Genomic DNA, 57,671 nt, shown 5'->3' with positions numbered 1-57,671 from the left:
ACTTTATCTGTTACCGGTGTTTCTGTTGGCTCTTCTGTTGTTGCCTCTTCGCTATCTTCTGCTTTATCTACTGACGGTGTTTCTGTTGACTCTTCTCTTGTTGCTTCTTCGTTATCTTCTGCTTTATCTGTTACCGGTGTTTCTGTTGGCTCTTCTCTTGTTGCTTCGCTATCTTCTACTTTATCTGTTACCGGTGTTTCTGTTGTCGTTGTTTCATTATTAATTTCGTTATCGTTTGATGTATTTTCAGCTGGTTCCGCAACTGGCGGTACTTCTTCACTTGTTGTATTTTCTGTAGTTTTCTCAGCTGTTACCTTATTTATATTACCGTTATCGGTTATGTGTGTTGTACTACTAGTAGTAGTTTCTTCAGCTTGCGCTTCATTTCCTTGTCCTAAAAAGATTAGTGAACCTATAATAATTGAAGCTGTACCTACTGTGAATTTTCTAATTGAATACTTGTTTAATCGATTAGGGATGAAATCTAACCTTCTTGAATTTGGTTTCTTTTTCATAATAATCTTCTCCTTCCATTGTTAAAACTTCATTAATCGTTGTTAATTACAATAATTAGTAAACTTTATTATTTAAATAATAATTATAATAAATTAACAAATTTCTACATTCCCCCTTTAAAAAATATAATATCACATTTATTTTCTTAAATGTATATTTTTTACAAATAATTATGTTTATAATTTCGTTAACAAACCTTATTCAATTACAAAATATCTCAAAATAAAAAACGTTCGAACACACGAACATTTTTCAACCTTTAATTTAAATTACCTTATTATTCTTATTTGTTTGATTTGTTATTCTTGAATTTAGTATAAATTACTATACAATTTTAGTATCACATAAAAAAGAAGGGATATACGTGCAACAAAATAAAATGAGCCGCTACCTAAGTAAAATTGAGAATATAGGTAATAGACTTCCACACCCAGTTACGATATTTTTAATATTTATCGTTATTTTATTTGTTCTTTCACATATACTTTATTTATTTGATGTGTCCGTATCATTTAAAGGTATAAACCAAGAAACTGGAAATGTAGAAAACCAAACTGCAAAAGTTATTAGCTTGCTGACACCTTCTGGTATTTCACATGTATTTACAAGTGTCGTTGAGAACTTTACATCTTTCGTAGCACTCGGCCCTGTTTTGGTCGCTATGCTCGGTGTTGGTGTAGCTGAAAAAACTGGTTATTTAAGTGCATTAATTCAAAAGACCGTTGCACATACACCACGTAAATTCATAACTCCAATTGTTGTGTTATTAGGTGTACTTTCTAACATTGCCGCTTCAGTAGGATATGTTGTATTAGTGCCTCTTGGAGCAATGATTTTCTTATCATTCAAACGTCATCCTATAGCGGGACTCGCTGCTGCATTCAGTGGTGTAGCAGGTGGTTATTCTGCAAACCTATTCCTAGGTACAAACGATCCAATATTAAGTGGTATGACGACAGAAGCTGCACATATACTTAATGCTGATTACATTGTAAATGCTACAGATAACTGGTTCTTTATGTTTGTTTCTACTTTTCTTGTTGTAGGAATTGGAACGTTTATTACAGATAAAATTGTTGAACCTAGTTTAGGAGAATATGAAGAACCTGAAAACACTAAATTTGATGAAATTAATCCTAAAGCTTTTAAATGGGCTAACATTGCTTTAATTGCCGTAATTGTTGTTATCGGTAGTATGGTTATACCATCTAATGGATTATTAAGAGGAGAAAATGGAAGTTTTATCGATTCACCATTTATACACAGTATTATATTTACGATGATGCTCGTATTCCTTATCCCTGGTTTAACTTACGGTGTTATTAACAAAACAGTTAAAAACGATAAAGATGCAGTTGAACTCATGAGTGGGTCTTTAATGACAATGTCTGAATTTATTGTTTTAATCTTTTTCGCTGCACAGTTTGTTGCATTATTTGAATACTCTCATATTGGAACAATACTTTCTGTAAACGGTGCTGAATTACTGAAAGCTATGCATGTAAATGGACTAACAGCGCTAATAGCATTGATCATAATTACAACAATTATAAATATTTTTATCGCTGCAGACTCTGCAAAATGGGCACTCATGGCACCTATATTTGTGCCGATGTTTATGCAATTAGGCGTTTCTCCTGAAGTTACACAAATAGCATATAGAATTGGAGACTCGTCAACAAATATCATTTCACCACTAATGCCATTCTTCCCTTACATCGTGTCAGTAGCAGAAAGATACGGAAAGAAAAATGGAATAGGCACAGTCGTATCCGTCATGTTGCCATACTCTATCGCAATTCTCATATTATGGACAATTATGTTTGTCATTTGGTACTTACTAGGAATACCAGTCGGACCAGGCGCACAAACGAATATTTAGTTGAATTTAAAACTCCCTTCAAACTTGGCTTTGAAGGGAGTTTTTTACAGCATGTCTTATTAATACTTTGTTCACTCAATGATAAAGTTGTGCGTGGACCTCGACTTGCAACTTTCATAAGGTGCATCATCACATCATAAGCAGATTTTATAACAATATTTATTTTTAAGTTATACTTTAATTAAGAGTAAAAGGAGCGTGGTTGAATGAATTATAGATTAGCGACAGTAGAAGATGTTGAAGGTATTATTTACGTATGTTCTGAAGGTTATAAAGCTACATACAAAAACATTCTTCCTCAAAAATATATCACTCAAATTATTAATGAGTTTTATAATAAAGTTCGTGTAACAAATGAAGTTTTAAATATTAATCATTATTGGAATGGTTGGTTTGTAGCAGCAGATAAAGGTAAAATTATTGGAGCTGGTGGTGGAGGTTTTCGTAATGATAGTAGTTCTGAACTGTATGTCCTTTATTTAGACCCTACTCGTAAAAGAGAAGGTATTGGAACAAAATTATTACATAAAATCACAAGCGATCAAATAGAACGTGGTGCAAAAGAGCAATGGGTATCAGTATTAAAAGAAAACTACATGGGGATTCCTTTTTATGAAACAAACGGTTTTCAATTCCAATTTGAAAAACCAATGAACACACTCCCTAAAGAGGAAGGCTATCTTTCATTAAAATACAAACGTAAGTTATAAATAAGATTTATTCATAAAGGAGCGTGGTTGAATGAAACTCAGTGTACTGGATCAGGCACCCATTTCTAAAGGTGACACGCCTGAGGAAACATTAAGGAAGACTATTGAATTAGCGAAATGGACAGAGTCGTTAGGTTATCACCGTTATTGGGTTGCGGAACACCATAATACGAGTGGATTAGCGAGTTCTTCACCAGAGATATTAATGACAAATATAGCCGCTTCGACAAATCAAATTCGTGTTGGTTCTGGTGGTATTTTGTTACCTCAATACAGCCCTTATAAAATTGCAGAAAATGCTAAGACATTATCAGCATTTTTTCCTAATCGTATTGACATTGGATTTGGTAATTCACCTGGTGGTTCGCCTTCTACACAAAAGGCTTTAACGGATAATCACATTAAACCTATTGATGATTTCCCTAGACAAGTTAGTGATTTACAAGGTTTCTTATATAATTCACTTCCTCGAGATCATAAATTCAGACTTGTGAAAGCTGGACCTCGTATCGATAATCCTCCTCCAATGTGGTTATTAGGATTAACTGAAAATGGTGCAAAAAATGCTGCGAATTTAGGAATTGGCTTTGTATTTGGTCATTTTATCAATCCTAAGTATGGAAAAATAGCAATGGAGCGATATTATAATGACTTTAAACCTTCTGTTAGTCAGCAATCACCTTCTAGTATTGCATGTATTTTTGTAGTATGTGCTGAAACTGATGAAAAGGCTGAAGAACTTGCTCTAAGCCAAGATAAATGGTTAATTAATGTTAGCAAAGGTCGAGGGACTAAAGTATTGTCTTCTGAAGAAATCAACGTTGAAGATTTTACAGATGAAGAACAGGATTTAATTAAGAAAAATAGAAAACGTTGTATTATCGGGTCTCCAGAAACAGTCGTAGCAAAATTAAAAGAACTTGAAACATATTATCAAACTGATGAATTCATGATTATTACTAATATTTATAATTTTGAAGATAAGAAAAAGTCTTATAAATTACTTGCGGATGAAATAACTGAATAATCACAATTTTTAGTCATTTTTAATAAAAGTTATATGCTTTTTTGTATAATTATACAAAGAACTTGAATTAATAATTTGATACAATTAAAAAGGAAAAGTGTAAAGGAGAGAACTTAATATGAGTGAATTGAAAATAGCAAAAAGATTAATTATGACACCAGGTCCTGTAAGTGTGGACCCACGTGTTTCACAAGCAATGAGCAACTCTATACTTGGTCAATTTGATCCGGACTTTACAGCTATAATGGATGAAACAATGGAACTGATTAGAAAATCATTTTTAACAGAAAATACATGGTCATTCCCTGTTGATGGTACAAGCAGAGCGGGATTAGAAGCTGTTATTTCAAGTATCGTCGAGCCAGGAGATCGTGTTTTAGTTCCAATTATAGGTAGGTTTGGACATTTATTCGCAGAGCTAGTTCAACGTGCTGGAGGTATCGTACATACTATTGAATGTCCTGTAGGAGAAGTTCTACCACAAGAAGAAATTATTAAAGCATTAGATATCGTAAAACCTAAAGTATTAGCAATTGTTCACGGTGAAACATCTACCGGACGTCAGCAACCTATAGATAAGATTGGTAAAGCTTGTAAAGAACGAGGCGTTTATTCAGTAGTGGATGCCGTTGCTACATACTTAGGTACAACTATACCAGTTGACGAATGGGAATTAGACGCTGTTATTGGCGGTGCTCAAAAATGCTTATCTATACCTTCTGGCATCACACCAATTACTTTCAATGAGCGTTTTAGTGAAGCAATTAATACTAGAAAACGTGTTGAAGAAGGTATTAGAACTAACGAAGAAACAGAGAAAGAAGTTTTCATAAGAAGTAATTACTTTGATTTAACACAACTTCAAGATTATTGGAGTCCTAAACGTTTAAACCACCATACAGAAGCAACAGCTATGGTTTATGCATTAAATGCCGGCTTAAAAATTGCTGTAGGAGAAGGCGTTGAAAATAGAGCTGAACGTCATGCTTACCATCACGAAGGTTTAAAACGCGCACTAGAAGCACTTGGATTAAAAATTTATGGAGATGCAAACCATGAAATGAAAATGGTCATTTGCGTTGAAATCCCTGAAGGTGTAGAGCCTAACGAATTTAGAAAATCATTATTAGAAAATTACGGTGTAGAAATCGCTGGATCATTTGGCGAACTACAAAATAAAATATGGAGAATTGGCTTAATGGGCTATGTAGTAGAAAAACAAAACATACTTACATTCTTATCTATTTTCTCTTTATTTTTACAACAACAAGGCGTACAAGGATTAAATCCTGTTAAAGCATTAGATACACTTATTAAATATTATGAATCATAATTTTGATTAAAACAGGGAGTGGGACAGAAAGGTGTCTCACCCTCTTCAACTCTTATTGGATTTTCTTTTTCATTAATCCAACTAATCATACCTTTATTGGATTTTCTACCTCAATAATCCAAATAACTATACTCTTATTGGATTAACTACAACAATAATCCAACTAACCACACCTTTATTGGATTTTCTACAACAATAATCCAACTAACCACACCTTTATTGGATTTTCTATCTCATTAATCCAACTAACCATACCTTTATTGGATTTTCTATCTCATTAATCCAAATAACCACACTCTTATTGGATTTTCTACAACAATAATCCAAATAACCATACCTTTATTGGATTAACTACAACAATAATCCAACTAACCATACTCTTATTGGATTTTCTACAACAATAATCCAACTAACCATACCTTTATTGGATTTTCTACAACAACCACACTTTTATTGGATTTTCTATCTCATTAATCCAAGTACAACAAAAAACTATTACAATCCCTAATTATAAACAAATACTCCTAATCCGTTAAATCGGATTAGGAGTATTATTTTATAACTTTTATTGATCTTCTACATATACATCTTGTGCTGCTTGTATAGCAAATATAAACGTTAAAACAGATATAACAAGTAATGCGATTATACCTACGTCCCATCCGCCGAAGTAATCATGTAAATATCCAACGAAGAACGGTCCAATTGCTGCAATAAAGTATCCGATAGATTGTCCGAATCCAGACAATGACATGCTACCTGCACTTGTTCTTGCTCTTATTGAGAAGAATGTCATACATATACTGAAACATGCACCCATTCCTAGACCCGCTATAACCATACTAATTGCTAGTAAAACAATTGATTGGCTAAATAGTAAACTGAAGCCAACTAAGAATAGCACCGTTATAATTGTTACGAGTATTTTTTGATTTTTCATTTTAGAAGCAATTATTGGAAATAGAAATGTCATAGGTACTTGTGAAAATTGGTTCAACATAAGGAAATATCCAGCTGTAGTTGGTGATAGTCCTTTATCTATTAGGATGGAAGGGACCCATGCAACTACTGTATAAAACACCATAGATTGAAAGCCCATTGTTAACGCAACAACCCATGCTAACTTAGAAGTTACCATTTTAGGTTTAGGTCCTTGTGCTTTAGCTTGCATTTCTTTAGTAGCTTTAATTTCCTCGGCTTTTCCACCTTTAACTTGAGGCATCCATAATATAAGCGCTAATACTGCTAATATAATCCAAAACGCTAATGACAAACGGAATCCTAATGGTGAGATTTGGGATAAGGGATAACTTAGTCCACCACCCAGACCAGCAGTAAAGTTCATCGTCGCACTATAAATACCGGTGAATAAACCTATTTGTAATGGGAATTTCCATTTCACATAACTAGGTAGACAAACGTTTCCGAATGCGATAGCCACACCAATTAAGATTGTACCGAAAATAAATAAATTAATACCGCCAGATACACGTAAGAATAAACCAACCATTAATAAAATTAGTGCATAAACAATTGCACCTGACATCGTTAACTTAGTAACAACTCTCGATACTAACGGAGATACAATCCCGAATATAAGTAAAGGTATTGTTGTTAAAAATCCAGCCAAACTATTATTGATTTCTAATGTAGATTTAATTGAGTCAACAACCGGACCAACAGAAGTTAATGGTGCCCTTAACGTTGAAGCTACAAATATCATACCTAATAAAACAATCCAAATATCTTTAAAATGATATTTTTTCATTTGTTCTTCCAAATCCTCACCTCCATATAAAATTTTTAGAGTCTAAGACATAAATAATTGTCTCAGACTCTTTCATAATATTGACAGTAGCTGATTATTTTACAATGCGTGTGCCAGCTTTGCCTTCTAAAGCATCTACTGCTTCGCCTAATGAACAAATAATAGCTTCATTACCTGTCTTAGCAAATTCAATAGCAGCTTCAATCTTAGGTAACATACTACCTGCTGGGAATTGTCCTTCGCTCACATATTGTTCAGCTTCTTCAACTGAAATTTGTTCTAATTTCTTCTCATTCTCTTTACCATAATTAATATAAACATTTGGTACATCTGTTAACATCATGAACACGTCTGCTTCTACTTGTTCAGAAAGTTTTAAGCCTGATCTATCTTTATCGATTACAGCTTCTACACCTTCAAGATTTCCTTCTTCATTACGATATACAGGGATACCGCCACCGCCTGAAGAAATAATAATTGATTTACTTAGTAAACTTTTAATTTCTTCAACGCCATGAATAACAAGTGGTTCTGGAGAAGGTACTAATCTGCGGTAACCTCTACCTGCATCTTCTCCCATTGTGAAGCCTTTATCTTGTTCTAGGCTTTTTGCTGTATCTTCATCAAAGAATACGCCTATTGGTTTAGATGGGTTGCTGAACGCTTTGTCATCTTTATCCACTTCTACCATAGTTAATAATGTACTAACGTTTGCATTAATTTTATCTTTATTCAAATGATTTTTCAATGCCATTTCCATCATATAACCAATCATACCTTGTGATTCTGCACTACAAACGTCTATTGGTAATGCTGGAACGTTATCTTTAGCATACTCATTTTGAGCAATAATATTTCCTACTTGAGGTCCGTTACCATGTGTAACAACAATTTCATGGCCTGCTTTTCTTATTTCTATCATTTTTTCTGTAGCTGTTATGACATTGTTGTATTGATTGTCATATGTTGCTTCTTGTTTAGGTTGTAAAATAGCATTTCCACCTAAAGCAAGCACGACTCTTTTACCCATTAATTCCACTCCTTATGTAAAGCTAGAGAAATACCATAAAGTGTATCCATTCCTGAGGATGAACCAACTGATATTAATTCTTTTATCGCTTTTTCCGATGCTTCATGTTGAAGCTTTGTAATTTTCGAACTAAACAACCCGTCTAAAGCACAATTTAAAAATGCTTCACTAACGACTGTTGTAAGATGTTCATTCAATAATTGTTTTAATTTTAATAAATTTGATGTCTCTATAAATGGTGTTAATTTATTTGCATAAAGTATACCAGTTATAATATCATCACCTGTTGGCGTCAGACCTTGTCCTCTACCAATGTAATATCTTAAATAAGGTTCAATATCTACTTCTTTCGAGCTCAGAGCTACTAAAAATTCATCTATTTTTAAACTTGTAAATTCTGATTCTTCATAATCTGCAAAAGAAAATTTATCCAATTGTTCTTTTAATAACGGTACATTACATTGATCAAAATCTTGTTCTAAATCGAGCACATCAACTTTCCAGTTTAACTTTAAATGATTAATATTTAAGGTATGATGTTGAACTTTCAGTTGTGCCCCAATCTCAATTTCAGAAATGAGCTGATCTCTCGTATATGAATCGACAAGTATACCGAAAGGGAACCGACCATTTTCGTCAGTACCTATGAATATTAAATCTTGTTGATTCGTTATGATATTAAAGCCTTTTTTAAATACACTGTGCACATAAAAAGCATCATGCTTTCTTAATAAATCAAGTGCGACACTACCTGTCGCACTTGCATTTAAAATCATCTTAGAATCCTAATTTCTCAGCATAAGCTGTAATTGCTTTTTCGAAACATTCGATTGGAGGATGTACAGTACCCGCTCCAATTTGTCCAAAGCCTGCTACTTTATGTGCAATACCAGTATTAATAACTGGAGTAATGCCTGTTTCTACTACTTTTCTAGCATCAATTCCTAATACAGCCCCTTTGAAATTCCAAGTTGGAATAGCAAAGTTAGGATTTTCACCAATAGTGATTTCTGTCATTTCATTACTTGTTTGTAATGCGTCATCAAAGCCGCCTGTGCCTACAAAGCGTGTCACTGCAGGAGCAGCAATCATTGCCATGCCTCCTACACCTATTGTTTCTGTAATTGCAGAGTCTCCCATATCTGGGTTTGCATCGTCTGCTGAGTAACCAGTGAAATACAGTCCTTGTGGTGTGTTTACTGGCCCAGTGAACCATTCGTCTCCCATACCAGCGATACGGATACCGAATTGATTACCGTTACGTGTCATAGCTGTAACTACTGTACCAGATTGAATAGTTCTTGCTGCATCCATCATTGCTTTACCAGTTGCCATAGCAACATTCAAGAAGAATTGGTCTGTATCAGATAAGAACTGTATTACTTCTGTACGTTTTTCGTTATCAATGTGGTCTAATGAAGATATAACTGGTGCTATATCACGTAAGAATGCGTATGAAGAAGCAATATTACGTTGGTGGAATTCGTCACCCATAGCGATAGCTTTTGCGATAAGCACGTTAACGTTCATACCATCTTCTAGTGAACGAATTGCTTCACCTAATACAGGACCAAGTACATCTTTCATCCAATGTAGACGATTAATAACTTGTTCATTGTATGCACCGAAACGCATAACCGCACCGATACCTTCGTTCATTTGGCAATATGCTTCGTTACCATTTTCTCTGTTTTCTACAACAAGTACTGGCATGTTCATTGAAGTAATACCGCCCATTGGACCCACCGCGTTTACGTGATGACATGGTATCAATGTAATTTCATCATTTTCTAACATTTTTCTAGCAGTTGCTTCATCATCAGCCCATTCTTCAAAAAGAATCGCACCGACACATGCACCTTGCATTGGATCTGTCATATCGTCATATGTCATTGGAGGCCCTGCATGTAAAAGAACATTCTCTTTTAATTCTGGAATTTTAGTTTTTGCTGGGACTACATCTACTAAGAACGGTGCAGCAGCAACCATTTTATCTATAACGGCTTGATTGGCTTCATCAATTGTTTTAAATCCCATTATACTGACTCTCCTTCATAATTATTTAAAAATTGTAAGACTTTCATTAATTTTTCATTTCCACCTGCTATTGGACGCCAGTTAAATTGAACAACTTCTGATCCACTGTTTTCAACCGCTTCAGCGAAACTTTTCAGGCCTATGTTAATAACACTTGGTTTCATATTGATAAGGTTCATAATTTTTTCATCAACTGTTAAATCAACTTTAGTTGCTTCAAATGTTTGAACTTGTAATTCAGGTTGTTCTACTTTTCCACCTACTAATTCAATAGCTGTACGAACCATTTGATCGTTTGTATCACAAATAATTGCACCAGCTTCACGTAATGTTTCTTGTTGTTGTTCATAACCTTGATGATCATGTTCAGTACCAACTACAGTAGCTAAGATTGCAATATCTCTACCTTCTGATTGAACTTTAGATTTAATACTTGAGATTGTTGGTGCTAATTCATTTGCCATATCATCATGGCTACCATATCCAATTACGTTATCAAGCATAATGACAGCAGTTGTTTCTTGATCTGCAGATTTTTCTAACATTTCGATACGTTTCCCAGGATCAATCATTGGGTGTGGTCTACCTTGAGTATACATATCATCACCTAAGTCGATTACTTCGTGATTATTTGCTTTCAAAGTAAATCCTTCAGCTTCTTCACTTTCAACGTTTAAAGCATCTTTAACTAACATTGCTGCTTCAGAAGCTAAAGTACCGCCTGAATAATAACCTTTAATACCAGTTTGATTATCTTTTAGTTCAACATTAATATCTTTAAGTGTTGAAGCTGCAAAGTTCGGTTCTTCGCCGTTAGATAACTGTACAGAAACACGAGCTGCTTCTTCTAATGTGTATGCATGATGAATATTTTTCTCAGTAAATTCTGGTTTATGACCTAAGAATAGTGTTACAACTGGTTTTTCAATATTACGTAAAAGATTTAATACTTTTTCTTCTACTTCTTTAGCTGGGGGCTTAGAAATTACAGTTATCACTTTTACTTTAGGATCTTGGTTTAAAGCTTTGATTGAATCTAACATTGTAACCGCACCAACTTCTGTTGATAAATCACGGCCACCTGTACCGATTGCGTTTGTAACACCTTTGCCTTCACGGTCAATAATTGTTGTAACTTCTTGGATACCAGTACCAGATGCTCCTACAACACCAATGTCGCCTTCGTTCACGATGTTTGTAAATGCTAAAGGTACACTATGAATAATACCTGTACCACAGTCTGGTCCCATAACCATTAAACCTTTTTCATTAGCTTTTTGTTTCAACGCTACTTCGTCTTCTTTAGCAACGTTGTCACTAAACATGAAGACGTGTAAGCCATTGTTTAAAGCGTTATCTGCTTCCATAGCAGCATATTGACCAGGTATAGAAATCATTGCTAAGTTAGGATTATTTGCTAAATCTAAAGCTTGGTTCCAATTTGAAGCTTCTTTATTATTTGATGCTTCTTCCTTTTCACTATTGCCTTTTAATTCTTCATCTACTGCTTTACTTACTTCTTCTACTTTTTCTTCATCTTCTGTATCAACAACGATAGCAATATCGTTTGGTTTAGCATCTTCTAATTCTTCTGTTCCTAAACCTGATGATTTAAATATGTCTTTATTTGCTGGTGTTCCCATCATTATTGAAACTTTATTCACACCGTCAATTGCTGATAATTTATTTGATAATAACATTAATACAATTGAATCTTGGTATGTGTTTTCTTTAATAATTGTATATAACATTTTCTTCCTCCAATTATTATTCGGCAAATCTATTTTTGCCGTGATATCTATCGTAATGTACGTCTTCAGATATTAGATAATTATAAATATCGTCTACTATCTCTATGCCTTCTTCGTCATACTTTTCACTTCTTAATTTGCCGCGTTCACCTGGATAATATATTTCTCCATATCCTTCAGCTGCCGGTTGCTCTTTTAGTTCATCGAGCATAGTCGTGATTTGTTTTTTAAATTGATTTAAATCTGTAAAATAAGAAGGATTAATAACAATGTGTAATTGTCCTAAGTCTCTTCCTTTAGTTAAATCTTGATACATAGATGAAACATGTATACCGTGTGGCACACTTAACAAGCTTCCAGAAAGGATATCAACCATCATCATAAGTCCGTAGCCTTTTGGACCTGCAACAGGTACTAAAGCATGTACATCTCTTGAATCAGTTGTTGGCTCACCTTTGTCGTTTACTGCCCAAGTATCAGGAATAGATTCGTTTTTACTGCGCGCATCTAATACTTTCCCCCAAGCTTGTACAGTCGTTGCCATATCAAAAGTAATAATACGATCATCATTTGATGGTGCACTAAATGCAATTGGATTTGTTCCGAAATATGGCTCAGTTCCACCAAAAGGTACTACCATTGGGTCAGATTGACACATGCTTATCGCTACCATGTCTTCTTTAGCTGCCATTTCAACAAAGTAGCCTAGTGCGCCGCTATGAGAAATATTTTTAACACCTACTACTGCAACGCCATTATCTCGAGCCATCTCTATCGCTTCTTCCATAGCTTGCTTTGCAGCTTGATGTCCAGGACCGTTATCACCATCAAATGTGGCAGTTGCTGGTCCAGTCTTTTCAAATGTATAGTCTGGATCAGCCGTTATACCTCCTTTAGCTATTCTTTCTGCATAATATTCAACACGTACTGCGCCATGTGAATGAATACCACGATGGTCAGCAAATGTTAAAACATCTGAAACATCAGACGCTGCTTCTTCGTTTAAACCAGCTTTAATTAATTTTTGTTTCATAAGATTGAATAGTTCTTGTTTTGAAAGACGCATAACGCCACCTCTTCTCCTTTGGATTAATAAACGCGATCTGAAATTAAATATTCGTATATTTCTTCTGCTACTGGAATACCAGTTTCTTGGTATTTTTTAATAACATCTTCTTGAATTTCACCTGGATAATAAACTTTGTCATATCCTTTTGCTGGTGGTACTGCGTGTAACTCTTCCACCATTTGTGAAATCTGTTCTAAAAATCTTTCTTCGTCACCAAAATAAGCAGGATTAATAACAATGTGTAACTGACCTAATCTACGATATTCTGTTAAGTCTTTATACATTGAAGTAACATGTTTACCAAACGGTAGTCCTAATAAACTACCTGATAAAATATCAACCATCATCATTAGTCCGTAACCTTTTGGACCAGCTACTGGTAATAAAGCGCTTACTTCATGTGGGTCAGTTGTTGGTTCACCTTTGTCATCTACAGCCCAAGTATCAGGAATAGATTTATGTTTACTACGTGCATCTAATATTTTGCCCCAAGCTTGAACAGTTGTTGCCATATCAAATAATATTGGTGAAGCATCTTTTCTTGGTGCACTAAACGCTATTGGATTTGTACCAAAATACGGTTCAGTTCCACCAAAAGGTACTACCATCGGATCTGATTGACATACAGTTAAAGCAACCATACCTTGTTCAGCTGCTTGTTTAGCAAAATAACCAATTGCACCACTGTGACCCATTTCTTTAACACCAACGATACCAATACCTGATGTTTTTGCTAATTTCACTGCTTCTTCCATTGCTTCATATGCAACATAATGCCCTAAAGCGTTGTCGCCATGATAAATACCAGAAGCAGGACCTGTTTGTTCAAAATTTAAATCTGGTGATAATTTATATCCGCCTTTTGTAATACGTTCTGAATAATATTGCATTCTCACGGTTCCGTGAGAATGCACACCTCTTTCATCAGCAAATATTAATAGATCCGCGGATTTGTCAGCTTGAGTTTCTGGTAAGCCTGCTTTTATTAATTTATCTTTCATAAGTTGACGTAACTTATTACGTTCAACATATACTAAAGCCTCTTCCGTCATTGCCGATTATCTCCTTTATATTTCGATGTCTCTATTTGCATCTTTAGAATAAATATAAGCGAATGGCTCATCTAAACCTACAGCATAAGTAGCTTGTGGTGAATATGCACCCATGAAGATATAGTCGCCTTTATCAACTGGTAACCAGTCATTGTCTAGGTTATACATACCTCTACCACTTAATACGTAAGCACCATGTTCTTGTACGTGTGTCTCAATGTAACCGTGAGAAGCGCCAGGTTTGAATGACAAGATATGAATATTCATGTCGTATGCAATTTCTTTAGGTAGTAAGTCTTGAACAAGTACTTCTTCCATACCTTCATACGCTTCTTGTTTTAAATCATTTACGTTATCTGTAACAACTTCTGGTGTATGGCCTTCGATTGGTTGGTAACGTTTTTTGTATAAGAATACTCGGCTGTCTTCGCCATTGTTATTGTTTTCAAATGTAAGTTCTAAGTGAGGTGGTACATATAAATAGCCGCCTTCATTTAATTGATATTGTTTGCCATCTGCATAAGCATTAATTTTTCCGTAAACAACATAGATAAATGTTTGAACACCATTTCCACCAAAGCCTTCTTTATTTCCGCCTTGATTCTTCAATGTAACTAAGTAGTCAACAAAACGTGCACCTAATCTTGGTGAACCTAAAATTGTAATATCGCAATCTTCAAAGCCAGGTACAACGTTATTTACTAAACCGTCTGGCGTAATTACCGCATAATTGTCTTTCTTAATTACTGAACGTGTCTCTAATAAACCTTCTCTGTATCCTTGATTATGATTTAAATATCCCATTATAAAATGCTCCTTTATTTTTATATTTTTATTCTTTATAAGCTAATTCATAAAGTGTTTCTTTTAATACTTCGATTCCTTTAACAAGATCTTCGATATTTGTTTCTTCTTTGACGTTATGACTAATACCATCAATAGATGGAACAAATAACATTGCTGTTGGTACATATTTCGCAAATATTTGTGAATCGTGACCAGCTCCTGATGGCATAACTTTATACTGATCGCCAACTTTTTTCTGAGCTGATGACTCAATGACTTTAACAATTGATTCATCCATTAATGTTGGTTCTTCATCCATCCAACGATCGATATCACATGTTATGCCATCTTCATCACAAATTGTTTGAATAGTTGTTTCAATTTCGTTTGCAAATTGATCCAATGCTTCTTGGTCAATATGTCTGCAATCAATTGAGAATGTTACTTCACCAGGCACTACATTTACAGTGTTTGGAACTGGCGTAACATGGCCAAATGTTAAAACTAACGGATCCCCTATTGATACTGCTTTTTCCGTTAATTGAGTTGCAATTTTACTAAAAGCAACTACCGTATCTTTTCTTAATCCCATCGGAGTCGTTCCAGCATGGTTTGCTTCACCTTTTAGGTTAACTGTATAACGTTTTTGACCAACAATACCATTTACAACTCCAATTGATTTGCCTTCAGCTTCAAGAACTTTTCCTTGTTCAATATGCATTTCAACAAAAGCCTTGATGTCATCTCTGACTGTATCGTTTTGTCTAAAACCAAATCCTGCATCACGCATAGCATCGACAAATTTTATACCTTCTGCATCTTCAATATCTTTAACATCTGCATTGTCAGCTAAATTAAAGAAGTTCTTACTTCCCCAGAAAGCATAAGGGAAACGGCTGCCTTCTTCTTCAGCTAAAGATAAAACCTCTAATGATCGCAGTGGTGCACCAAATTCTTCTTTTAAAGATTGGATGGCAACTAATGCTGACAATATTCCAAATTGCCCATCTAAATGTCCACCTTCTGCCACTGTGTCAATGTGTGACCCTGATACGATAACTTCGTTAGGATATTTAGTGCCTTGCAGTCTACCAGTTAAATTCCCAACATCATCAAATTGTGCATCTAATCCAATTTCTTTAAATGCTGTTTCTAATTGTGTTACCGCTTCTTTCCATTCTTTTGAATAAAGCAAGCGCGTAATGCCGCCTTGTTCTAATCCACCAAAACTGGTGAATTGCTTGTCTAATGCTTCAAAAGACGATTTTATATCCATACAACACAACTCCTTTGTTCGTTCTCTTTCATTATAAGATTTATTTTTTGTCAGTTCATCTACATTTCACACAAGAAACTAATAGCTTTTTATGCATAATCAACAAATACTATTTTCTCTTTACTTGAGATAATATAGTTAGAGAAATATACATTTTTAAGGAAGTGATTAAATATGTCTCATATAATAGAGACAGTGAAGGCTCAAGACGGCTTTTTATTAAACATGAAAATATTGTCATCAAAAGATTCAAAAGCTTTAGGTAGTATCGTTTATTATCATGGCGGTGGTTTTTTATCCGGAGAACCTGATGACTTACCTAAAGAATACTTAAACATTTTAAATCAAAGTTTCAATATTATTATTGCGGACTATCGTTTAGCACCTGAAGTGGATTTAAATTGTATTATCCAGGATGCTTTTGAGGCTTATGATTTCGCGCATAATTACTATAAAGATTTGCCAATTTACGTTTTTGGACGTTCAGCTGGAGGTTACTTGGCATTTCAAGTTGCAGCTCACAAAGAAACTGCAGGTATTATTGATTTTTATGGCTATGCTCGTATTCATGTACCCCAATTTTTAAGATCTCATGCTCAATATAAAAAATTAACCGAAAGTATTACGCCTGATTTAATCAACAGTATGATACATTCTAAACCTATTACATCAATTCCAATACAAGAGCGATATATTTTATATTTATACGCTCGTGGTAATGGAAATTGGTTTAAATATTTAGGTGTAGAACATTCAACTGATTCAAAATTTAATTTACAACCAAACCAATTAAAAAAATTACCACCTACATTTATTGTACATGGTAAACACGACCCAGATGTTCCTAGTAGTGAAAGCAACTTTGTTGAACAAAACATACCAGTGACTGAAAAGGTTATCGTACAAACTGAGGAACATGATTTTGACCGTACCCCTACATCTTATACTGAATCAATTTATGAACAAGCTGTTGAATTTTTGAAAAATATAAAGTGAGGTTCGAAATGAATATTAAAAGAGTTTTATCTACTTTAGAAACATTTAATCAATATGGTCGCAATGATGATACAGGCGGTATAAACCGAATTGCTTTTACACATCAAGAAAGATTATCTGCGCTCAAGTTTTCAATGTTATGCCTACAAGAAGGTATGAATGTTTATTTTGATTTTATGGGAAATGTAATTGCACGACGAAGCGGTAAATATAATGACTTGCCAGCAGTCGTAATCGGTTCTCATATAGATACAGTCATTGAAGGTGGTGAATACGATGGACTACTTGGTGTTGTTGCAGCATTAGAGGTTGTTAGACATTTAAACGACTATAATATTGAAACTGATCATCCAATAGAAATTGTTGCTTTCACAGTTGAAGAGTCAACGCGATTTAACCAGGCAACACTCGGTAGTAAATATTTTTGTGGATTTCTAACAAAGTCACAAATGGAACAAATTAAAGATAACAACGATGAAACATTATTAAATGTCGTTCAATCACTCAAACAAGATGTCAGTACAACAGTAGTTCCTAGAAAGAATTCAGATATGAAAGCATTTTTAGAATTACACATCGAGCAAGGACCCATTCTACAAAATAAAGGGAAAGATATAGGTATTGTTACACATATTGCCGCACCTCACAGATTTAAATTAAAACTAAAAGGTGTAACAAGTCATTCTGGTTCTACACCGATGCCAATGAGAAAAGATGCTTTAACAACAGCTTCAGAAATCATATTAAATATAGAAAAAATTGGTAATCAATTTCATAAAGAAGGCATCGTCACAACAGTCGGCTATACAAAAGTACATCCAAATTCCATGAACGCTATACCCGGTGATGTAACATTGCTTATAGATGTTCGAGGAAAATCAATCGAGCCAAGAAATGAAGTAGTACAAAAAATCAAAACAAGCATAGAAGATGTAACAAATGCACGTGGTATTGAATATACACTTGAAGATTTAGGTCACGATAGCCCTGTGACATTAGATCACCAAATTGCTAAAGAAATAGAAAATGTAGCACAAGACTTAAATATAAGTTATCGCTATATGTTTAGCGGTGCTGGTCATGATGCAATGAACCTTGCAAAAATATGTCCAACAGCTATGATTTTCGTGCCATGTAGAGATGGTATTAGTCACTCACCATTAGAAAGAACAGAACCACAACAAATAGAAAAAGGTATTCAAGTATTGATTGATACCGTTATTGAAATTTCAAAATCATAAATACACATATAAAGCCACGCTGTTAGACGATGAACAGCGTGGCTTTTTTACAGATTGTTGATGCTTGGATGGTCTTATTGTCACTTCTCATCAAACGTGTCAATAACAGTAGCCTTATTGTCACTTCTTATCAAACGTGTCAATAACAGTAGCCTTATTGTCACTTCTCATCAAACGTGTCAATAACGGTAGTCTTATTGTCACTTCTCATCAAACGTGTCAATAACAGTAGCCTTATTGTCACTTCTTATCAAACGTGTCAATAACGGTGGTCTTATTGCCACTTTTTATCAAACATTGGAGTTTGACAGAAATCTCATGTTTAAATAGATTTCGTAGTCCCACTCAGCCAGCTACTGCCAATACAAATATAATCTATGCCCACGATGTTCCAGAGATTAAAAATCTCCTAACTCGTATATTAAACGAATTAGGAGATTTTTTGAGCATGAGGTTTAGGTCTCAAACTCTTTTTGTATATATTAGGAAATTTATAATGAGTTTATAGGTTTATCAACGTTTTATAATTAAATGAATTGACCGATATTTTCGTCAGAAATACCTTTTTCTATGTCATAGATTTCAGTACCACGTAGAATTGTTTTAACTACTTGCGCACCGATAGTTCTACCTACATATGGACTAATTTTATTACGGTAAGCTAAATCTTCAGTTTGTAATGTGTAAGGTGAGTCTTTTTTGATAAATACAAAGTCAGCATCTTTACCTACTGAAATACTACCTTTTGAATCAAGTCCAAAACGTTTTGCTGGGTTTGTCGCAATGATATCAGCAAATTGTTTCAACGACATGTTACGTTTTTGTACACCTTCGTCAAATAACACATCAACGTTATTTTGTACGCCTGCAATACCGCCCCATGCTTCAAAAGCATTGTCAGTATCTTTCAAGTCTGGTGTACATGGTGAGTGGTCTGAAGTTACAAATGAGATATTGCCTTCAAATACATGTTCCCACATACCTTCTAATCTAGATTGTTCGCGGATTGGTGGTGAACATTTCACAACTGGTCCGATTGAATCTAACTCTTCTTTATAGAAGTATAGATAGTGCGTACATGTTTCACATGTGATATCTACACCTTCTTGTTGTGCTTTAACAATTTCTTCTACGCCTTCTTTACAAGCTACATGTACGATGTGTACACGACATCCTGTTTCTTTTGCGAAAAGAATAATTTTACGAATTGGTTCAACTTCTGTAAATACTGGTCTTGAATCAACATATGCGCTTAAAGTAGTTTCGCCATTTTCTTTAGCGATTTCGCCTAAACGATCAGTGATTGTCGCATTTTCAGCATGTACTGATAGTATTTTACCTGTTTTAGCAATTTGTTTCATACCTTCATATAATGAATAGTCATCTACATTCATGAAGTCTCCTTCAATTGAACGATCTCCACATGTAGCTAAGAAACATTTGTAAGCAACAACGCCGTTATCAGATAATTCTTGAATGCCGCCATTTAAATTGTAAGGTACTAAACCGCCGTAGCTTGCAACATCGACAGAAAGTTTACCGTTACCTGCATCAAATTTTTCTTGAATAGATTTATGATCAACAGTTGCTGGAACTTGGTTCAATGGCATTTCAATAAATGAAGTTACGCCACCTTTAGCAGAAGCTCTTGTACCAGTTTCATAGCCTTCCCAACTATCACGGTATCCGCCACCTGGTTCAGTAATATGAACGTGTGCATCAACCATACCTGGAGATACAATCAAACCTTTAGCATCTACAACATTATCAGCCTCGCCTAACTCTTTTCCAATAGCTGCTATTTTACCGTCTTTAATACCTACTTCTACTTCTTGTTCGCCATCTTCTAAAATGACTAAACCATTTTTTATAATAGAATCAAATTTCATAACTATGCATCCCTTTCTGTTCTTCTTACAGATTTTAATAACCAATATAGTAGACCAGATGTTAAGAATCCAATAAACCAAGAAAAGTCAGATATAACGCTAAATCCTGGTAAGAATCCTAGTAAACAAATGATAACACCCACTATTGTAGCAACATATGCTGGTAGGTTAACTTTAGGTATTGCTTTTTGTTTAGCTTTTACATCAAAGTACAACTCATCAATATTGATTTTACATTTTGAAACAATGAAAAAGTGTATAATCATAACGCCTGTAACAGGTCCTAGAATAGCACCAATCATATTTAAGAATACAAATATGCTATCTTCGTTCTCCATCATTTTCCATGGCATAATCAATACGCTGACCACACAAGCTATGATAACACCTGTTTTATAATTAACAAATTTCGGGAATAACGCACTTAATTGATAAGCTGCTGGAATAATGTTACTTGTAGCATTAGTTGAAATCGTTGTTAATAATAATACGCCTAATGCAACTAACACAGCCCAGAAGTTATCCCATTGATTGATAATCGTTAAAATGTTCCATTCTTGATGTCCAATATAAATTGAACCACCTATGATAATCGAAACACTCGCTACAGCAAATAATGTTTGAGCTACAAAAATACCTGCTGTTTGTCCGATAATTTGTGATTTTGTAGATTTAGCATTTTGTGTAAAGTCTGCCACACTTGATCCGGGTCCAGCCCAAACGCCAAGTAATGAGTTAAATATGAGGAAGAATGCCAACAATGAAGGATATAATAATCCACTGTTTGACGATAATTCATAATTAACAATATTACCGAATCCGCCGGCAGTATAAATGCCCCAAATCGTCATACCACCAAATACAATATAAATAAGGGGATTAAGTATTGCAGTGAATTTATTTAGTGTATCTCCACCACCAAAACCAATTGCAAAATTAATTACCCAGAAGATAATAAACGCAATGAAACCTGGTAATGTTATGCCGAGGAAAGTGCCTCCTCCGCCAATCTCGCTAAATCCTGGTATTACTTTATTAATTAAAATTAACAAAGCTTGTGAACCAGCATAAGTTTGCAGTCCAAACCATGCAATTCCGGCTATAACACCACGTAAAATACCTGGTAGTTTAGCACCGATGTCCCCGTAAGTATGTCTTAAATGCATTGCAAAAGGTATTCCAAATTTAGAGCCAGCGTAACCATTCGCTACGAGTAAAGTTGCAATAAAGAATGAACTTAAAACTAATGCAATCATTACTTGTAATGGCGAAAGACCAAGTAGTAAAAATCCACCAACCGCTGTATAATTTGGTATATTGTGAACCGCACCCATCCACAACGTGAAGAAGTTAAATGCAGTTGAATTTCTTTGTTCAGAATTCTTCGGCATGATATCTTTATTATAACCACGTTGCTCGAAAACTTTAGAATCTAGCTGGGTTCCCCTGCTCTGTTCAATCATAGTAGATTCTCCTTTAACTATTTTAAAGAAGATTATTCGTATAACCTTCAGAAGTAATGTTACTATTAACATAAAACGTTTTCATTGTGCGTATTGACATATTTTTTATAGATTTTATTAAAAATGAACAAAAAAGGAGTTAGATTAATGCCAACATTAAGAGAAATATTGGAAGTTCCTAGATTTTCAAACTTAAAATTAATTAATGAAAATGGGGATATAGATAGAAAAGTTGAGGGGTTAGATATCACGGAGGCCCAAGATATTAAACACTTCACTTCACCATATATGTTAATACTGACAACTGCTATGAATTATCAAGAAGACCAAGATGGATTAATACAACTCATCAGTGATTTAAATGAAATTCAAACAGCTGGTCTTGGAATTAAAGTGTCACGTTTCTTAAAATCTATAGATCAAAAAGTTATAGATTATGCAAATTCCATAGAATTCCCTCTGATTGAGATTCCAGAAGCGTGGAATTTAGGAGATATTACACATCATATTTCATCATATATTTCAGATGATGAATCGGAAAAAATGAACTATGCTTTAAATATACAACAAGAATTAAATCATATGTTAATAAAAGGGTACGATGCTAACTTAATGGTCGAAAGATTCAGCAAGTTACTAAAGGTACCAATCATGTTAATTAATCCTTTTGATGATGTTGAAGCGGTTAGTCATCACTATACTCATAACAGACAATTACTAAATGAAAACTTAAAGTATTTTAAGCTTTATAAGTCGACTCAAGACATCAAACAAAATACTAAATCTTCTTTTAATGAAAAGCATGTCATATTTGAGGTACCAGCTTTTAATTACTTTCCATATTATTTAATGGTTTCAAACGTTGATACTTTAAGCTATCCATTTAGTTTATTAACAATAGAACAAGCTGTTACAACGATAAGCTTCGCTATATATAAAAACAGTCGTATTAAAGCTACCGAACAACAAGATGTAAATAGATTTTTTGAATCGCTTATGACTGAAAATACATTATCTATTAAACAGCATCCAGATTTGTTCAAACGTTATAACATCCATTTATCTGATTTCTATCAAATTTTAATTTGTGCAATTGATAGTGAAGATGGCGTAGAAAATAGTGTTTATCTTAATGAACGATATCAAATGACATCTGAATGGTTATCAAATATGTTGCATGATATCGATAACACTATTTCTGTATTTACATTACCAAGTAACTATAGATTTGCAGTATTACTACAAACAAAACATCAATATTACTTGGATTATTGTAAATTCATACAAAATGAATACACAAAGTATTTCCGCGGAAATATCTCTATAGGCGTAGGTAACGCAGTATCAGAGTTTTCACAACTGCCTTCTTCATTTTTCGAAGCTAATGAGGCATACGAAGATGAAGCTGAAAAAGGTGAAAAAGCTTTCTTAAAAGTTTATAAATCAAAAAGTGTCCAAGAACTATTACAACTTATTCCTGAAAGTAAATTAAAACCTTTCATTACTTATACTTTAGGTCCGTTGGCATATCCTAAAAAGACGAAAGATAAAGAATTAAAATATACATTAAAAGTTTATATGGATAATCAATGCGATATCACTAAAACAGCAGATGAAATTTTTATTCATAGAAACACTGTGAAATATAGAATTAAAAAATGTGAAGAAATCATTGGTTACCCGGTTGAAGATCCCGTAAGATCTTTAGATATACGAATCGCTTTATATGCATCAGAACGTATCAGTTTTCATTAATAAAAACCCCCGCTCGTTAAATTAATCATAACGGACGGGGGTTTTAAAGTTACATTGGATATTTATAATCCACTTACTTTATTATATTAAAATTGTTCTGAAAGAATTTTTTGCTCTAAGAAGTTTAACATGTAGTCTGGGCTACCTGTCTTAGCATCAGTTCCTGACATTTTGAATCCACCGAATGGGTGGTATCCTACTACTGCTGCAGTACAACCTCTATTCAAGTATAAGTTACCTACATCAAAGTCTTCACAAGCTTGTCTCCAATGTTCACGGTTATTTGTAATAACTGCGCCTGTTAGACCATAATCTGTATCATTAGCTACTTCTATCATTTCATCAAAGTTTTCACATTTAGTGAAGCCTACGACTGGACCAAAGATTTCTTCTTGCATAATTTGATCGCTAGATTTTAAGCCTGAGAAGATTGTAGGGTTTACGAAGTAACCTTTACTGTCATCAGTTTTACCACCTACTTCAAGCTTACCTTCTTTACTACCAATTTCGATATAATTTTTAATTTTATCGAATTGTTTTTGGTTGATAACTGGTCCCATATAAACATCTGAACCTTTATCAGTATTACCAATTGATAATTCTTTAGTAAGGTTAACAGCTTTTTCTAGAACTTCATCATAAACTTCTTTATGCACAATTGCACGAGAACATGCTGAACATTTTTGTCCAGAAAAGCCGAACGCTGAGTCTACTATAGATTGTGCAGCTAAATCTGTATCTACATTATTATCTACAAGAATAGCATCTTTACCGCCCATTTCAGCGATAACACGTTTTAAGAAGTTTTGCCCTTCTTGTATTTTAGCAGCTCTTTCGAAGATTCTCGTACCAGTCGCTCTTGAGCCTGTGAACGTTACGAAATGAGTGTCTTTATGATCTACTAAATGGTCTCCGATTTCTTTCGGGTCACCAGGTACAAAGTTAACTACACCTTTAGGTAAGCCTGCTTCTTCTAACACTTCAATTAATTTATAAGCAATTAATGGTGTGTCCTCAGCTGGTTTAAGCAACACTGTATTACCTGCAATTATAGGTGCAACAGTTGTACCTGTCATTATAGCGAATGGGAAGTTCCAAGGTGGTATTGTAACGCCTGGCCCCATTGGTTTATAGATATACTGGTTATGCTCACCTTCTCTATCAAATACCGGTTTACCGTGAGCAAGTTCCATCATTGAACGTGCATAGTATTCAGTAAAATCAATGCCTTCATTTGTATCACCATCTGCTTCATTCCATGGTTTACCCGCTTCGTAAACCATCAGTGCAGAAAATTCATGTTTTCTTCTACGAATAATGGCAGAGACACGAAGCAATAATTCTGCTCTTTCATGAGGCGTCCATTTTCTCCAAGTCTTATATGCTTCTTTAGCCGCTTCCATCGCTTGATCAACTTGCTCTTTAGAAGCTTTTGAAACACGACCTAACACTTGTTGATGATCAGCTGGATTTACAGAATCGTACTTATCATCAGTGAAAATTTTCTCTCCGTTTATTACGACAGGAATTTCTGTTCCAAATTCAGCTTGAACTTGAATTAATGCATCTTTAAATGCCTGTTGATTCTCTTGATTTGTAAAATCAGTTGCAGGTTCGTTACGAAATTCTACTACCATCCTTCATACCTCCTAAATATAATCAACCCTTTATAAGGTAATAAATACCTCTTATTACTATTGTACTATCGCAAAGTTTTTATATTCAAGTAAAGGGCTTACATTATTGATTCTACCCTATTTAGCACGATTTAAAAACCAATATACATCATTAAAATAAATTATCTTTTTCACTTTGTTAATAAGTGTAATAATACAAAAAATTCAATCGTAAATTAAGATATAAAGTTATAGAATTTGTTTAATTTAATAAGGCTTTTTCTAATTTTTCTTGAATTGTTTCTTGATTATCTTCTACAGGATCAAAATCAAATCTTTCTCCATTAATGAATACTGTCGGTATACCCGTTATATCTCTTTCAAACGTTTCTCTATTAATGGCTAATGATCTATCATCTGCATGTTTTTGTGGCGCTAACCTTAATTCATCTTCCATTTTTCTTTCAATCGTTTCAAAGCTTACTGTCCATTCTTCTTGTGTTTCATATAAATCACGTATATATTTTATCGCTTCATCAGGGTCATCATAATCTAAATGGATGTTCGCTACCGTTCCTTTTAAAAGATGTTGCTTCGTCTTATCAAAATGTTTAATGATATATTTTACGTCTCCATTTTCTATATAAGGTGTTAACACTTCATCTGCAGCAAAAAAGTAATGTTTACAATATGGACACGCAAAATTAATAAAAGCTTCTACTGTAATATTTGCATCTTCTTTACCAAAAGTTAAATGTTGTAATTCTGTCATGATATTACCCCCTTTATGTCGTTAACTTTATTAAATCATTAAATATGTAATATTACCATTATAAAGGGTGATTAACTTTCTTATAAAAACAAAAAAGCATGAAACCACCATAATTGATGATTTCATGCTTTATATTTAGAACGATAACGTCCCAAACAGATCATTAACAGAAATATTAGTTTTTGTTAACGTTAACTGCTTGAGGTCCACGTTGACCTTCTTCGATATCGAAAGTAACTGATGCACCTTCGTCTAATGATTTGTATCCTTCAGTTTGGATTGAAGAGAAATGTACGAAAACGTCGCTTCCGTTTTCTCCTTCGATAAATCCGTAACCTTTTTCTGCGTTAAACCATTTTACTGTACCTTTATTCATATAAAAGTCCTCCTAGTGCTTATGCACAATATATTTGCAATAATCAATCTTCAAACTTAAATGGACTTTCATTAACAATGAATAAAACTACCAATTAATTTAATCTCGAAATATCACTTGTCTATTACTATACGCTACATATTATGAAAAGTAAAGCTTTTTGTTAAATTAAACTTTTATTTCCCTTTTATCTCTATAAATAGTATTTATCAATGACTTTCAATTCATCATCTAATTCATAGATAAGTGGCGCGCCAGTTTTAATTTCTAACTCTGATATTTCATCATCAGGTATATCTTCTAAATATTTAATCAATGCACGCAGTGAATTACCATGGGCTGAAACAAGTGTCGTTTGACCATTAACGAGACTCGTTGAAACGTGGTCAATCCAGAACGGAATCACTCTATCTAAAGTGTCTTTTAAACTTTCTGATAGTGGCATTACTCTACGATCTAACATTGCATACCTTCTATCGTTTAAATATTCTTCTTGCAACGCTTTATCAGCTTCAGGTGGTTTTGTATCATAAGAACGTCTCCATATATGTACTTGTTCTTCACCAAATTCTTCTCTTGCTTCGTCTTTATTTTTACCTTGCAAGCCACCATAGTGACGTTCATTTAAACGCCAAGTTTTATAAACGGGAATCCATAATTGATGAGAGTGTTTCAACAATAAATAAGTTGTTTCAATCGCTCTTGTTAACAATGAAGTATAGACAACATCTATTTCTATTTCTTGTTTTAATAATTTTTCCCCTGACAATTTCGCTTCGTTAAATCCTTGCTCAGATAGTCCTACGTCAGCCCAACCAGTAAACAAGTTTTTCTTATTCCAATCACTTTGTCCATGTCGACATAATATTAATTTTGGCATTTCTCTCACTCCAATTTTTTCTATTAGTTTATTCTATTGAAACACTATTTCTTATTTTTTTAAAATAATAAGATAGACTTAATTTATAAAAATACCATTTTAAAAATAACCAATGCATTCTATAATTGAATGATATATGACAAACACAAAGTACTATATTAAATACTTTTTATAAGGATATGAATAAACATGATTTTAAAGTCCATTAAAGTAATACTTCAATTATGCTTAATATATTTGATTACCTTATGTGGAAATTGGATTCAAGAAACATTACACATACCAGTTGCAGGAAGCATTATAGGCCTAGCTCTCTTTTTCTTATTATTACAATTTAAAATCATCAAGACAGAGTGGATATCTAGTGGTGCCAATTTATTATTAGGTACGATGATTTTCTTTTTCATACCTTCTATAGTTGGTGCTATGGATTTAGCTGAACAATTCAATTCGAAATACATAGCATTAATCATATTAATTATTGCGAGTACATGTATCGTTGCTCTCACTTCAGGTTATGTGGCAGAAAAAATGTTAAAATGCGCTCATAAAAAGGACGGTGACAACATTCAATGATGATTAAAACAATATCAATGATTGTCTTAACTTTACTCATGTACTTACTGGCAATATTCATACAGAAAAAGTTGAAAATAGCGATATTACACCCAGCGCTAGTATCATCAATTGCTATTATTTGCGTACTGCTCATTCTTGGCTATGACTATGATGATTATATGGTTGGTGGACATTGGATTTATGACTTCTTAAACTGTACGGTCGTATGTCTAGCCTACCCTTTATATTTATATCGAGATATGATTGTAAAACATTTCAGAGTAATATTAACGAGTGTACTTGTTGGTATATTAACTAATATTGTATTAGTTTTTACAACCCTTAAAATACTCGGTTATTCTAAAGAAATGATTGCATCATTATTGCCGAGATCAATCACAGCTGCAGTTGGTATCCAAGTTTCAGAACAAATTGGTGGCGTTGATACTTTAACAGTATTATTCATCATGTTAACTGGACTTATCGGCAGTATGCTTGGACATTACTTAGTTAGACTAGCAAATTTTCAAACTTCCATTGCAAAAGGTCTTACATTTGGAAATGCATCACACGCTATAGGAACAGCTAAAATATTAGAAACTGATATTGAATCAGCAGCATTCAGCTCTATCGGAATGATACTAACAGCGCTATTAAGTTCTGTTATATTACCATTATTCATATTGTTTATATATTAAGAAGTAATATAAGAAAAAGAACTTGGTATATAATCTACAATTTTGTTCGTGCATGCTTGCCTAAGGGCATGGTTCAAGCCTGTAGTCTCTCACTCCTACTACTCCCTCGGGCTTCAGCACTTTACAAAATCGTGGAACATACTCTCTTCTTATCTTTATAAATAATAAGCTACTCTCGCTTATATAACACAAAATCCGAGACAATTGTTATGTCTCGGATTTTTTACCTATTCTAAATTCGCATGATTATTTTGCATTGTTGTTTCGGATACGTTTATTTCTTTCATTATTTCCATAATGATACTATCTAAAAATATTTGACTGCTTTGTTCAAACAAACTTCCTAACGGTTGTTCAGAGCCTTTTTCGTCATATTTAGTACCTGCTGGTAGTGTAATAACTTCTTTTGATAATTCAGCGATTTTTGACTCGCTTTGAGTTGATATTAAGATAATGTTTGCTTTAGCTTGGTTTGCTATTTCAGATAAAAGTTGTAAATGCGCTGTTTTACCTGATCCAGAAACAATTAATAAGAGATCATCTTCTTGAATAGATGGTGTTGTTGTCTCTCCTACAACATAGCTACGTTTACCTAATTGGTTTAAACGCATTGCAAAACTATTCGCAACAAATGAAGAGCGTCCTTTTGCTGCAACAAAGATTGCATTCGCTTTTAAGATTTCGTCTAAAAACTTTATATTCTTTTGCTCATCCACTTTATTGAGTGTATGTTCAATTTCACTAAGAATCAGTTTATATTGTGACATCTTGTTTGCCATCCATAATATTTCTACACGTTTTAGCTGCTTCTACAGGATCTTCAGCATTAGCAATTCCGCCACCTACGATAACTAAATCTGGGCCTTCATCTACAACTGATTGAATCGTTTCTGGTTTTATACCACCTGCTACCGCAAGTTTAGAGTTTTTAATAACTGATTTAACAGTACGTAAACTCTCTAATGGAGATACACCTTCTGCTTGTAAATCGTAACCTGTATGAATAGCGATATAGTCAGCGCCTAATTCGTCTAGTTCTTTCGCACGTTTTTCTAGATCTTGGACAGCAATCATATCAACTAACAGTTCTTTGCCACTTTTATGAGCTTCTTCGATTGCAGCTTTAATAGAAGCATCTTCAGCAACTCCTAAAATCGTTACAATATCAGCACCATATTTGACTGCTTGGCTTACTTCATAACCAGCTGCGTCCATAATTTTTAAATCTGCTAATACTTGTGCTTTTTTAACAGATTGGCTCATTAATTCAACTGCACCTAACCCTTCATTAATAACAATTGGTGTACCGATTTCTACAACATCTACATATTCCTCGACTTGTTGAGCTAATTTAGCTGCTTCTTCTTTATTTAATAAATCTATCGCTAATTGTAATTTCATATTTTATTTATCTCCTTAATATATATTAACTTGCACTTACAATCATGATACAATGGTTAAAAATACGCAATACTGACAAATATGTCACTTAGTGAAGAAATGGGGTTATATCATGCTTTTAATTAACTATAAAGAAACAGAATATTATAATTCGAAAGACCTGGCACTATCGGTAATTGGAGGTCGTTGGAAGATACCTATCATTTGGCATTTACTTCAAGAATCACCACTTAGATTAAATCAATTAGAAAAAAGATTACCTGATATTAATCAACGAATGCTCATACGACAACTTAGAGAGCTAGAAAATGATTACATTATACATCGAGAAGTTTACCCGGTTGTACCACCTAAAGTAGAGTACAGTTTAACTTCAATAGGAAAAGACTTAGAAGCGGTTGTCAACGGTATTTGTGACTGGGGTGACGAGTATTTGGCGTTTTTAAAAGAAAATCATGAAAACGAATAACATATTACTTTAAATAACATTCGTTTCTGGTAAACTATTACAAAAAGGAGCTATGACTATGTCATCAAACAAACTATCGCAAGAAGAACAACAACAACTTATTACTACTTTAAAAGAAAGATTTGAAAAATTTACAGAAAGACACGAAGGTATTAACTGGTCAGATGTAGAAGAAAGACTACTTAATAATTCTGAGCTATTATGGTCACTTAATGAAATGGAAAGAACTGAAGGTGAACCTGATGTTATCGGAATAGAAGATGGAAAATATCTTTTTGTAGACTGTTCAAAAGAGAGCCCTAAAGGACGTAGAAGTGTTTGTTATGACAGAGAAGCATTAGAATCAAGAAAGAAGCATAAGCCCGAAACAAGCGCTATTGATTTAGTAAATGAAATGAAAGTATCTTTATTAACAGAATCACAATACCGTCATCTTCAAACGTTAGGAGAATTCGATAAGAAATCTTCTAGTTGGATTGAGACACCAGATAAAATTAGAAATTTGGGAGGCGCACTATTTTGTGACCGTCGCTATGATACAGTATTTACATATCATAATGGTGCAGAATCATACTATGGAGCAAGAGGATTCAGAAGCATGTTGAGAGTATAAATAAAGAGGTTGAGACATGTGTTTATGTCTCAACCTCTTTATTTATTGGATTCCATACATTTATTTTACTCATCTTCATCAGGTTCAAGTTCCATTATCCAACTACTTATTAAATGTGAGAAAGTGAAAAATTTTGTATTTTCATGAAATATCTCATGTTCGAACTTAGGGAAGATATGCAACGATTTATGTTCTGAGCCGATTTCTCTATATAAATCAATTGAATCTTCTGGTGATACTGCTCCATCATTTTTTCCGTGGAGTATCATGATAGGGTCAACAAAGTCTTTAGCGTGTTCTTTTAAGTATTCGACTCCTTCCAGTAAGCTGTGTACTAAGCCTCCTGAAATATGTTTTTTAATTAGTGCATCAATTTTATATTCTTCAACAACTGATGCTTTACTGCATAATCCTTCTCCCATTTCATTAGGGAAGTATTCTTCTGGTCCTAATGACTCAGCACCCTCAAATAATTTCGTATGGTACCTAGTTAGCGCACCACTTGTAATATATCCATCTACGGTCCCTGGATACTTAGTGCCATACAGTGTTACTGCAAATCCACCCATACTATGACCAATTAAATAAATTTTAGGTCCTATGTTTTCTTTCACATAGTCTACAACAGCTTTAACGTCCTCAATAATTTCTTCATAAGAACCATAGTAAGTATCTTTTCCTTCAGAATGCCCATGTCCTCTATGATCAAACCTTACAATGTTACTACCAAACATATTTAATTCATCTACAAACTCATCATAACGTTCAGCATATTCAGCTAAACCATGCACAATAATAATTGTTGAATCATGCTCCTCTGAACGATTTACCTTAGTATATAATTTTGTTCCATCCTTAGATTCTACATAAGTAATATATGACATAAAATCACTCCTTTCATTCATTGTATCTTATATATAACTTGAAGTTAATTTTTCACAAAAAAGTTTGAAACAAAAATCTATTACCCTGACAAAGATAATTAGAATTGAAAAAAATAATCTAGATATAAACAAATTTGATTCACTTTATATTCTCTAGCATTATCAGCAGTCGATGATTGTTTAAAAATAATTAATGATTCTAATTCCTTCCCTTTAAAAATCTTTATATACACATTATTAATAAACTGTTCAGGATAAAGATAGTCTTCGTAAAAACGATCATTTAAATTTGCTTTCAACACTGTTAAGTCATAACAATCAATCACATTATACATTCGTTTCCTAACAATCCCCTTTTTACCATTTGTACAAAAGCCTTCAATATCTGTAATTTCAAAAGATAATTTAACCACTATTAACATCCTCCAAATAAAAAAAGCGTGTCCTCTGTTAAAACAGAAAACACGCCCTCTTCCCATATACTACTAAGTCTCCTATCACGAAAAAATCGCGATGATATATGCTACAACATAATAAATTAATATATTTTTATTGATTAATAATAATTATCTTAATCATTTTTGTTCCATCAATTTCTAAGAACTTACCAACTTTAAATAATTTAAAATAAAAGTATCGACCATTTATACAAAAATAAAACATCACAAATTCAAAAGCGACAAAATAAAATAGTTTTAGTCAGACATGAATTTTTAAATTGTTCAGAAATCCAATAATATAGTTTTGTAACCACACAATTCTATAAAGAAGAAATGAACACGATAATCTTTAAATATTATATTTAATTAAAATTATAAGAACTATGGAAAGAAAATGAGAAGAACAAAATATGCAACCTAGTCAAAAGAGTATGGCTTAGAACTTGTATGTTTATTGCCTAAATATACAAGCTTCATAATTACTGTAAAGACTAGAATTTACAGTAGAAGCGAGAACTTAATATAACCTTTACTAATAAAGCAATTAAGAGCTGAACTTTGAACGATCATTTAAAAAATCATTAAAACTTACAGAAAAGATTTATAAGTATATTAACAACAATTAAACGATAAATTATATAATCATCATGATATCTTAGCAATCATTATATAAACAATTACAAAATTCAGTGTATAAATGTTTATTCATTCCCCTTAAATAGAGGTTCAGTGAGATTACACTTAATATTATATATAATCTTTTTTTGATGTAAATACATTTATTTAATTTTTTTATAGAATTTTTAATAAAATCTATATGCTCAAATATCGAAAAAATAACCATCTTTTTCTACAGAAATATCATACAATGAAATATATTTCAGTAAACAGAATACCAACAGCCTCCGGATAACTCTTAGATTACTGTTTACACTTATATTATATAACTCAAAAATTCAATTTCAATTATTTTTTTATAAAAATAACATAGAATATCTGTAAATATTTAAATTTTGATGTTACCCGTAAAAGTTTTTATTAGATAGAAAAAGACATCGTACACATTGTACGATGTCTTTTAATTTAAAACAATTTAAGTTGAGAATATAAATCTTCAGATAAAGCATCTATTTTTTATCAATATCCCGACTTGATACCCTTTTAAATAAAGGGCCATATGCTGAAATTAATTCATTATGTTTTCTACTAACTCTTTGGTCTTTAATAACTTTATCTGCTATTTTTTCAAGATATTTTTTATCTGTTTTAAAGAAGTTACTTGGGCTTGTTACATTTCCAAAGCTAAATTCACGTTCATAAGAAGTCGCTAATATCTCCACAAATTCAACAATTAAGTCTTTTAATTTATCATCTATATCATCATTTTCATAATCTGAAATAAAAGTTCCAAATTTAAAATCGTCACCATGTAAATCTTCAATACTTTTAGCACCTGGATCATTGTTAACTATTCTATAAATTACCCCCATAATCGCAATAAGTGAATATTTACCATTTACTAAAATAGTCATTTCTTCTGTTGATAAACCAACACTATTATGTTCTTTTATATTTTGAATAATATAATTAACTCTTTGATTTAAATTTATCAAATCTTTTATAAATTCAACCTTAACCTGATCATTGGAATAATTAAGTTTGAATATACTTTTGTAATGTGAATTATTAGAAAAAAGACTTTTTTTACTAGATCTAGCTGTTCCAGGTCTTTGATTTACAAATGAATAAAATAATTGAGCAAACTCTTCATTTTTTATTTTACTATTACTATGACTTCTTGGAGCAGTAATACCTCTCTTAATTTCCATGAAAATACCTTCATCATATAAAATCCTTTGTAATTGTATCATCTCTGGTGCATTAGCTTTTAAGTCTTTTGGCTGTATAGCTTTCTGTGAATTTGTTGCTTCAGCTATATTATTGAAAAAGTCTCTATCATCATTACTTTTTATGTCTTCTCTATTTTTTCAATTATTTTGCACATTAAATAAAAATCATCTTTATACGATTCTAAATTTTTTGCGATTAATGAAGTAGTCTGACCACCATTAACGATTGAAAAATCGTATACTTTCACATTATCCCCATCTAAACGAAAATGTTCACATGCTATAGTTATACCATTATTCATAAACCAGAAATCATCAGAATTTTTTCTCATACTTTCGATAATGGCATCATCAACCGTTTTCGATTTTATATATCTTCGTATATTCATATTAAATAAGCCTTCACTTTCAAATTTTTCGAAAGCGGCTTTTAAACTTTGAGCACTTATGTTAACAACAATTCCTTTATAATAATCAGATTCGTAATTTAAAGCATTCTTCGATTCATCAATTTGGAATTTATGTTCTTTAGCAGGCTTGAGTGTCTGCTGTATTTCAATTATTGCTTTTTTAATATCTCTTTCATAATGAATAATTACTTCTGTAAATTTACTTTGTTTAACGTTTTTTATCTTTTTATGAATTTGTTTTTCATCAAACTCGCTTGTAGAAGTGAATAAAATTTCTATATTCCCTTCATCTTCATCAGACAACCTATCTATTGCATTTCTATAACTTTTCTTCAATTTTTTATTGTATAAATTAGTTTGCCCCTTATCAAAATCTATAAGAGTATTATTAATTTTTGTAATTTCATTAAATACATCATTGATATCAACATTATTTGAATATTTATTTTGACCAATAATAACTTTTGAATTATCATCATCAAAAAATATAAAATCAATGCCACCATCACTTTTTCCATCAGTTATATTTTCATTCGTTAGATCAAACCAATTTTTTTGTAATTAAGAGATTTATAACAATATAGTGAACAAATAAGTATATTAAAAGCTTTTTCTGCATTGATTGGATAATTCTCTTCATTAGCTATTTTCATTATTTTATTCAGTTCTTTTTCTATCACAGATAACATCTCCTTTTATTTTCTCTAATCATATTTATTTTTACAATATATTAATTATTATATAATAATTAGAAAGTTAATAATAGTAATTATCCGAATATTTAGTATTTTTTATTGTTTATTACTTTATATAAAATCTTGTCTTTATTAAAACTCTCAATTTTTAATCTGATGCTTTCTATAACCAATTTAAAATTGGTATGTCTGCGGGAGCAAGTTTTAAATTAGTTAAGTTCTGTTTATTTAACCATTTACTGTCCTGGTGCTCTATTAAATTAAATTTCCCTTCCTCTAAATTACATAAATACACATTCAGAATGACTCTACCGAACTCGTACTCATACATTGTAGTTCCTAAGAATTTTTTTATATTGCAATTAGCATTTAATTCCTCTTTTATTTCTCTTTTTAATGCTAATTCTGCAGTTTCATTTATTTCTATTTTACCTCCTGGAAACTCCCAATAGCCGGCCAATGATTTATTTTCTGCTCTTTGACAGCATAGGTATTCCTTATGTTCATTTTGAATAACCGCTGCAACTACTTGAATTTCTTTCATGTTATATCTCCAAATCAAAAAATTTTGTAAATGAACTATTCAGCATTTTTCAATGTTGTATTAAATTTCTGTTCTATATTTTTGTGGCCTTTTGTTGACACTTTCTATTAATTTTTCTTTATCAATAGGGTCTTCTAGCATATGGATTTTTGCATGACAATTTGGGCATACCGCTACGCAATTATCTATTGTATCGCTACCGCCTTTTGCTAAATATTCTATGTGGTGAACATGCAAAAATGGCACATTATCAACATTGAAAGGTGCTTTTTCTTCACATAACGTGCATCTTCCATTTGCTAAATACTTTACGATATCTCTAATCTCTTTACTTCTATCGTAATAATTTATCCTAACTTGTCTATGAAATGGTTTTGAACTCCCTATTTTATTTGATTCTTCTTTATTTAATTCACTAGCATCTCTAGCTTTTTTTAACAAATCTTCTATATTGTTTTCTTTTTTATTTTTCCTTGACCTTTCCTCTTTATTATTCTCTATCGTTTCTAGTGGCGGTGCATAAGCTTTATTCTTTAATACAATTGGAAATTTAATAACTGACCTAGCTTCTTTATCAACGTCTCTTTCAAGTATATAAAAAGGTTCTATTTTTTCACTTAATTCAACAGGTCCAGCATATATGTAATGACCCGTTTTAAATGATTCAAATAAATATAGATTTACGTAATTAGACTTATAATTTTTCAAAACTCTATTTTGCCCTTTTTCTATATCTTGATCTCCTTCTCTACCTTCTCCTGTATAATAAAATATATCTCCTTCCCATTTATTATCATATATGTCCTCTCTCTTTATATTTCTTGAAACAATAACTAATGAGTTGGTTCTATGTGATCTATTTAATCCTTTTTGTAATGAACATTTAAATGCATCAGCAACATCTTCCCCTTTATATTCCTCTCCTATTTTCAAATTATTAATTTTATCTTGGTTTAAATTATTTCTAAATTCCACTACTTTTTCTAAATCAAATTCTTGATAATTATCATCTATAGATGGAATTCCATTATTTATCAGATAATTAAAATCCTGTGAACTCATCTCTAAAGTTTTAAGTAATTCACTTTTTTTCATTTTATATCGTCTCTCTTTGTAAGATATTTTAAGTAAATCTTATCATTTAATGTAATTATTTTCATTGTTATTATTAAATTATTTAAATAATCAAAAACTCACATTATTTCCCACTTCCTCTCCATCCTCTTTACAGTTAAAATATACTTACACTACTTTTTTCAAAGGAGGGTTCGGTTTGGCTAATCAAAATAGTAAGTTTAGATGGCCGAGTTTTGTGATTGGTGGGATTTTCTTAATCATTGGTATTGTTATTTTTAGTTATCCTGTTGAGAATTTCTACGCGATTACTTGGTTAATTGGTTTATTCTCTTTAATCAGCGGTATTTTAGAGATTGTGTTCAGACGTGCTAATAAGAAGGTTATGGGAGTTCCTAGTGGTTGGACATTCGTTTTGGGTATTATTAACATTGTTTTCGGACTTGTTGTGATGTTCAATTCTGCTGAGAGTTCTGTATTTTTAATTTATATTTTCGCGGTTTGGTTCATGATTAATAACGTGATTGCTATCTTTACAGTTACACCTGCTGAAAGATCTAATGGCATGTTCCATTTATTATCTATTATTTTAAATGTGCTTGGTATTTTAATAGCTATAGTATTGTTATTCAATCCTTTACTAGCTGCAGTGTTTATTTCATTCATGATTGGATTCATGTTTGCTCTGTTTGGTGTGTTTTACGTTATTGATGCTTTATCGTCTTAACTGTAAAAAAATTTAGATATATCTAACAAAAGAAGCGGCTTTTCGCCGCTTCTTTTAATTTATAGATTCTTTCTGTTTTCTGTCATATTTCATATACAACACTATGGCTAACAATAAAATAAACACGATATACAATGTAGTTGTATATATATTAGCCCACCCCAATGCTTTGATTAGCACATAAACTAGATTTCCTCCTATAAATAACATTACGCTTATATACAGCCCTTTACATCGCTTATAAAAAGGCACCTTTTCTCTATCTGAAAAGTAACGCACAATGAGCCCTATACTGAAAAATACCAAGGTAAAAATTCCAGTTATATCATTCTGTGATATCCATAATATTAACCCATAAATAATATTTAATCCTACAATTCCTGATATGACCCAAAAGTCTTTCATACTCATTCCTCGCTATTTTAGTTATTCTATATTATTCGGTATCTAATTTCTTTTTCACATTATCATATTTTTCAAACAAAAACAGCATGACTTTGATGTCATGCTGTTTTTTATTGTGCTACTTTATCGTTCGAATAATGGTATCCGATTTTATATGTTGTGACTGAGTTTTCTAATATAGGGCTTGTTTCGTCATCTGACTGGTGACGTACGTTTTTGTGTGCTTCTTTGAAAACATCTGATACTAGCCAGTTTTTAAAATTTTGTTCATCTTCCCATAGTGTTAAGATTTTAACTTCGTCGAATTCTTTTAAGTTATTTGTTTTTGTAACAAACATTTCTTTGAATCCTTCGATTGTTTCGATTCCTTGTCTCATATAAAATCTTTCAATTGACTCTTCTGCTGTGCCTTTGTCTAGTTTTAATTTATTTTCTGCCATAAACATAATAATTACCCCTTTATATTTGTATTTTTATATCTATTTTGGGAAATGCTGCTGGTGGTGTGGCACCAATGATTATGCCTGTCTTAACAGCAGTTATATTTATAAAGATGGGTTATCATCCTATTGCAGGTTTAGTGATTAGTTATGCTGCAGTAGAAGTTGGTTATGGAGCTAATTTATTAATCGGGTTAGATGATGCTCTAGCATTTTCATTTACTCAATCTGCATTATAATTATTCTCTGGGGAAGCTTCTATTAATATTGCAATGAACTGGTATTTCACAGCTATTTCAACATTTCTTTTAACCCCTATCATTTTCTATGTAGCTAAGAAGTTTACGATTCCTAGTTTTCAAAATAGCCAAATTGATAAATTGCATGCTGAGTCTGTAAAAACATTCAACCAACGTGCGAAAAAAGCATTAACATATGCGAATATTTCAGTCATTGTATTTTTATTATTTATTGTCGTTATACTTATACCTCAAAATAGTATTTTAAGAAATAATGATACTGGCAGTATTTTAGTTGAGTCTCCATTAATGGATGGCTTTGGAGTCATTCTTCTTCTAGTCTTTATTATTCCTGGTTTAGTATATGGATATATGAGTCGCAGTATTGTGTCTACAAAAGATATAGGCAGATTAATGACAAATAGCATGTCAGATATGGGTAGTTTTATTATAGTTATCTTCTTTGCAGCTCAATTATTAGCTTATTTTGATTGGATTAATATTGGCAAAGTGATGGCTATTAATGGGGCAGAATTGTTGAAAAACCAAAACGGCGTTATTTTGATTATTGGGGTGATTATATTAACGTCTGTTATTAATATCTTTATGGGTAGCGCTTCAGCAAAATGGGCTATATTAGCACCAATTTTTATACCAATGTTTGCTACATTAGGCTATCATCCGGCATTTACACAAATGGTTTATCGTATAGGCGATTCTATTACAAACCCTATTACGCCAATGATTCCGTATTTACCATTCTTATTAACCATTGCACAAAGGTATGATAAAAATATTAAACTCGGTACTTTAATCGCACACTTATTACCTTACAGTATTATTATCGGTGTCGTTTGGACCATAATCATGCTTATATGGTTCTTATTAGGCCTTCCAGTAGGACCTGGAGGACCAGTTAAATTATAATTTTTATTTATTCAATTTGAATAATTTCCATTTTAATTGTACAATGACATTAATAATTAAATAAATGACCACTGGAAGTGCCTTTATCAAAGGCTGAGACTGAAGTAGTGACTTTAGGATTCCCAGAACCTGATCCAGTTCGTACTGGCGTAGGAAAGTGGCGTACCTATTGAAGCTAATTTGCGCTATTTTTCTACTAAGAAAAATAGCGCTTTTTTATTTGGAGTGATTCAATTGTTTATCGCAATAACACCTTATCAAATTTTAACAAAAGAAGATTTAAATCATTACATCGAAATATCAGAACATATAGATTTACTGTTGTTAAGAACACCTATGAATCATCAAAAATTATTTGCAACCATCGACTATTTAATAACAATCGGTTTTCCAAAAAATAAAATAATGTTGCACACACATACTTCATTAGTAGCAACTTTTGATTTAAAGTATGTACATTTTAAAGAAAATGATGCAAAAGCTTTTTTATTTAAAAAACAACATCCAGACATTTCAGTAAGTATGTCTACTCACAACATTGAGACCGTGACAAAAGCCCAAAAGAACAATTTGGATTTTGTATTTTTTGGTCATGTCTTTGAATCTTCTTCAAAGCAAGGAGCAAAACCTAGGTCTTTAGAAGAGATTAAAAATGTACTTTCAATCGATATACCTATTTTCGCTATAGGCGGAATTGATGAGCATACAATACAAAAGCTGCCAAAAGGTTTTCAAGGTGTATGTGCGATTTCTTTCTTTAGAAATGCTGGAAATTCTGCCATTAAATCATTAAGAAAGGAGTGGGAATCTTATGTATGACGTTCTAATTGTAGGGTCTGGCGTCATCGGTATGTCTATTGCACGCGCTCTTTCCGACAAATCAAATAGTTCAATAGCAGTTGTTGATAGAGATGTACCAGGATTACATGCTTCTTATAAAGCTGGTGGCATGCTTGGCGCTCAAAACGAATTTGAAAATTATTCACCTTTATATGAACTCGCTATACATTCTCGACGTTACTTCAAAGATTTAGCTGAAGATTTATACGATGAGACTAATATCGATATCGAATTTGAATCACATGGATTAATTAAGATGGCTTCTAATATTAATGATATTGCTCATTTAAATAAACAGTATACTTTTTTAAGTCAGCATGATGAACATGTAAAAGCGCTCGATAAATCTTCATTGCAAAGCTTATCCAATGGTTATATAGATTTTCATAACCAAGCAATTTATATACCAGGTGATGGACAAATCAATGCTTCTAAATATACAAAGGCATTGCTTGAATCTATTACCAATAAAGGAGTTGATCGATTTTATAAAACAGAAGTTACAAACATAACTAAGAAACGTGATTATTATAATATCGAAACTTCCCATGATGTGCTTCAAGCTAAAAAAGTTGTAATAGCTGGAGGTGCTTGGAGTCATGAATTAATCCATGACTCCACTATCGCACCTCAAATAACTGGAGTTAAAGGAGAAGTTCTTCTATTAGAAAATAATCAAGTAGATTTAAAACAAACTTTATTTATGACCAATGGTTGTTACATCGTACCTAAAGCTAAAAATAGATTTCTTGTTGGTGCTACTAGTTATATGAATGACTTTTCTGTAGGCACTTCTAAAGAAGGTGAAAGCTGGTTATTTAATGAAGCAGCACAGTATGTTCCAGCATTAAAATCAAGCAATGTTATTCACAAGTGGTCTGGCATCAGACCTTACACTGAAAATGAATGGCCAATCATGGACGAAGTTGATGACGGACTATTTCTTGTCACTGGACATTATCGGAATGGCATACTCCTCTCACCTATTATTGGTAAGTTAATGTCCGAATGGATTATCAATGATCATACACCATCTATATTAGAAAGATTTAAAGCAAAAAGGAGTGTTGAATTATGAAATGTATTATCAATGGAGATGAATTTAATTTTGAACAAGATTTACCTGTTACAGAAGTATTATCATCCCTTGAATTAGACCAAGAAAGAATCATCGTAGAATTCAATGGATCACTGATTAAAAAGGAAAATTTCAACGAAACAATTGTTAGAGAATCAGATCAACTAGAATTACTAGAATTTGTTGGAGGCGGATAAAATGTTAAAAATAGGACCATATGAATTAAACTCAAGATTATTATTAGGAACAGGGAAATTTGAAGATGAAAAAACACAATCAGAAGCGATTAAAGCGTCACAAACTGATGTATTAACGTTCGCTGTGAGAAGAATGAATTTATATGATAAATCATTGCCAAACCCATTAGCTAATGTTGATTTAAAACAGTTTGTTACATTCCCTAACACTGCCGGTGCACATACTGCAGAAGAAGCTGTGCGTATAGCTGAAATCGCACAACATGCAGGCCTTTGTAACATGATTAAAGTCGAAGTAATTGGAGATGACAAAACACTGCTACCTGACCCAATAGAAACTTATAAAGCTTGTGAAATTTTATTAGAGAAAGGTTATATCGTATGTCCATACATTTCATGTGATGTAGTACTAGCTAAACGTTTAGAAGAACTTGGCGTACACGCTATTATGCCTTTAGCTTCTCCTATCGGTACTGGTAGAGGCATAAATAATCCACTTAATTTGCGATATATTATTGAGCAATCTGAAGTGCCTGTCATTGTTGACGCTGGAATTGGTTCTCCAAAAGATGCTTGTTATGCGATGGAACTAGGTGCTGATGCAATCCTATTAAATACTGCTATTTCCAGTGCTAAAGACCCTGTAAAAATGGCTGAAGCAATGAGATTAGGCGTTGATGCTGGGCGATTAAGTTATGAAGCGGGTAGAATTCCAGTAAAATATACTGCACAAGCATCTAGCCCTACTGAAGGTTTAGGTTTTCTATAATGGATCGCTATGATAGACAAACAAAGTTCCAACCATTTGGTAAAAATGGTCAGCATCAATTACAAACAGCTAAGATAATGATTATGGGTGCAGGTGCATTAGGTAGTCACGTTGCTGAACAACTTGCAAGAGCTGGTGCACATCATTTAACAGTTGTTGATATGGACATAGTAGAAATCTCTAACCTTCATAGACAAGCTTTATATGATGAATCAGATGCTTATGATATGCGACCTAAAGTTGTCGCTTTACGCGATAAAATCAATAAGATTAATCAACATGTAACGTTAAATGCTGTGAATAAAGAGCTGACACCATCTAACATTGAAGAAATGATTAAACAATATCAACCAGACATCATAGTAGACGGCATGGATCATTTTGATATACGCTTTTTAATTAACGAAGTATGTCATAAACTACAAATCCCTTGGGTTTATGGTGCAGCTGTCGGGAGTAAAGGAACAGTATATGCAATTGATTTTGAAGGACCATGTTTAAAATGCATTTTAGAGAATGTTCCAGAAACAGGAGAAAGTTGTGCTATAAACGGTGTCTTACCACCAGTCGTTAATCAAGTAGCAAGCTTTGAAGTATCCGAAGTATTACGATATATTGCTGGGAAAGGATTTTCTAAGAAACTTATAACATTAGATTGTTTCGAAATGAATACACGTAGTACTCAAATTGATATGCTGAAAAATCAACAATGCCCTGTTTGTGTACATGGTCATTACAACATCCTAGATAAGCAACATATGTCATCAATAGAAGCGTTGTGCGGAGATGCATTTTTATTTAGATTTAAAGAAAAGACATTTAACTTAGCGCATTATTTCCCAGGTGATGTTTTGAAAGAAAATGATTACGTCAAATTGATTTCATTCAAAGATTATAAGATGACATTTTTTGCAGATGGACGTATGAATGTACATGGCGTTTCACATTTAGAAGAAGCCGAAACGCTATATCATAACTTACGAAAATCAATACAATAAATATAATACCCTCTAATGTATAGATTAATACAATACATTAGAGGGTGTTTATTGATTATTGATGATCTAGAAATTCTTTTAGAACTACTGCTTGATTATGTTTTTCATCCTTCGCACCATATAATAATACGACATTACCATTATTTTCTTTATAAATGTCTTTGAGTTGATCGAGTGCTTCTTTTTGTTCACCTGATTTAAGTTCTTCTTTATATTTTTTCTTAAATGAATCAAATTTTTCCGGGTCATGTCCGAACCATTTTCTCAGTGAATCAGATGGTGCGATTTCTTTTATCCAATGGTCTAGATTTGCCTTTTCTTTAGAGATGCCACGTGGCCATACTCTATCGACAAGCACTCTAACATTGTCTTTATCGTAATCTTCATAAATTCTATTGATATCACAACTCACCTTAATCAACCTCCATTTCATTATATTTATACCCTAAATATCGTGAGTATAAATCTTAATATCAAATTATTTAATGTGTTATACTATATCTCAAATGATGTCTATTATTTAAAGTTTTAACTCATCAATTATACGAACGGAGTGACTAGAATGACAGAGAACATCAATCAACATGTAAAAGAAAAATATTTAGACTTATTAGCAGAAAAATTTGATGCTGAAGAGAAAGTAGCAACTGAAATCATAAATTTAGAATCTATAATGGAATTACCAAAAGGTACAGAACACTTTGTTAGTGATTTACATGGTGAATACCACGCTTTCCAACATGTGCTCCGAAATGGATCTGGTAACGTAAGAGCTAAAATTAATGATATTTTTAAAGACAGACTTTCTGAAGATGAAATCAGCAGTCTGGCTGCCTTAGTTTATTATCCTGAAGAAAAACTTAAATTAATAAAAAATCAATTTTCATCTAAAGAAGCATTAAACGAATGGTACATTGAAACAATCCAACAAATGATTGAATTGATTTCTTACGCTTCAAGTAAGTATACACGTTCAAAAGTTCGTAAAGCTTTACCGAAACAGTTTGTATACATAATTGAAGAACTACTGTATAAAAGTAACGTTTATAATAATAAAACTACTTACTATGAAACAATTATTCAAAAAATCATCTCTCTTGGACAATCAGATAAATTAATTATCGGTCTAGCATATACAACACAACGTTTAGTCGTGGATCACTTACATGTGGTCGGTGACATTTATGATCGTGGTCCAGACCCAGATAAAATTATGGAAACATTAATTAATTATCATTCAGTTGATATTCAATGGGGTAACCATGACGTACTTTGGATAGGCGCTTATGCAGGTTCAAAAGTATGTTTAGCAAATATTTTAAGAATTTGTGCGCGTTACGATAACTTGGACATTATAGAAGACGCATACGGTATTAATTTACGTCCATTAGTCAATTTAGCTGAAAAATATTATAAAGATAATTCTGCCTTTCATCCAAAAGAACATGCAGACAAAGCAATATCCGAAGAAGAAAAATTACAAATAACGAAGATACATCAAGCTATCGCAATTATACAATTCAAATTAGAAAGCCCTATTATTAAACGTAGACCTTCATTCGATATGGAAGAACGCCTTATATTAGAAAAAGTAGATTACGATAACAATGAAGTTACGATTTACGGCAAAACTTATTCACTTGAAAATACATGCTTTGAAACTGTAGATCGTAATAATCCTGCACAATTAAACAGAGAAGAAGAAGAAGTGATTAATAAACTTCTATTATCAGTGCAAGAGTCTGAAAAATTAAAACGTCATATGAACTTCTTAATGAAAAAAGGAAACTTATATTTAAGATATAATGGTAATTTATTAATACATGGATGCATACCAGTAGATGAAAATGGAAAAATGGAAGAAATGGAAATCGACGGTGAAATGTATAACGGTCGCGAATTACTCGATCAATTCGAACAACACATTAGAGTTTCATTCGCAAATAAAGAACAAACAGATGATTTATCAACAGACTTGATTTGGTACTTATGGACAGGTAAATATTCTTCATTATTTGGAAAGCGTGCCATGACTACTTTTGAAAGATATTTCATTAAAGATAAAGCTTCGCACAAGGAAGAAAAAAATCCTTACTATTACTTAAGAGAAGACAGTCAAATGTGTCGTAACATGTTGCAAGACTTTAGTTTAGACCCAGAACAAGGACGCATCATAAATGGTCATACACCAGTTAAAGAAATAGACGGTGAAAACCCAATCAAAGCAGATGGTAAGATGATTGTTATCGATGGTGGCTTTTCAAAAGCGTACCAATCAACGACAGGTATCGCTGGCTATACATTACTTTATAACTCATTCGGCATGCAACTAGTGGCGCATAAACACTTTGGCACAAAAGAAAACGTACTTCTGAACGGCGCAGATGAATTGTCTGTCAGACGTGTTGTAGACGAAGAACTCGAACGTAAAAAAGTACGCGACACTAACATCGGTGCCAAACTACAAGAAGAAATAAGAATGTTACAAGAACTTATGGCTTACCGATATATTAATTAATGGTTAGCTGTACTTAATTAAATGGTTGATTTTGATTTATTACTGAATTAACTCAAGAAGACTACCCGTTAAACGGGTGGTCTTCTTTTATGAATTATCAGTACCTTTATATCTAGAATGAGCGCTAAATACAATGTCAAATATCTTTATCATTAAAATAAGATGAATTCTAAAATATTTAGATAGACCTTTAAATTTTACTCGATTATTATATATCCATAGAAAGGAGAAGGCATCGTGAATTTGAGTAAACAAATCCAATCAAGGAGAAAAAATTTAAACTTGTCCCAAGACAGCCTTGCACAAAAACTATTTGTTTCGAGACAGACAATTTCAAATTGGGAAAATGGTAGAAGCTACCCAGATGTTCAAAATTTATTATTATTAAGTACTATTTTTAATGTTTCTTTAGATGAATTAGTGAAAGGAGATATTGAGATTATGGAAAATAAAATAGCAAATGCAAATATGGATAAATACTCAAAAAGAATGATTATTTTCAGTGTATTAGCAGTGTTATCTATAGGACCTTCCTTATATTTACCTGGATATTGGTTTTTTTTACCATTACTAGTTTTATGGTCAATTAGTATGTATGCAGCTCTGAAACTTGAAAAAATCAAAAAGAATACAAATATAAAAACATATAAAGAAATCATAGCATTTATGAATAATCAAGATTTAGATGTTGTTATAAAAGAACAAAATAAAACGATAGAGTTTGGAAGAACAATGCTAATAGTAATAATCTATTTAATTTCCGGTGGTTTGTTAGCTCTATTATCAATATATTTATTTAAATTTTTCTTATAAAGTTAATTCTACTTCATATAAATTTTATTGGGCTAACGATATTGTTTCTCACATCTCAAACTTTATCGATGAGTATAACCCCACACTTTCGAAACCACATATGAAAAAATTCTCCTAATCCGTTAATTAAAAATCCAACGGGTTAGGAGAATTATTTTGTGTTTGTTTAAGTATAATTTCGTTTAATTTTATTTTCCCATGTCTTCGTAAAGCATTGTTCACCATCGTTATATGCAATTACTTCATTTCTCAAGTAATAGTATTCGGCGTCACATGACATGGTGCTGTATGTTTCAACTTCTGTATCTATGTCATCATCTTTCAATATTACTTTCCAGTCGCATTGTACTTTTGCTGAAAGTGGATCATCTTCTTTTATTGTATACACGTTCATATTTTCTGTACCGTAAGTGATATTACTATCTTTCAATGTTCTCAAGCCTTCATCTGAGTAGTCTGATAGTATCCATTCATTCGTTGTTAACCTTTTCGTTATATCTCTAGTTCTTGAACCGTCTCTATGAATAATCTTTTCTAATGGTTTGGCTGTTTCTGAAAATTCATGTTCTAGTTTAACTTCTGTGAACTCACGTACTAATGGTATATCTAGTTTAGAATGTTCTAAATCAACATCTAATTTAACAATTTCTTTGCTCGGCCAAATTTGTGGCCAATATGTTGGTGCGATAGAAACTTCAACCATGTGACCTTCTGGTATTTGATAACCAATAACATCTAAAGGTACTTCTACATCTATATACTCGTCTACTGGTAAATCTTCAGGGAATTCATTACTCTTATAATGGTTTAAATTGAATTGTCCCATAGTAACAAGTGTTTTTGATCCATCTGGATGCACATCTGTTAAGCGAATATGTATATTGGCTTCTTTACAATCTGACTTAACGCGTAATTTTGCTACTGGTTGACCCATAATATTTAGGGTGTCGCCATACATGTCCAACATTAATGAATTAGCTAAAGCATTATCAATTGTTTGGTCGTCTGGTAAGTCACCGTCTTGACCGAATGGGCAAAATACTCCTGAATATAACCCATGTTGTTGTTTATTCTTTAGTTGAATTTCTCTCGTCGTACCAGCGAATAAATTTTTCGTCGTAATTTCTTCATTTAGTAAGTTTAACCACTTACCTTCTCGATAATCATAAGTTGTTTTAGGTTCAACACTATCTTGTAAATATACTAAAAATTCATCACGATGATTTTCAGTTTGTTTATCGCCCATCCACTTATCTAACCAAGAAACAACTTCTTGTAAATAGCCAAATTGTGGCCCTGGAATAGCTACGTCTGGGAACTCATGTGCCCAAGGTCCGATAACCGCCTTTTTAGGAACATCTAAATGTTTCATCAAACGGAATACAGCATTCGTATAACCATCAGCCCAACCACTCATTGTTAAGACTGGAATTTGAATTTGTGTATAATCTTCATTAATAGAACCATGTTTCCAATATTCATCTCTTGTTTGATGTTTGACCCACTCATCTACAAAAGGTGGTGTTTGTTCTAATCTTTCTATCCAATTGTCATACCAGTCCTCTCCAAAATATTTAGGGAAAGCTGGTCTTGCATTGTAAGCAAACATAGTTGATGCCCACCAAAGCATATCTGATGCCATCATTGTACCGCCTTTATAATGAACATCATCAGCATATCGGTCATCTGTTGAACATAAAGATATGATTGTCTTTAAAGCTTCCGGTTGTCTAGCGGCTACTTGTAAACCATTGAAGCCACCCCAAGACTTACCAATCATTGCAACTGAACCATTAGACCAGTCTTGAGATTCAATCCATTTAATAATATCAATTGCATCATCTTGTTCTTGTTTAGGATATTCATCTTCAATAATACCTTCAGAGTCACCTGTTCCTCTTATATCCACTCTAATTGCCGTATATCCAAATCCAGCAAAATATTTATGTCTTATTTCATCTCGTAAAGCAGTAAACTCATCTTTTCTATAAGGTAAGTACTCTAGCACAGCACCTTTAGTTGTTCCTGACTTTTTTGGTTGCCATATTTTTGCTGACAATCGAACACCATCGGTCATTTCAATCCATGTATGATGTGTAACCTCTATTTCATAAGGAAACTCTGTTCGCTCAGTTATTTTATTATAGTCTACATCAAAAGCTCCCATGTTAAATCCTCCTTAAAAATATCTAATAGTTCTTATTATACATAAATTTATAAGAAAAGGTTGTCAGAGAGAAATATCATCTTCAAAATAACACCCCCAATCCGTTTAATTTTAAATTGCCGGGTTGGGGGTATGTTTTACTTTCAACCATTTTGAAGTAAATACATTTTATGATAAATACCATCTTGTTTAATCAGTTCATCATGTGTGCCTCGTTCTACAATTTCACCTTTATTTAACACAAGAATTTGATCTGCGTCTTGAATTGTTGATAACCTATGCGCGATTGCTAAAGTTGTTCTACCTTTACGCATTTTTGCTAGTGATTTTTGAATTTGTGCTTCTGTTTCAGAATCAATATTAGCCGTTGCTTCGTCTAATATTAATATTTTAGGCTCACTCGCCATCGTTCTCGCAAATGCTAGTAGTTGTCTTTCACCACTTGAAAAGGCACTTCCTTTTTCAATCACTTCATGCTCATAATTATCAGGTAATAAATTAATAAATTGGTCTGCGTGTACAAAATCTGCCGCTTCTTGTACTTTTTCAAAAGTCATTGTAGGATGATAAAGTTTAATATTTGATGCGACCGTTCCAAAGAATATAAATGCATCTTGTAACACAAGACCGATATTACCTTTCAATTCAGATTTCGGCATTTCTTTTATAGATTGGTTGTCGATTAAAATTTCACCTTGATTGAATTCATAAAATCTCATAAACAAGTTTATAATCGAACTTTTACCAGATCCAGTATGACCGACTAACGCGACTGTTTCTCCTGGATTAGCTGTAAATGTAATGTCTTTTAGAACATCTGTCTTACCATCATAACTAAAAGTAACATGCTTAAATTCAACTTTACCATCCGTTATATGATAATTAGGGTTTTCATGTTGCTCTGGTTCCAACATATCGTTATCAATAAGCTTAAATACACGACTTGCTGACACTAACGCTTGCTGTAATACGTTTAAGTTTTGGCTGACTTGGTTAATAGGTTCAAAGAAGCGTTCCATATATTGTACAAAAGCAAATACAACACCAGCTGTAACACCTCCAGAGAAACTTAATACTCCGAAATATCCAAGTATCATTACAACGGCAAATATTGAAATCATGCTTATAGCTGGTCTCAATAATAAACCGTCAATTTTAACTGTTCTCATATTAAAATCATAATGCTTATCGTTAATCTCATTAAATTCATTTTGTAATCTTTTCTCTTGGTTAAATACTTGTATAATGCGCATACCTTCTATAGATTCTGCTAATTTAGCATTCAAATCTGACAAGAGCTGTCGTGCCTGTGAAAAATAAATAGCTGAATATTTTCTATATAATGCTAATACAAGTATGATGACTGGCAAGAATATTAAAGCCATTAACGCAAGTTTAAAATCAAGTATAAACATCATGACATAACTAGAAATGACCATAAATATTGCCATTAAGAATGATGAGAATACACCAATAAACATTTCTACTATAGCTTCAGTATCATTAGTAAGTCTTGATACAATACTTCCGCCTGATTCCTTATCAAAGTAACGCATCCCTAATTTCCCAATTTTATTAAATGCGTCTATTCTTAATTGTTGTATTACTTTAAATGCAAGATATTGAAATAAATATACGTTCCAATAAGTTGTTATAGCGCCAACAATTTGAATGACGAAAAATATAACAATCAGTAATGTAATATCACTTTCGGGGAACACTTGTGGTGTTAAGTAATCATCAATAAATACTTTAACCATATACGGTGTTGCAATGCTCGCTATTGTTGAAATCGTCAACATGATAAATGCTAATAAAATAATACCTTTGAAAGGGAATGTATATTTGATCAAACGTTTTAAAACTTGAAATTGATCTTTAGCTGTCAAATTATGATTTTGAGCCATCTTCTTCATCCCCTTTCGCTATTTCATCTAAGCTACTCGCAAGCTCTTCATGTAATGCTTGTGCTTGATATGTTTCGTAATACCATCCTTTGTTTGCCATCAATTCTGAATGCTTACCTCTTTCGATAATCGTACCTTTATCCATAACGATAATCATGTCAGCATGGCTCACCGCACTCATTCTGTGTGCAGTAATAATATTCGTTTTACCTTGACGGACATTTTGCATATTTTCTAAAATATGTTCTTCCGTTTCAGCATCAACTGCCGACAATGAATCATCTAAAATAAGCACAGGTGGATTCATGATTAAAGCACGTGCTATCGAAATTCTTTGTTTCTGTCCTCCTGATAAAGAAACACCACGTTCTCCAACTACTGTGTCATACCCTTCCGGAAACGCTAAAATATCATTATGAATATAACTCAATCGACTCGCTTCATAGATGTATTGATTATCAATTTCAGGGTTACTGAAAGCAATATTGTTTCTAATTGAAGTAGAGAATAAGAAATGATCTTGAGGTACATATCCAAATTGAGCTCTTAAATGACTGATGTCATAATAACGAATTGGTTTGCTACCGTATTTAATTTCGCTAGATTGTGCAGTATCAAACTCTCTTAATAACAAACGGATGATAGCACTTTTTCCTGAGCCAGTACGACCTACAATACCGATAGTAGAACCTTTTGAAATTGTGAATTTTATATCGCGTAGTGCTAAACTATCATCATCCGGAAAGTGAAATGTATCAATATCAAATTGAATATCCCCTTCAGGAATTGTTTCTGTTTCTACATTTGTATCAACATCATTTTTCACATTTGTTATTTCATTAATACGTTCATATGATGCGTGTCCTCTTTGTACAATATTAAAGAACAGGCCAAGAGCTAATAATGGCCATACCATCATGCCTAAGTAAGTTGTGAATGTAACAAGTTGTCCAATTGTAATATCTTCTTGAATCACCATTCTAGCTCCGAAGAAAATCGCTAAAAAGTAACTCACACCTATTACTGACATTATTGTCGGATCAAATAACGCATCAATTTTAGAAACTTTTAAGTTTTTATAAACAACATCGTCACTTAATTTTTTAAAATCTTCTTGGTCATCTTTTTCATAACCGAAAGTTTTTGTTACTTTAATCCCGGCTATACTTTCTTGTGTCTTATCATTCAGCTGACTGAAGGCTGCTTGGGCCTTCTTAAAACCTCTGTTCAGCAATTTACCATAATAACTAGTTAATACAATCATAATTGGCAAAGGTATCATAACGATAAGTGTTAATCGCCAATCAACTGTAATTGCCATTGTTATGAGCACAGACCCACCTGTTATAAGAGAATCAGCTATTGTCAACACACCAGAACCAGCTGTGTTTTGTACTGCTCTAATGTCATTTGTTGCATGCGCCATTAAATCCCCTGTACGTCTCTTTTGGAAAAAAGACGGGCTCATTGAAGTATATTTATGATAAAGATTAGATCTTAATATTTTCCCCAACCTCATACTCGCCCCAAATATCATAATTCTCCAATAGTACCGGAAAATATATGTAAGGATCGCCGCAACTACTAATATGACGAGGTAAATTATAAGCATTTTTCCCGTTAATGTTTGAAGTGTAATCCCATCAATTACTCGTCCAATTATTTGTGGTGGTAATAAATCAATTAAAGCAACTAATAAAAGAATAAATATACCTAAAATATAATTTTTTAGTTCAGCTTTAATAAACCAACCTAATTTAATAAATACTTTCAAAACTGCCACCCTCCCCTTTTATATACACCTTAAAATTTTATCACAAAAAATTAATTTAAAAATAAAAATGTCTGAATTTTGTCACTTTTCCATTAAATTCATACTATCGGAGTATATATGCCTTCCGGTTAGCTACTACCAATATAATAAAAACAGACTAGGAAGTTATTTTTCCCAGCCTGTTATATTTCAATTTCTTCTAAATTTAATTGTACATTGAAGTTTTGTAGCATCTTTTTAAACTCTTGTAGTGTATATTTTTCGTTTGTTGTGACAAGTGCTTTAATCATTCCTGTACCTTTAGATGTATATATATTAGCTTTATTTATAATTTCATTTGCTGAATCAATAAATTGAATATGTGGATACAGTTCTTTTAAATAACTATATAACCATGACAGATGTGTTGATGACAACGTGAATACATCTATTGTTTCATCTTGTTCAATTATATTATCCATAAAGCGTTTAACTGTAATTAATGTTCGATATTTATCTGATAAAAATGCACCCGATTCTACAAGTTCAACTAGAGTTGATGCATTATATGTTTGAACTGTCGCATCGCTTGCCGCTTCTTGTTCAATATAATGAAGCATTTCATCACTTTCTATTAGTGATTGAACACCTAAAACACCAATATTCTTTGATGTTGATTTTTCTATCGCTTCTTTTATAGGTGGATAAACACCTAAAATTTCAGTTTCGTATTCATCTTTAACATCATCTAGAACTGTAATAGAAGGTGCATTAGAAGCAACAACGATTAAACTGGGACTCCAATTTTCTAAGTACGTCAATGTACTTCTTATTACCTTTTTTAAATCATCTTTTGATTTATATCCGTATGGAAATTGATTACGGTCTGCTAAATATATAATATCTTGTTCAGGAAATTCTTTTTTTAGTAATGTTACTATTGAGTAACTTCCAATACCAGCATCAAAAACAGCAATCAGTTTGTTTAAATCATTTATACTCGATTTCATCATTTAGACCTCACTTAGATATTTAAAAAGATTTCTGGCGATTTCACAACTTTCTCGGTAACAACATTATAGAAACCACCTTTTTGATAACCAGTACAATGCACTTGTTCAGAAGTAGCAATTTCAAATTCTAATTCCCATTTCATTTTGCTAACTTTTACTAACCAACAACGACCTACTGGTTTATCATGAATCGTTAACGGCGCTTTGTAATCCGCTTCTGTATGCATAAGTATAGGCGAGATATCAGATTTCATCATCTCTGAAATCGTCATATATTGATCAATAAATGCATTACGTAAATCTTCAAACCATTTTATATATACTATATTGCTCACAATACCCATAGCGTCGATATCATAGACGTTTACATCGATTGATTTTTCAGCGACTAATTTTCTTTCTGTCATATTAAGTACTCCTTTATTTAAAACATTATTCTAAAATAACATTTAACTTCTATAGCTTAATTATGAATTAATACTGTTTAATAATTCAACCTTTTGAGCATATTAAAATGAATGTCATTTTGAAATTAACTTGAGTACATCTATAATGAAATAAAATATCGATTTATAAAGAGGCGAATAATCATGAAAATTTTAATCACAGCATTTGATCCATTTGGTGGCGAAAATATTAATCCAGCATTAGAAGCCGTCAATTTATTACCTACAAAAATTAATGGCAATGAAATTATAAAACTAGAAATACCAACAGTATTCCATAAATCAAAATCAATAATATTAGAGCAATTAAAACAAGATCATTTTGATGCTGTATTAGCAGTTGGACAAGCAGGCGGAAGATTTGAATTAACACCAGAACGAGTTGGTATCAATTTAGACGATGCTAGAATTCCAGATAACGAAGGCAATCAACCTATCGATGAACCTATACAAACAGACGAACAAACTGCTTACTTTTCAACACTACCCGTAAAACGAATGACCATCGCTATTAAAAATAGTGGTATTCCTTCAAGGTTGTCTAATACAGCAGGTACATTTGTATGTAACCATATTTTGTACCAATTAGGCTATATAGCAGATAAATACTACAATGATTTAAAATTCGGATTTATCCATGTACCATACACACCAGAACAAGTCGTCAACAAACCAGAACAACCATCAATGTCCATCGAAAATATTGCGAAAGGATTAGAAGCCGCTATCAGTGCTATTAATGAAAATGACGAAGATATCAAAATAGCATTAGGTGAAACACATTAATTGGATTTATGCCCTGCTTAATCCAACAAAAGGGCCCTTATTGGATTTTCGACTTAATTAATCCAACAAAAAGGGTGCTTATTGGATTTTCGACTTAGTTAATCCAACAAAAAGGGTGCTTATTGGATTTTCGTCCTAATTAATCCAACAAAACGGATCTTATTGGATTTTCGACTTAATTAATCCAACAAAACGGATCTTATTGGATTTTTGGCTTAATTAATCCAATAACAGAATTAACACTCGCTTTTTAATGTTCCATACCAAAGAAGAGCTAGGAGATACCCTTAGCTCTTCTTTAACTTCATATTTAATTTACACGTTTTAATTATAGTTCTTCACCGTTTGTCTTAATCACATTATTAAACCAGTAGAATGAATTTTTCTTAGTACGTTTTAATGTACCGTTACCTTCGTTATCACGATCAACATGAATTAGACCGTAACGTTTTTTCATTTCTCCAGTTGTGAATGATACGATATCGATAATACCCCAAGGTGTATAACCCATTAAGTCTACGCCATCTTCATCTACTGCTTGTATAGAAGCTTTGATATGCTCTCTTAAGTAGTCGATACGTTCTTGATCATCAATCGTTCCATCTTCTTTAAATTCATCAGTTGTTCCAAAGCCATTTTCAACAATAAATAATGGTAATTGATAGCGATTATATAACACGTTTAATGTGTATCTTAAACCAACTGGGTCGATAGCCCAACCCCATTGACTTTCTTTAATATATGGGTTTTTCACTGAATTTGGTAGTCCGCCATTAACCACATTATCTTCAACACTTGTTACTTCATCGTGTTTTACAACTGTAGACATATAGTAACTAAATGCGATGTATTCTACAGTACCATTTTTCAAGATTTCGTCGTCGCCTTCTTGCCACTTAATGTCGTAACCATTTTTCTCGAACATTTTCAAAGCATAACCTGGGTAATAACCTCTTACTTGCACATCTGGGAAGAAGAATCTTAAACGATTTGCGATTTCAGCTTCCATAATATCATTCGGGTTACATGAATATGGATAAATTGGAACGTGTGAAATCATGTTACCAATTATAAAGTCTGGGTTGATTTCTTTACCTTTTGATACTGCTAAAGCACTTGCTATTAATTCATTATGTGCAACTTGGTATAATACTTCTTCTGGATCTTCATCTTCTGCTAATGTTACACCAGAGTTCGTCCATAAGAATATTGGATTACTAGTATCCATTTGGTTATTAATCTCGTTGAATGTCATCCAATATTTCACTTTATCTTTGTAACGGTTAAACACTGTTTCAGCAAAACGGACAAAGTAATCTACAACTTTACGGTTTCTGAAACCTCCGTATTCACGTGCTAAATGTAAAGGCATTTCAAAGTGTGATAATGTTAATATTGGTTCAATATTGTATTTTAACAACTCATCGATGATATTATCATAGAACTGTAAGCCTTCTTCATTTGGTTCTGTTTCATCACCATTTGGAAAAATTCTCGTCCATGCTATTGATGTACGTAAACATTTTAATCCCATTTCACCGAATAAAGCGATATCTTCTTTATATCTATTGTAAAAATCTATACCATCATGGTTTGGATAAAATTTATCATCTTCAATTGTTTCAGTAATTTCTCTTGCTTTACCGTGTTCACCCGCTGTCATGACATCATGTACACTTAAACCTTTACCACCTTGATCATACCCACCTTCAAATTGGTTTGCAGCTAACGCGCCGCCCCATAAAAAGTTTTTATCTAATTTAGCCATAATGAATTTCTCCTTTATTTTTTAATAATATTTAAAATTGTTTGCCCTTCTTCTACATTTGTAGCATCGGCAGGCATAATTTCACTAAATTCTGCACTATTCGTTACAATCACAGGTGTAATTGTGTTATAGCCTTTCTCTAATATCGCTTCTTTATCAAATTTTACTAGTGGTGTTCCTATTTTTATTGAATCTCCTTCTGAGACTTGTACTTCAAAGCCTTCACCTTTCAATTCAACTGTTTCTAAACCGATATGAATTAATATCTCTGCACCGTCTAAAGTATCAATACCAATCGCATGTTTTGTAGGTGCAATCATAGTGACTTTACCTTCTACAGGACTATTAATTGTAGAATGTGATGGTTCTATTGCGACACCATATCCCATCATGCCACCTGAAAATACTGGATCTGGCACATCTTCTAATTTAACAAGCTTTCCTGAAACTGGCGCAGACAGTGAAACCTCTAATTCTTCATTATTAGCTACTTTATTTGAATTATTAACATCAGCATCTTCAACTTGCTCAGTTGTATCTTCTCCATATCCAAATACTTGTATCAAGATAATTGGTAATATAACTGCTATAGCTGAACCAATTAAGATACCCCAAATGGAACCAGCATTATCCGCGTTGTAACCATTCACAATAGTTATCGGTCCTGGTAACCCTGCATAAGCATAATATTTAGGATTAAAGAAACTAGCTACAAATGCACCTACTGCACCACTAATACAAGCGATAATAAATGGTTTCTTAAATCTTAAGTTCACACCGTAAATAGATGGTTCTGTAATACCGAATATACCTGTAATACCAGCTGAAGAGGATATTCGTTTAATTTCTTGGCTCTTCGCTTTAATAAGGACACCAACTACAGCACCTACTTGAGCAATTACAGCTATAGTTTGATACGCTTGGAATGAATCACTACCGTATTGTTCAAAGTTAGCAAGAACAACCGGTGTAATACCCCAATGCACACCGAAAATTACAAAGACTTGCCATACACCACC

Annotated in this window: 55 protein-coding genes, 1 pseudogene and 1 riboswitch (2 of these 57 cut by a window edge); of the genes and pseudogenes, 21 read left to right on the top strand and 35 right to left on the bottom strand. The window is 32.7% G+C overall.

Annotated elements, in window-relative coordinates; all coding sequences use genetic code 11:
* Window positions 1–515 carry the beginning of a fibronectin-binding protein FnbA gene (locus LQ615_RS06405; RefSeq protein WP_275584104.1) on the bottom strand. The gene continues 1,861 nt to the left of window position 1, outside the view, so 515 of the gene's 2,376 nt are visible here — the first part of the coding sequence; its start codon is at window positions 513–515; its stop codon lies beyond the left edge, outside the window.
* A 365-nt stretch (window positions 516–880) separates the two neighbouring features.
* Between LQ615_RS06405 and LQ615_RS06400 the strand changes: the two genes are divergently transcribed.
* The 4 genes from LQ615_RS06400 to LQ615_RS06385 all read left to right on the top strand — a co-directional run bounded on the left by LQ615_RS06400 (window position 881) and on the right by LQ615_RS06385 (window position 5,468).
* Window positions 881–2,398: an AbgT family transporter gene (locus LQ615_RS06400; protein WP_235855328.1), complete on the top strand. Its 1,518-nt coding sequence runs from the start codon at window positions 881–883 to the stop codon at window positions 2,396–2,398.
* A 206-nt stretch (window positions 2,399–2,604) separates the two neighbouring features.
* Window positions 2,605–3,108 (top strand): GNAT family N-acetyltransferase, encoded by a 504-nt coding sequence (locus LQ615_RS06395; protein ID WP_135032202.1) that lies wholly within the window; start codon window positions 2,605–2,607, stop codon window positions 3,106–3,108.
* Window positions 3,109–3,139: 31 nt separating this feature from the next.
* Complete coding sequence (locus tag LQ615_RS06390) at window positions 3,140–4,135, top strand: LLM class flavin-dependent oxidoreductase (protein ID WP_239704191.1); 996 nt, start codon at window positions 3,140–3,142, stop codon at window positions 4,133–4,135.
* A gap of 118 nt (window positions 4,136–4,253) precedes the next feature.
* The gene (locus LQ615_RS06385; protein ID WP_239704192.1) at window positions 4,254–5,468 is read left to right on the top strand and encodes a pyridoxal-phosphate-dependent aminotransferase family protein; all 1,215 of its coding nucleotides are present in this window, start codon (window positions 4,254–4,256) and stop codon (window positions 5,466–5,468) included.
* A gap of 565 nt (window positions 5,469–6,033) precedes the next feature.
* Here the strand turns inward: LQ615_RS06385 and LQ615_RS06380 are convergent.
* The 9 genes from LQ615_RS06380 to allC all read right to left on the bottom strand — a co-directional run bounded on the left by LQ615_RS06380 (window position 6,034) and on the right by allC (window position 16,237).
* Entirely contained in the window at window positions 6,034–7,248 is a 1,215-nt protein-coding gene (locus tag LQ615_RS06380; protein WP_228082780.1) for a CynX/NimT family MFS transporter, read from the bottom strand.
* An 82-nt stretch (window positions 7,249–7,330) separates the two neighbouring features.
* Window positions 7,331–8,266: a carbamate kinase gene (gene arcC / locus LQ615_RS06375; RefSeq protein ID WP_016999009.1), complete on the bottom strand. Its 936-nt coding sequence runs from the start codon at window positions 8,264–8,266 to the stop codon at window positions 7,331–7,333.
* Window positions 8,266–9,042, bottom strand: coding sequence for an oxamate carbamoyltransferase subunit AllH family protein (locus tag LQ615_RS06370; protein WP_239703902.1), 777 nt, complete (start codon window positions 9,040–9,042; stop codon window positions 8,266–8,268). The genes arcC and LQ615_RS06370 overlap by 1 nt, the downstream gene beginning before the upstream one ends.
* Window position 9,043: 1 nt before the next feature.
* A complete protein-coding gene (locus tag LQ615_RS06365) occupies window positions 9,044–10,303 on the bottom strand; it encodes a YlbE family protein (protein ID WP_016999007.1) in 1,260 nt (419 codons plus the stop codon).
* Window positions 10,303–12,054, bottom strand: coding sequence for an acyl-CoA synthetase FdrA (locus tag LQ615_RS06360; protein ID WP_070045067.1), 1,752 nt, complete (start codon window positions 12,052–12,054; stop codon window positions 10,303–10,305). The genes LQ615_RS06365 and LQ615_RS06360 overlap by 1 nt, the downstream gene beginning before the upstream one ends.
* Window positions 12,055–12,070: 16 nt before the next feature.
* On the bottom strand, window positions 12,071–13,120 hold the full coding sequence (allD, locus tag LQ615_RS06355; RefSeq protein WP_239703903.1) for an ureidoglycolate dehydrogenase: 1,050 nt from the start codon (window positions 13,118–13,120) through the stop codon (window positions 12,071–12,073).
* A gap of 23 nt (window positions 13,121–13,143) precedes the next feature.
* A complete protein-coding gene (gene allD, locus LQ615_RS06350) occupies window positions 13,144–14,175 on the bottom strand; it encodes an ureidoglycolate dehydrogenase (RefSeq protein WP_016999004.1) in 1,032 nt (343 codons plus the stop codon).
* A gap of 15 nt (window positions 14,176–14,190) precedes the next feature.
* Entirely contained in the window at window positions 14,191–14,979 is a 789-nt protein-coding gene (gene allE, locus LQ615_RS06345; protein WP_016999003.1) for a (S)-ureidoglycine aminohydrolase, read from the bottom strand.
* Between the two features lie 28 nt (window positions 14,980–15,007).
* The gene (gene allC, locus LQ615_RS06340; RefSeq protein ID WP_016999002.1) at window positions 15,008–16,237 is read right to left on the bottom strand and encodes an allantoate deiminase; all 1,230 of its coding nucleotides are present in this window, start codon (window positions 16,235–16,237) and stop codon (window positions 15,008–15,010) included.
* 174 nt (window positions 16,238–16,411) lie between these two features.
* Between allC and LQ615_RS06335 the strand changes: the two genes are divergently transcribed.
* Window positions 16,412–17,233, top strand: a complete 822-nt coding sequence (locus LQ615_RS06335) for an alpha/beta hydrolase (protein WP_016999001.1) — start codon at window positions 16,412–16,414, stop codon at window positions 17,231–17,233.
* Between the two features lie 8 nt (window positions 17,234–17,241).
* Window positions 17,242–18,474, top strand: coding sequence for a M20 family metallo-hydrolase (locus LQ615_RS06330; protein ID WP_239703904.1), 1,233 nt, complete (start codon window positions 17,242–17,244; stop codon window positions 18,472–18,474).
* A 527-nt stretch (window positions 18,475–19,001) separates the two neighbouring features.
* Here LQ615_RS06330 and allB read toward each other — a convergent pair.
* Window positions 19,002–20,363 carry an allantoinase AllB gene (gene allB / locus LQ615_RS06325; RefSeq protein WP_135022221.1) on the bottom strand — a complete coding sequence of 454 codons (1,362 nt, stop codon included), beginning with the start codon at window positions 20,361–20,363 and terminating at the stop codon, window positions 19,002–19,004.
* A gap of 2 nt (window positions 20,364–20,365) precedes the next feature.
* A complete protein-coding gene (gene allW, locus LQ615_RS06320; RefSeq protein WP_147641129.1) occupies window positions 20,366–21,826 on the bottom strand; it encodes an allantoin permease in 1,461 nt (486 codons plus the stop codon).
* A 147-nt stretch (window positions 21,827–21,973) separates the two neighbouring features.
* On the opposite strand from allW, the gene LQ615_RS06315 reads away from it, so the two are divergent.
* Window positions 21,974–23,581, top strand: coding sequence for a PucR family transcriptional regulator (locus LQ615_RS06315; RefSeq protein WP_070045061.1), 1,608 nt, complete (start codon window positions 21,974–21,976; stop codon window positions 23,579–23,581).
* An 86-nt stretch (window positions 23,582–23,667) separates the two neighbouring features.
* On the opposite strand, the gene pruA is transcribed toward LQ615_RS06315, so the two are convergent.
* The 4 genes from pruA to LQ615_RS06295 all read right to left on the bottom strand — a co-directional run bounded on the left by pruA (window position 23,668) and on the right by LQ615_RS06295 (window position 27,225).
* On the bottom strand, window positions 23,668–25,218 hold the full coding sequence (pruA, locus tag LQ615_RS06310) for an L-glutamate gamma-semialdehyde dehydrogenase (protein ID WP_239703905.1): 1,551 nt from the start codon (window positions 25,216–25,218) through the stop codon (window positions 23,668–23,670).
* 241 nt (window positions 25,219–25,459) lie between these two features.
* Window positions 25,460–25,969, bottom strand: a complete 510-nt coding sequence (locus LQ615_RS06305; protein WP_135022218.1) for a thioredoxin domain-containing protein — start codon at window positions 25,967–25,969, stop codon at window positions 25,460–25,462.
* A gap of 175 nt (window positions 25,970–26,144) precedes the next feature.
* Window positions 26,145–26,345, bottom strand: a complete 201-nt coding sequence (locus tag LQ615_RS06300) for a cold-shock protein (RefSeq protein ID WP_016998994.1) — start codon at window positions 26,343–26,345, stop codon at window positions 26,145–26,147.
* A 193-nt stretch (window positions 26,346–26,538) separates the two neighbouring features.
* The gene (locus LQ615_RS06295; protein ID WP_016998993.1) at window positions 26,539–27,225 is read right to left on the bottom strand and encodes a 2,3-diphosphoglycerate-dependent phosphoglycerate mutase; all 687 of its coding nucleotides are present in this window, start codon (window positions 27,223–27,225) and stop codon (window positions 26,539–26,541) included.
* Window positions 27,226–27,414: 189 nt separating this feature from the next.
* On the opposite strand from LQ615_RS06295, the gene LQ615_RS06290 reads away from it, so the two are divergent.
* Entirely contained in the window at window positions 27,415–27,801 is a 387-nt protein-coding gene (locus tag LQ615_RS06290) for a CidA/LrgA family holin-like protein (RefSeq protein WP_239703906.1), read from the top strand.
* On the top strand, window positions 27,798–28,481 hold the full coding sequence (locus LQ615_RS06285; RefSeq protein WP_064205325.1) for an LrgB family protein: 684 nt from the start codon (window positions 27,798–27,800) through the stop codon (window positions 28,479–28,481). The genes LQ615_RS06290 and LQ615_RS06285 overlap by 4 nt, the downstream gene beginning before the upstream one ends.
* Before the next feature lie 227 nt (window positions 28,482–28,708).
* Here the strand turns inward: LQ615_RS06285 and hxlB are convergent, their stop codons facing one another.
* Together hxlB and hxlA are read right to left on the bottom strand one after the other, a co-directional pair.
* Window positions 28,709–29,248: a 6-phospho-3-hexuloisomerase gene (gene hxlB / locus LQ615_RS06280; protein ID WP_239703907.1), complete on the bottom strand. Its 540-nt coding sequence runs from the start codon at window positions 29,246–29,248 to the stop codon at window positions 28,709–28,711.
* Window positions 29,235–29,882: a 3-hexulose-6-phosphate synthase gene (hxlA, locus tag LQ615_RS06275; protein WP_064205327.1), complete on the bottom strand. Its 648-nt coding sequence runs from the start codon at window positions 29,880–29,882 to the stop codon at window positions 29,235–29,237. Before hxlA ends, hxlB begins: the two co-directional genes overlap by 14 nt.
* Window positions 29,883–29,994: 112 nt before the next feature.
* On the opposite strand from hxlA, the gene LQ615_RS06270 reads away from it, so the two are divergent.
* Both LQ615_RS06270 and LQ615_RS06265 read left to right on the top strand, forming a co-directional pair.
* Window positions 29,995–30,351, top strand: coding sequence for a winged helix-turn-helix transcriptional regulator (locus tag LQ615_RS06270; protein WP_016998988.1), 357 nt, complete (start codon window positions 29,995–29,997; stop codon window positions 30,349–30,351).
* A gap of 58 nt (window positions 30,352–30,409) precedes the next feature.
* Entirely contained in the window at window positions 30,410–30,964 is a 555-nt protein-coding gene (locus tag LQ615_RS06265; RefSeq protein ID WP_174700873.1) for a DUF4256 domain-containing protein, read from the top strand.
* 65 nt (window positions 30,965–31,029) lie between these two features.
* Here the strand turns inward: LQ615_RS06265 and LQ615_RS06260 are convergent, their stop codons facing one another.
* From LQ615_RS06260 to LQ615_RS06235, 7 genes are all read right to left on the bottom strand, one after another.
* Complete coding sequence (locus LQ615_RS06260) at window positions 31,030–31,848, bottom strand: alpha/beta hydrolase (protein ID WP_103269298.1); 819 nt, start codon at window positions 31,846–31,848, stop codon at window positions 31,030–31,032.
* Between the two features lie 98 nt (window positions 31,849–31,946).
* On the bottom strand, window positions 31,947–32,261 hold the full coding sequence (locus tag LQ615_RS06255) for a hypothetical protein (protein WP_064211764.1): 315 nt from the start codon (window positions 32,259–32,261) through the stop codon (window positions 31,947–31,949).
* Between the two features lie 1,154 nt (window positions 32,262–33,415).
* The gene (locus LQ615_RS06250; RefSeq protein ID WP_345773002.1) at window positions 33,416–34,261 is read right to left on the bottom strand and encodes an AIPR family protein; all 846 of its coding nucleotides are present in this window, start codon (window positions 34,259–34,261) and stop codon (window positions 33,416–33,418) included.
* Window positions 34,258–34,884, bottom strand: a complete 627-nt coding sequence (locus LQ615_RS13465; RefSeq protein ID WP_115344032.1) for an AIPR family protein — start codon at window positions 34,882–34,884, stop codon at window positions 34,258–34,260. Before LQ615_RS13465 ends, LQ615_RS06250 begins: the two co-directional genes overlap by 4 nt.
* Window positions 34,885–35,084: 200 nt before the next feature.
* A complete protein-coding gene (locus tag LQ615_RS06245) occupies window positions 35,085–35,228 on the bottom strand; it encodes a hypothetical protein (protein WP_180991120.1) in 144 nt (47 codons plus the stop codon).
* 178 nt (window positions 35,229–35,406) lie between these two features.
* Window positions 35,407–35,787 (bottom strand): (deoxy)nucleoside triphosphate pyrophosphohydrolase, encoded by a 381-nt coding sequence (locus LQ615_RS06240; protein ID WP_103269026.1) that lies wholly within the window; start codon window positions 35,785–35,787, stop codon window positions 35,407–35,409.
* 60 nt (window positions 35,788–35,847) lie between these two features.
* Complete coding sequence (locus LQ615_RS06235) at window positions 35,848–36,882, bottom strand: HNH endonuclease (protein ID WP_103269027.1); 1,035 nt, start codon at window positions 36,880–36,882, stop codon at window positions 35,848–35,850.
* 178 nt (window positions 36,883–37,060) lie between these two features.
* On the opposite strand from LQ615_RS06235, the gene LQ615_RS06230 reads away from it, so the two are divergent.
* On the top strand, window positions 37,061–37,588 hold the full coding sequence (locus LQ615_RS06230; RefSeq protein ID WP_064211766.1) for an HdeD family acid-resistance protein: 528 nt from the start codon (window positions 37,061–37,063) through the stop codon (window positions 37,586–37,588).
* A 54-nt stretch (window positions 37,589–37,642) separates the two neighbouring features.
* Here the strand turns inward: LQ615_RS06230 and LQ615_RS06225 are convergent, their stop codons facing one another.
* Window positions 37,643–37,993 (bottom strand): hypothetical protein, encoded by a 351-nt coding sequence (locus LQ615_RS06225; RefSeq protein WP_070045053.1) that lies wholly within the window; start codon window positions 37,991–37,993, stop codon window positions 37,643–37,645.
* 110 nt (window positions 37,994–38,103) lie between these two features.
* Window positions 38,104–38,439: an antibiotic biosynthesis monooxygenase gene (locus tag LQ615_RS06220; protein WP_103269028.1), complete on the bottom strand. Its 336-nt coding sequence runs from the start codon at window positions 38,437–38,439 to the stop codon at window positions 38,104–38,106.
* 17 nt (window positions 38,440–38,456) lie between these two features.
* Between LQ615_RS06220 and LQ615_RS06215 the strand changes: the two are divergent.
* The 6 genes and pseudogenes from LQ615_RS06215 (at window position 38,457) to LQ615_RS06190 (ending at window position 43,481) form a co-directional block, all read left to right on the top strand.
* Window positions 38,457–39,599: pseudogene (locus tag LQ615_RS06215) on the top strand (AbgT family transporter).
* Window positions 39,600–39,662: 63 nt separating this feature from the next.
* Window positions 39,663–39,772, top strand: a riboswitch (TPP riboswitch).
* Window positions 39,773–39,833: 61 nt separating this feature from the next.
* Complete coding sequence (locus LQ615_RS06210; protein WP_275584014.1) at window positions 39,834–40,418, top strand: thiamine phosphate synthase; 585 nt, start codon at window positions 39,834–39,836, stop codon at window positions 40,416–40,418.
* The gene (gene thiO / locus LQ615_RS06205) at window positions 40,411–41,517 is read left to right on the top strand and encodes a glycine oxidase ThiO (protein ID WP_239703908.1); all 1,107 of its coding nucleotides are present in this window, start codon (window positions 40,411–40,413) and stop codon (window positions 41,515–41,517) included. Before LQ615_RS06210 ends, thiO begins: the two co-directional genes overlap by 8 nt.
* Window positions 41,514–41,714 (top strand): sulfur carrier protein ThiS, encoded by a 201-nt coding sequence (gene thiS, locus LQ615_RS06200; protein WP_016999530.1) that lies wholly within the window; start codon window positions 41,514–41,516, stop codon window positions 41,712–41,714. Before thiO ends, thiS begins: the two co-directional genes overlap by 4 nt.
* A gap of 1 nt (window position 41,715) precedes the next feature.
* Window positions 41,716–42,483, top strand: coding sequence for a thiazole synthase (locus tag LQ615_RS06195; protein WP_239703909.1), 768 nt, complete (start codon window positions 41,716–41,718; stop codon window positions 42,481–42,483).
* Window positions 42,483–43,481, top strand: coding sequence for a ThiF family adenylyltransferase (locus tag LQ615_RS06190; RefSeq protein ID WP_239703910.1), 999 nt, complete (start codon window positions 42,483–42,485; stop codon window positions 43,479–43,481). Before LQ615_RS06195 ends, LQ615_RS06190 begins: the two co-directional genes overlap by 1 nt.
* Window positions 43,482–43,536: 55 nt before the next feature.
* Here LQ615_RS06190 and LQ615_RS06185 read toward each other — a convergent pair whose 3' ends face one another.
* On the bottom strand, window positions 43,537–43,893 hold the full coding sequence (locus LQ615_RS06185) for a DUF488 domain-containing protein (RefSeq protein WP_064211615.1): 357 nt from the start codon (window positions 43,891–43,893) through the stop codon (window positions 43,537–43,539).
* A 150-nt stretch (window positions 43,894–44,043) separates the two neighbouring features.
* On the opposite strand from LQ615_RS06185, the gene LQ615_RS06180 reads away from it, so the two are divergent.
* Window positions 44,044–45,999 carry a fructose-1,6-bisphosphatase gene (locus LQ615_RS06180; RefSeq protein WP_239703911.1) on the top strand — a complete coding sequence of 652 codons (1,956 nt, stop codon included), beginning with the start codon at window positions 44,044–44,046 and terminating at the stop codon, window positions 45,997–45,999.
* 237 nt (window positions 46,000–46,236) lie between these two features.
* Entirely contained in the window at window positions 46,237–46,812 is a 576-nt protein-coding gene (locus LQ615_RS06175) for a helix-turn-helix domain-containing protein (protein ID WP_239703912.1), read from the top strand.
* A 166-nt stretch (window positions 46,813–46,978) separates the two neighbouring features.
* Here LQ615_RS06175 and LQ615_RS06170 read toward each other — a convergent pair whose 3' ends face one another.
* The 5 genes from LQ615_RS06170 to LQ615_RS06150 all read right to left on the bottom strand — a co-directional run bounded on the left by LQ615_RS06170 (window position 46,979) and on the right by LQ615_RS06150 (window position 54,059).
* Window positions 46,979–48,979 carry a CocE/NonD family hydrolase gene (locus LQ615_RS06170; protein ID WP_239703913.1) on the bottom strand — a complete coding sequence of 667 codons (2,001 nt, stop codon included), beginning with the start codon at window positions 48,977–48,979 and terminating at the stop codon, window positions 46,979–46,981.
* Window positions 48,980–49,122: 143 nt separating this feature from the next.
* Window positions 49,123–50,886 carry an ABC transporter ATP-binding protein gene (locus LQ615_RS06165; RefSeq protein WP_239703914.1) on the bottom strand — a complete coding sequence of 588 codons (1,764 nt, stop codon included), beginning with the start codon at window positions 50,884–50,886 and terminating at the stop codon, window positions 49,123–49,125.
* A complete protein-coding gene (locus tag LQ615_RS06160) occupies window positions 50,870–52,660 on the bottom strand; it encodes an ABC transporter ATP-binding protein (protein WP_239703915.1) in 1,791 nt (596 codons plus the stop codon). Before LQ615_RS06160 ends, LQ615_RS06165 begins: the two co-directional genes overlap by 17 nt.
* 182 nt (window positions 52,661–52,842) lie before the next feature.
* On the bottom strand, window positions 52,843–53,652 hold the full coding sequence (locus LQ615_RS06155) for a glutamate racemase (RefSeq protein ID WP_239703916.1): 810 nt from the start codon (window positions 53,650–53,652) through the stop codon (window positions 52,843–52,845).
* Between the two features lie 11 nt (window positions 53,653–53,663).
* Window positions 53,664–54,059 (bottom strand): acyl-CoA thioesterase, encoded by a 396-nt coding sequence (locus tag LQ615_RS06150; RefSeq protein WP_016999539.1) that lies wholly within the window; start codon window positions 54,057–54,059, stop codon window positions 53,664–53,666.
* A gap of 183 nt (window positions 54,060–54,242) precedes the next feature.
* On the opposite strand from LQ615_RS06150, the gene pcp reads away from it, so the two are divergent.
* Entirely contained in the window at window positions 54,243–54,884 is a 642-nt protein-coding gene (pcp, locus tag LQ615_RS06145) for a pyroglutamyl-peptidase I (RefSeq protein ID WP_218729578.1), read from the top strand.
* A gap of 328 nt (window positions 54,885–55,212) precedes the next feature.
* On the opposite strand, the gene LQ615_RS06140 is transcribed toward pcp, so the two are convergent.
* Both LQ615_RS06140 and LQ615_RS06135 read right to left on the bottom strand, forming a co-directional pair.
* On the bottom strand, window positions 55,213–56,652 hold the full coding sequence (locus tag LQ615_RS06140; RefSeq protein WP_239703917.1) for a 6-phospho-beta-glucosidase: 1,440 nt from the start codon (window positions 56,650–56,652) through the stop codon (window positions 55,213–55,215).
* Between the two features lie 14 nt (window positions 56,653–56,666).
* On the bottom strand, window positions 56,667–57,671 hold the 3' portion of the coding sequence (locus LQ615_RS06135) for a beta-glucoside-specific PTS transporter subunit IIABC (RefSeq protein ID WP_239703918.1). The gene runs 879 nt beyond the window's last position; 1,005 of the gene's 1,884 nt are visible here — the last part of the coding sequence; its start codon lies beyond the right edge, outside the window; it ends in the stop codon at window positions 56,667–56,669.

The sequence above is a fragment of the Mammaliicoccus sp. C-M13 genome, assembly GCF_022386845.1.
GTDB lineage: Bacteria > Bacillota > Bacilli > Staphylococcales > Staphylococcaceae > Mammaliicoccus > Mammaliicoccus lentus.
This window is presented reverse-complemented; position numbering and strand designations above follow the sequence as displayed.

Coding starts and splice junctions, on each gene's coding strand:
- LQ615_RS06395 (WP_135032202.1), top strand. CDS start 2,605: ATGAATTATAGATTAGCGACAGTAGAAGATGTTGAAGGTATTATTTAC.
- LQ615_RS06390 (WP_239704191.1), top strand. CDS start 3,140: ATGAAACTCAGTGTACTGGATCAGGCACCCATTTCTAAAGGTGACACG.
- LQ615_RS06385 (WP_239704192.1), top strand. CDS start 4,254: ATGAGTGAATTGAAAATAGCAAAAAGATTAATTATGACACCAGGTCCT.
- arcC (WP_016999009.1), bottom strand. CDS start 8,266: ATGGGTAAAAGAGTCGTGCTTGCTTTAGGTGGAAATGCTATTTTACAA.
- LQ615_RS06370 (WP_239703902.1), bottom strand. CDS start 9,042: ATGATTTTAAATGCAAGTGCGACAGGTAGTGTCGCACTTGATTTATTA.
- LQ615_RS06365 (WP_016999007.1), bottom strand. CDS start 10,303: ATGGGATTTAAAACAATTGATGAAGCCAATCAAGCCGTTATAGATAAA.
- LQ615_RS06360 (WP_070045067.1), bottom strand. CDS start 12,054: ATGTTATATACAATTATTAAAGAAAACACATACCAAGATTCAATTGTA.
- allD (WP_239703903.1), bottom strand. CDS start 13,120: ATGCGTCTTTCAAAACAAGAACTATTCAATCTTATGAAACAAAAATTA.
- allD (WP_016999004.1), bottom strand. CDS start 14,175: ATGACGGAAGAGGCTTTAGTATATGTTGAACGTAATAAGTTACGTCAA.
- allE (WP_016999003.1), bottom strand. CDS start 14,979: ATGGGATATTTAAATCATAATCAAGGATACAGAGAAGGTTTATTAGAG.
- allC (WP_016999002.1), bottom strand. CDS start 16,237: ATGGATATAAAATCGTCTTTTGAAGCATTAGACAAGCAATTCACCAGT.
- LQ615_RS06335 (WP_016999001.1), top strand. CDS start 16,412: ATGTCTCATATAATAGAGACAGTGAAGGCTCAAGACGGCTTTTTATTA.
- LQ615_RS06330 (WP_239703904.1), top strand. CDS start 17,242: ATGAATATTAAAAGAGTTTTATCTACTTTAGAAACATTTAATCAATAT.
- allB (WP_135022221.1), bottom strand. CDS start 20,363: ATGAAATTTGATTCTATTATAAAAAATGGTTTAGTCATTTTAGAAGAT.
- allW (WP_147641129.1), bottom strand. CDS start 21,826: ATGATTGAACAGAGCAGGGGAACCCAGCTAGATTCTAAAGTTTTCGAG.
- LQ615_RS06315 (WP_070045061.1), top strand. CDS start 21,974: ATGCCAACATTAAGAGAAATATTGGAAGTTCCTAGATTTTCAAACTTA.
- pruA (WP_239703905.1), bottom strand. CDS start 25,218: ATGGTAGTAGAATTTCGTAACGAACCTGCAACTGATTTTACAAATCAA.
- LQ615_RS06305 (WP_135022218.1), bottom strand. CDS start 25,969: ATGACAGAATTACAACATTTAACTTTTGGTAAAGAAGATGCAAATATT.
- LQ615_RS06300 (WP_016998994.1), bottom strand. CDS start 26,345: ATGAATAAAGGTACAGTAAAATGGTTTAACGCAGAAAAAGGTTACGGA.
- LQ615_RS06295 (WP_016998993.1), bottom strand. CDS start 27,225: ATGCCAAAATTAATATTATGTCGACATGGACAAAGTGATTGGAATAAG.
- LQ615_RS06290 (WP_239703906.1), top strand. CDS start 27,415: ATGATTTTAAAGTCCATTAAAGTAATACTTCAATTATGCTTAATATAT.
- LQ615_RS06285 (WP_064205325.1), top strand. CDS start 27,798: ATGATGATTAAAACAATATCAATGATTGTCTTAACTTTACTCATGTAC.
- hxlB (WP_239703907.1), bottom strand. CDS start 29,248: ATGTCACAATATAAACTGATTCTTAGTGAAATTGAACATACACTCAAT.
- hxlA (WP_064205327.1), bottom strand. CDS start 29,882: ATGAAATTACAATTAGCGATAGATTTATTAAATAAAGAAGAAGCAGCT.
- LQ615_RS06270 (WP_016998988.1), top strand. CDS start 29,995: ATGCTTTTAATTAACTATAAAGAAACAGAATATTATAATTCGAAAGAC.
- LQ615_RS06265 (WP_174700873.1), top strand. CDS start 30,410: ATGTCATCAAACAAACTATCGCAAGAAGAACAACAACAACTTATTACT.
- LQ615_RS06260 (WP_103269298.1), bottom strand. CDS start 31,848: ATGTCATATATTACTTATGTAGAATCTAAGGATGGAACAAAATTATAT.
- LQ615_RS06240 (WP_103269026.1), bottom strand. CDS start 35,787: ATGAAAGAAATTCAAGTAGTTGCAGCGGTTATTCAAAATGAACATAAG.
- LQ615_RS06235 (WP_103269027.1), bottom strand. CDS start 36,882: ATGAAAAAAAGTGAATTACTTAAAACTTTAGAGATGAGTTCACAGGAT.
- LQ615_RS06225 (WP_070045053.1), bottom strand. CDS start 37,993: ATGAAAGACTTTTGGGTCATATCAGGAATTGTAGGATTAAATATTATT.
- LQ615_RS06220 (WP_103269028.1), bottom strand. CDS start 38,439: ATGTTTATGGCAGAAAATAAATTAAAACTAGACAAAGGCACAGCAGAA.
- thiO (WP_239703908.1), top strand. CDS start 40,411: ATGTATGACGTTCTAATTGTAGGGTCTGGCGTCATCGGTATGTCTATT.
- thiS (WP_016999530.1), top strand. CDS start 41,514: ATGAAATGTATTATCAATGGAGATGAATTTAATTTTGAACAAGATTTA.
- LQ615_RS06195 (WP_239703909.1), top strand. CDS start 41,716: ATGTTAAAAATAGGACCATATGAATTAAACTCAAGATTATTATTAGGA.
- LQ615_RS06190 (WP_239703910.1), top strand. CDS start 42,483: ATGGATCGCTATGATAGACAAACAAAGTTCCAACCATTTGGTAAAAAT.
- LQ615_RS06180 (WP_239703911.1), top strand. CDS start 44,044: ATGACAGAGAACATCAATCAACATGTAAAAGAAAAATATTTAGACTTA.
- LQ615_RS06170 (WP_239703913.1), bottom strand. CDS start 48,979: ATGGGAGCTTTTGATGTAGACTATAATAAAATAACTGAGCGAACAGAG.
- LQ615_RS06165 (WP_239703914.1), bottom strand. CDS start 50,886: ATGGCTCAAAATCATAATTTGACAGCTAAAGATCAATTTCAAGTTTTA.
- LQ615_RS06155 (WP_239703916.1), bottom strand. CDS start 53,652: ATGATGAAATCGAGTATAAATGATTTAAACAAACTGATTGCTGTTTTT.
- LQ615_RS06150 (WP_016999539.1), bottom strand. CDS start 54,059: ATGACAGAAAGAAAATTAGTCGCTGAAAAATCAATCGATGTAAACGTC.
- pcp (WP_218729578.1), top strand. CDS start 54,243: ATGAAAATTTTAATCACAGCATTTGATCCATTTGGTGGCGAAAATATT.
- LQ615_RS06140 (WP_239703917.1), bottom strand. CDS start 56,652: ATGGCTAAATTAGATAAAAACTTTTTATGGGGCGGCGCGTTAGCTGCA.